Source organism: Bradyrhizobium sp. R2.2-H, assembly GCF_004346455.1.
GTDB classification, from domain to species: Bacteria; Pseudomonadota; Alphaproteobacteria; order Rhizobiales; family Xanthobacteraceae; genus Bradyrhizobium; species Bradyrhizobium diversitatis.
This window is the reverse complement of the sequence record NZ_SMBR01000004.1, coordinates 334,091-389,795: the sequence shown is the minus strand read 5'-3', so window position 1 is coordinate 389,795 and position 55,705 is coordinate 334,091. Positions and strand designations below refer to the sequence as shown.

The 55,705-nt window shown below is 64.7% G+C and carries 52 protein-coding genes (2 of these 52 cut by a window edge); 23 read left to right on the top strand and 29 right to left on the bottom strand.

The genetic code is table 11. The annotated features are described in order from the left end of the window. Together EDE08_RS12830 and EDE08_RS12825 are read right to left on the bottom strand one after the other, a co-directional pair. Positions 1-431, bottom strand: partial view of a fumarylacetoacetate hydrolase family protein gene (locus EDE08_RS12830; RefSeq protein ID WP_131869102.1) — the 5' portion only. Its footprint begins 355 nt before the window's first position; 431 of the gene's 786 nt are visible here — the first part of the coding sequence; its start codon is at positions 429-431; the stop codon falls past the left edge of the window. Positions 432-443: 12 nt separating this feature from the next. Further along, positions 444-1,811, bottom strand: a complete 1,368-nt coding sequence (locus tag EDE08_RS12825; RefSeq protein ID WP_131869103.1) for an LLM class flavin-dependent oxidoreductase — start codon at positions 1,809-1,811, stop codon at positions 444-446. A 403-nt stretch (positions 1,812-2,214) separates the two neighbouring features. On the opposite strand from EDE08_RS12825, the gene EDE08_RS12820 reads away from it, so the two are divergent. Continuing rightward, a complete protein-coding gene (locus EDE08_RS12820) occupies positions 2,215-6,330 on the top strand; it encodes a bifunctional diguanylate cyclase/phosphodiesterase (RefSeq protein ID WP_165935895.1) in 4,116 nt (1,371 codons plus the stop codon). Here EDE08_RS12820 and EDE08_RS12815 read toward each other — a convergent pair. From EDE08_RS12815 to EDE08_RS12795, 5 genes are all read right to left on the bottom strand, one after another. Next, positions 6,304-6,645: a hypothetical protein gene (locus tag EDE08_RS12815; RefSeq protein ID WP_131869105.1), complete on the bottom strand. Its 342-nt coding sequence runs from the start codon at positions 6,643-6,645 to the stop codon at positions 6,304-6,306. The two genes, EDE08_RS12820 and EDE08_RS12815, sit on opposite strands and share 27 nt — an antisense overlap. A 224-nt stretch (positions 6,646-6,869) precedes the next feature. Next, on the bottom strand, positions 6,870-7,862 hold the full coding sequence (gene galE / locus EDE08_RS12810) for a UDP-glucose 4-epimerase GalE (protein WP_061879032.1): 993 nt from the start codon (positions 7,860-7,862) through the stop codon (positions 6,870-6,872). A gap of 19 nt (positions 7,863-7,881) precedes the next feature. Continuing rightward, entirely contained in the window at positions 7,882-8,685 is an 804-nt protein-coding gene (locus EDE08_RS12805) for a WecB/TagA/CpsF family glycosyltransferase (RefSeq protein ID WP_131869106.1), read from the bottom strand. Continuing rightward, on the bottom strand, positions 8,678-11,056 hold the full coding sequence (locus EDE08_RS12800; RefSeq protein ID WP_131869107.1) for a Wzz/FepE/Etk N-terminal domain-containing protein: 2,379 nt from the start codon (positions 11,054-11,056) through the stop codon (positions 8,678-8,680). The genes EDE08_RS12805 and EDE08_RS12800 overlap by 8 nt, the downstream gene beginning before the upstream one ends. Before the next feature lie 291 nt (positions 11,057-11,347). Continuing rightward, entirely contained in the window at positions 11,348-12,148 is an 801-nt protein-coding gene (locus tag EDE08_RS12795) for a class I SAM-dependent methyltransferase (RefSeq protein WP_131869108.1), read from the bottom strand. A 408-nt stretch (positions 12,149-12,556) separates the two neighbouring features. Here EDE08_RS12795 and EDE08_RS12790 point away from each other — a divergent pair, with 408 nt between their 5' ends. After that, positions 12,557-13,585 carry a glycosyltransferase family 2 protein gene (locus tag EDE08_RS12790; protein ID WP_131869109.1) on the top strand — a complete coding sequence of 343 codons (1,029 nt, stop codon included), beginning with the start codon at positions 12,557-12,559 and terminating at the stop codon, positions 13,583-13,585. 15 nt (positions 13,586-13,600) lie between these two features. On the opposite strand, the gene EDE08_RS12785 is transcribed toward EDE08_RS12790, so the two are convergent. Further along, complete coding sequence (locus EDE08_RS12785) at positions 13,601-14,584, bottom strand: glycosyltransferase (protein ID WP_131869110.1); 984 nt, start codon at positions 14,582-14,584, stop codon at positions 13,601-13,603. Positions 14,585-14,887: 303 nt separating this feature from the next. Between EDE08_RS12785 and EDE08_RS12780 the strand changes: the two genes are divergently transcribed. Both EDE08_RS12780 and EDE08_RS38405 read left to right on the top strand, forming a co-directional pair. Continuing rightward, positions 14,888-16,240 carry an O-antigen ligase family protein gene (locus EDE08_RS12780; RefSeq protein ID WP_131869111.1) on the top strand — a complete coding sequence of 451 codons (1,353 nt, stop codon included), beginning with the start codon at positions 14,888-14,890 and terminating at the stop codon, positions 16,238-16,240. Positions 16,241-16,359: 119 nt separating this feature from the next. Next, on the top strand, positions 16,360-17,505 hold the full coding sequence (locus EDE08_RS38405) for a GNAT family N-acetyltransferase (RefSeq protein WP_165935894.1): 1,146 nt from the start codon (positions 16,360-16,362) through the stop codon (positions 17,503-17,505). Between the two features lie 288 nt (positions 17,506-17,793). On the opposite strand, the gene wrbA is transcribed toward EDE08_RS38405, so the two are convergent. Together wrbA and EDE08_RS12765 are read right to left on the bottom strand one after the other, a co-directional pair. Beyond that, positions 17,794-18,393, bottom strand: a complete 600-nt coding sequence (gene wrbA, locus EDE08_RS12770) for an NAD(P)H:quinone oxidoreductase (RefSeq protein WP_131869112.1) — start codon at positions 18,391-18,393, stop codon at positions 17,794-17,796. A 151-nt stretch (positions 18,394-18,544) separates the two neighbouring features. Next, positions 18,545-19,243, bottom strand: a complete 699-nt coding sequence (locus EDE08_RS12765) for a pirin family protein (RefSeq protein WP_061879078.1) — start codon at positions 19,241-19,243, stop codon at positions 18,545-18,547. A 169-nt stretch (positions 19,244-19,412) separates the two neighbouring features. Between EDE08_RS12765 and EDE08_RS12760 the strand changes: the two genes are divergently transcribed. Further along, entirely contained in the window at positions 19,413-20,348 is a 936-nt protein-coding gene (locus EDE08_RS12760) for a LysR family transcriptional regulator (protein ID WP_028180459.1), read from the top strand. Positions 20,349-20,388: 40 nt separating this feature from the next. Here the strand turns inward: EDE08_RS12760 and EDE08_RS12755 are convergent, their stop codons facing one another. Beyond that, entirely contained in the window at positions 20,389-20,646 is a 258-nt protein-coding gene (locus EDE08_RS12755; RefSeq protein ID WP_165935893.1) for a hypothetical protein, read from the bottom strand. Positions 20,647-20,910: 264 nt separating this feature from the next. On the opposite strand from EDE08_RS12755, the gene EDE08_RS12750 reads away from it, so the two are divergent. Further along, complete coding sequence (locus tag EDE08_RS12750) at positions 20,911-21,264, top strand: hypothetical protein (RefSeq protein WP_131869114.1); 354 nt, start codon at positions 20,911-20,913, stop codon at positions 21,262-21,264. Positions 21,265-21,360: 96 nt separating this feature from the next. Here the strand turns inward: EDE08_RS12750 and EDE08_RS12745 are convergent, their stop codons facing one another. From EDE08_RS12745 to EDE08_RS12735, 3 genes are all read right to left on the bottom strand, one after another. Then, complete coding sequence (locus EDE08_RS12745) at positions 21,361-21,828, bottom strand: YbaK/EbsC family protein (RefSeq protein WP_131869115.1); 468 nt, start codon at positions 21,826-21,828, stop codon at positions 21,361-21,363. A gap of 40 nt (positions 21,829-21,868) precedes the next feature. After that, positions 21,869-22,600, bottom strand: a complete 732-nt coding sequence (locus tag EDE08_RS12740) for a haloacid dehalogenase type II (RefSeq protein ID WP_131869116.1) — start codon at positions 22,598-22,600, stop codon at positions 21,869-21,871. A gap of 81 nt (positions 22,601-22,681) precedes the next feature. After that, entirely contained in the window at positions 22,682-23,041 is a 360-nt protein-coding gene (locus EDE08_RS12735) for a winged helix-turn-helix transcriptional regulator (RefSeq protein ID WP_131869419.1), read from the bottom strand. Positions 23,042-23,201: 160 nt separating this feature from the next. Between EDE08_RS12735 and EDE08_RS12730 the strand changes: the two genes are divergently transcribed. Next, positions 23,202-23,936 carry an SDR family NAD(P)-dependent oxidoreductase gene (locus EDE08_RS12730; RefSeq protein ID WP_131869117.1) on the top strand — a complete coding sequence of 245 codons (735 nt, stop codon included), beginning with the start codon at positions 23,202-23,204 and terminating at the stop codon, positions 23,934-23,936. Positions 23,937-24,184: 248 nt separating this feature from the next. Here the strand turns inward: EDE08_RS12730 and EDE08_RS12725 are convergent, their stop codons facing one another. Further along, complete coding sequence (locus EDE08_RS12725) at positions 24,185-25,069, bottom strand: amidohydrolase family protein (protein ID WP_131869118.1); 885 nt, start codon at positions 25,067-25,069, stop codon at positions 24,185-24,187. 305 nt (positions 25,070-25,374) lie between these two features. Between EDE08_RS12725 and ykgO the strand changes: the two genes are divergently transcribed. The 3 genes from ykgO to EDE08_RS12710 all read left to right on the top strand — a co-directional run bounded on the left by ykgO (position 25,375) and on the right by EDE08_RS12710 (position 26,682). Further along, complete coding sequence (gene ykgO, locus EDE08_RS12720; RefSeq protein WP_006611362.1) at positions 25,375-25,500, top strand: type B 50S ribosomal protein L36; 126 nt, start codon at positions 25,375-25,377, stop codon at positions 25,498-25,500. Between the two features lie 106 nt (positions 25,501-25,606). After that, positions 25,607-26,239 (top strand): tetratricopeptide repeat protein, encoded by a 633-nt coding sequence (locus EDE08_RS12715; RefSeq protein ID WP_131869119.1) that lies wholly within the window; start codon positions 25,607-25,609, stop codon positions 26,237-26,239. 182 nt (positions 26,240-26,421) lie between these two features. After that, entirely contained in the window at positions 26,422-26,682 is a 261-nt protein-coding gene (locus tag EDE08_RS12710; RefSeq protein ID WP_131869120.1) for a hypothetical protein, read from the top strand. A gap of 7 nt (positions 26,683-26,689) precedes the next feature. Here the strand turns inward: EDE08_RS12710 and EDE08_RS12705 are convergent, their stop codons facing one another. After that, on the bottom strand, positions 26,690-26,872 hold the full coding sequence (locus tag EDE08_RS12705) for a hypothetical protein (RefSeq protein WP_061879013.1): 183 nt from the start codon (positions 26,870-26,872) through the stop codon (positions 26,690-26,692). A gap of 328 nt (positions 26,873-27,200) precedes the next feature. On the opposite strand from EDE08_RS12705, the gene EDE08_RS12700 reads away from it, so the two are divergent. Then, positions 27,201-28,157 carry an alpha/beta fold hydrolase gene (locus EDE08_RS12700; protein ID WP_165935892.1) on the top strand — a complete coding sequence of 319 codons (957 nt, stop codon included), beginning with the start codon at positions 27,201-27,203 and terminating at the stop codon, positions 28,155-28,157. A 73-nt stretch (positions 28,158-28,230) separates the two neighbouring features. Here the strand turns inward: EDE08_RS12700 and cycA are convergent, their stop codons facing one another. Beyond that, positions 28,231-28,626 carry a cytochrome c-550 CycA gene (cycA, locus tag EDE08_RS12695; protein ID WP_028182288.1) on the bottom strand — a complete coding sequence of 132 codons (396 nt, stop codon included), beginning with the start codon at positions 28,624-28,626 and terminating at the stop codon, positions 28,231-28,233. Positions 28,627-28,887: 261 nt separating this feature from the next. On the opposite strand from cycA, the gene EDE08_RS12690 reads away from it, so the two are divergent. Next, complete coding sequence (locus EDE08_RS12690; RefSeq protein WP_035673981.1) at positions 28,888-30,381, top strand: FAD-linked oxidase C-terminal domain-containing protein; 1,494 nt, start codon at positions 28,888-28,890, stop codon at positions 30,379-30,381. Positions 30,382-30,639: 258 nt separating this feature from the next. Here EDE08_RS12690 and EDE08_RS12680 read toward each other — a convergent pair whose 3' ends face one another. Then, positions 30,640-30,975: a putative quinol monooxygenase gene (locus EDE08_RS12680; protein WP_131869123.1), complete on the bottom strand. Its 336-nt coding sequence runs from the start codon at positions 30,973-30,975 to the stop codon at positions 30,640-30,642. Between the two features lie 155 nt (positions 30,976-31,130). Here EDE08_RS12680 and EDE08_RS12675 point away from each other — a divergent pair, with 155 nt between their 5' ends. The 4 genes from EDE08_RS12675 to EDE08_RS12660 all read left to right on the top strand — a co-directional run bounded on the left by EDE08_RS12675 (position 31,131) and on the right by EDE08_RS12660 (position 35,585). After that, a complete protein-coding gene (locus tag EDE08_RS12675) occupies positions 31,131-32,369 on the top strand; it encodes an FAD-binding protein (protein WP_131869124.1) in 1,239 nt (412 codons plus the stop codon). Continuing rightward, positions 32,366-33,688 (top strand): glycolate oxidase subunit GlcF, encoded by a 1,323-nt coding sequence (glcF, locus tag EDE08_RS12670; protein WP_131869125.1) that lies wholly within the window; start codon positions 32,366-32,368, stop codon positions 33,686-33,688. Before EDE08_RS12675 ends, glcF begins: the two co-directional genes overlap by 4 nt. Positions 33,689-33,774: 86 nt before the next feature. Further along, positions 33,775-34,149 (top strand): histone, encoded by a 375-nt coding sequence (locus tag EDE08_RS12665; RefSeq protein WP_131869126.1) that lies wholly within the window; start codon positions 33,775-33,777, stop codon positions 34,147-34,149. Between the two features lie 401 nt (positions 34,150-34,550). After that, positions 34,551-35,585, top strand: coding sequence for a TorF family putative porin (locus tag EDE08_RS12660; RefSeq protein WP_131869127.1), 1,035 nt, complete (start codon positions 34,551-34,553; stop codon positions 35,583-35,585). Positions 35,586-35,779: 194 nt separating this feature from the next. Here EDE08_RS12660 and EDE08_RS12655 read toward each other — a convergent pair whose 3' ends face one another. Beyond that, on the bottom strand, positions 35,780-37,540 hold the full coding sequence (locus EDE08_RS12655) for an ABC transporter ATP-binding protein/permease (RefSeq protein ID WP_131869128.1): 1,761 nt from the start codon (positions 37,538-37,540) through the stop codon (positions 35,780-35,782). A gap of 311 nt (positions 37,541-37,851) precedes the next feature. On the opposite strand from EDE08_RS12655, the gene EDE08_RS12650 reads away from it, so the two are divergent. Together EDE08_RS12650 and EDE08_RS12645 are read left to right on the top strand one after the other, a co-directional pair. Beyond that, positions 37,852-39,516, top strand: a complete 1,665-nt coding sequence (locus tag EDE08_RS12650) for an L-lactate permease (protein WP_131869129.1) — start codon at positions 37,852-37,854, stop codon at positions 39,514-39,516. A 133-nt stretch (positions 39,517-39,649) separates the two neighbouring features. Continuing rightward, the gene (locus tag EDE08_RS12645; RefSeq protein ID WP_165935891.1) at positions 39,650-40,048 is read left to right on the top strand and encodes an META domain-containing protein; all 399 of its coding nucleotides are present in this window, start codon (positions 39,650-39,652) and stop codon (positions 40,046-40,048) included. A 124-nt stretch (positions 40,049-40,172) separates the two neighbouring features. Here EDE08_RS12645 and EDE08_RS12640 read toward each other — a convergent pair whose 3' ends face one another. The 3 genes from EDE08_RS12640 to EDE08_RS12630 all read right to left on the bottom strand — a co-directional run bounded on the left by EDE08_RS12640 (position 40,173) and on the right by EDE08_RS12630 (position 43,673). Further along, positions 40,173-41,384 carry a hypothetical protein gene (locus EDE08_RS12640; protein WP_131869131.1) on the bottom strand — a complete coding sequence of 404 codons (1,212 nt, stop codon included), beginning with the start codon at positions 41,382-41,384 and terminating at the stop codon, positions 40,173-40,175. A gap of 197 nt (positions 41,385-41,581) precedes the next feature. Next, positions 41,582-43,213 (bottom strand): chaperonin GroEL, encoded by a 1,632-nt coding sequence (gene groL, locus EDE08_RS12635; protein WP_028179556.1) that lies wholly within the window; start codon positions 43,211-43,213, stop codon positions 41,582-41,584. Between the two features lie 163 nt (positions 43,214-43,376). Continuing rightward, positions 43,377-43,673, bottom strand: coding sequence for a co-chaperone GroES (locus EDE08_RS12630; RefSeq protein ID WP_025033779.1), 297 nt, complete (start codon positions 43,671-43,673; stop codon positions 43,377-43,379). A 316-nt stretch (positions 43,674-43,989) separates the two neighbouring features. Between EDE08_RS12630 and EDE08_RS12625 the strand changes: the two genes are divergently transcribed. Beyond that, positions 43,990-44,511 (top strand): hypothetical protein, encoded by a 522-nt coding sequence (locus tag EDE08_RS12625; protein ID WP_061879002.1) that lies wholly within the window; start codon positions 43,990-43,992, stop codon positions 44,509-44,511. Between the two features lie 252 nt (positions 44,512-44,763). Here the strand turns inward: EDE08_RS12625 and EDE08_RS12620 are convergent, their stop codons facing one another. Then, a complete protein-coding gene (locus EDE08_RS12620; RefSeq protein ID WP_165935890.1) occupies positions 44,764-45,543 on the bottom strand; it encodes a protein phosphatase CheZ in 780 nt (259 codons plus the stop codon). A 314-nt stretch (positions 45,544-45,857) separates the two neighbouring features. On the opposite strand from EDE08_RS12620, the gene EDE08_RS12615 reads away from it, so the two are divergent. Further along, on the top strand, positions 45,858-46,658 hold the full coding sequence (locus EDE08_RS12615) for a L,D-transpeptidase (RefSeq protein WP_131869134.1): 801 nt from the start codon (positions 45,858-45,860) through the stop codon (positions 46,656-46,658). A 145-nt stretch (positions 46,659-46,803) separates the two neighbouring features. Next, positions 46,804-47,958 carry an IS481 family transposase gene (locus EDE08_RS12610; RefSeq protein ID WP_245524779.1) on the top strand — a complete coding sequence of 385 codons (1,155 nt, stop codon included), beginning with the start codon at positions 46,804-46,806 and terminating at the stop codon, positions 47,956-47,958. Between the two features lie 249 nt (positions 47,959-48,207). Here the strand turns inward: EDE08_RS12610 and EDE08_RS12605 are convergent, their stop codons facing one another. The 5 genes from EDE08_RS12605 to EDE08_RS12585 form a co-directional block, all read right to left on the bottom strand. Further along, complete coding sequence (locus tag EDE08_RS12605; protein WP_131869136.1) at positions 48,208-49,050, bottom strand: DUF2076 domain-containing protein; 843 nt, start codon at positions 49,048-49,050, stop codon at positions 48,208-48,210. A 126-nt stretch (positions 49,051-49,176) separates the two neighbouring features. Further along, a complete protein-coding gene (locus EDE08_RS12600) occupies positions 49,177-50,022 on the bottom strand; it encodes a ChbG/HpnK family deacetylase (RefSeq protein ID WP_131869137.1) in 846 nt (281 codons plus the stop codon). Continuing rightward, positions 50,019-51,080, bottom strand: a complete 1,062-nt coding sequence (locus EDE08_RS12595) for a glycosyltransferase family 2 protein (RefSeq protein WP_131869138.1) — start codon at positions 51,078-51,080, stop codon at positions 50,019-50,021. Before EDE08_RS12595 ends, EDE08_RS12600 begins: the two co-directional genes overlap by 4 nt. An 86-nt stretch (positions 51,081-51,166) precedes the next feature. Further along, on the bottom strand, positions 51,167-52,144 hold the full coding sequence (hisG, locus tag EDE08_RS12590; protein ID WP_131869139.1) for an ATP phosphoribosyltransferase: 978 nt from the start codon (positions 52,142-52,144) through the stop codon (positions 51,167-51,169). A gap of 3 nt (positions 52,145-52,147) precedes the next feature. Then, on the bottom strand, positions 52,148-53,296 hold the full coding sequence (locus EDE08_RS12585) for an ATP phosphoribosyltransferase regulatory subunit (protein ID WP_131869140.1): 1,149 nt from the start codon (positions 53,294-53,296) through the stop codon (positions 52,148-52,150). 672 nt (positions 53,297-53,968) lie between these two features. Between EDE08_RS12585 and EDE08_RS12575 the strand changes: the two genes are divergently transcribed. Next, on the top strand, positions 53,969-54,535 hold the full coding sequence (locus EDE08_RS12575; protein ID WP_245524787.1) for a hypothetical protein: 567 nt from the start codon (positions 53,969-53,971) through the stop codon (positions 54,533-54,535). 172 nt (positions 54,536-54,707) lie between these two features. Continuing rightward, a complete protein-coding gene (locus tag EDE08_RS12570) occupies positions 54,708-55,556 on the top strand; it encodes a helix-turn-helix domain-containing protein (RefSeq protein ID WP_245524778.1) in 849 nt (282 codons plus the stop codon). Here EDE08_RS12570 and EDE08_RS12565 read toward each other — a convergent pair. Next, positions 55,553-55,705, bottom strand: the end of a protein-coding gene (locus EDE08_RS12565; RefSeq protein ID WP_131869143.1) for a 16S rRNA (uracil(1498)-N(3))-methyltransferase. 603 nt of this gene lie beyond the right edge of the window; 153 of the gene's 756 nt are visible here — the last part of the coding sequence; its start codon lies off the right edge, out of view; its stop codon occupies positions 55,553-55,555. The genes EDE08_RS12570 and EDE08_RS12565 overlap by 4 nt on opposite strands.

The following is a 55,705-nucleotide window of genomic DNA, read 5'->3' as shown; positions in this document are numbered from 1 at the left end:
TTGCCGATGGTGTAGCCGAACACGCAATCCATCGCGTTCTGCTCGGTGAGATGCTTCACCTTCCTGCCGATGACGACGACGAGTTCGCCCTCGTAGTGGATCTTGTCCGTCGCGAAGGAGGGAATCACGACCTCCTCGTCATGGGCGATCAGCGCGTTCTGCGCGCGATAGCCGATCTCGGGCCTGTCGGGGACGGCCGGCACCTCGCCGCGCTTGTCGGCGGCTTCCTTGAGGTGCTTCAGATAGTTCAAGCCGACGCAATAAAAGGTGCGCGGGATCAGCGGCAGTTCGATCTTGACCTCGGACAGCGGCAGCATCCGCGAGGTGCGCTGCCATCCGGCGAAAGGATCGCCATCGACCGCGATCACCCGGTCGCCTTCGACGATCCCCCAGGACGTCTTGCCCGAGGCGGTGAATTTCAGCCAGCGCATGTCTTCTCCTCGTTATTCCGCAGCCTCGCGCGGCTGCACTTTCCAGGCGCCGGCAGCCGGCCGCTCGAGCCCGAGATTTTCCCGTAGCGTCCTGCCGCGATAGTCCGTCTGGAACAGGCCGCGACGCTGCAACTCTGGTACGATATGCTTGACGAAATCGGCGTAGGAGCCGGGCACGTAGGTTGCGGCGATGACGAAGCCATCGCAGCCGCGCTCGACGAACATCTCCTCCAGCTTGTCCGCGATCTCCTTGGGACCGCCGACCATCGCGTCCTGCACTTGCCCGCGGCCGGAGAAGGTGACGAAGTCGCGCGCGCTCGGGTTGCTCTTGCCTGACGCCTTCAACACGCCGTCGCGGATGCCCAGGATGCCCTGCATGCTCTTCAGTTCCTCTGTCGTCAGCGGCTCGTCGAGATCCTTGGATGCGAAATCGTAGTTGAGTGCTTCGGCGAGCAGCGACAGCGCGTCGATCTGGAGCGGCAGCTTGTTGATCAGCGCCATCTTGTCTTCGGCCTCAGCCTTGGTTGCGGCGCAGACCGGCGTGGTCAGATTGCACAGGAACATCTGGTCAGGGTCGCGGCCGGCCGCTGCCGCTTCGTTGCGCACGGCGGCATAGCCGTCCTTGGCGGCGGCGAGATTGCGCGCGGCGGTGAAGATCACCTCGCCCCAGCGCCCTGCGAAGCGCTGGCCACGGCCCGATGCGCCGGCCTGGATGATCACGGGATGGCCCTGTTGCGAACGCGGAACGGTGAACGGCCCGCGCGACCTGAAGGCCGGCCCCTTGTGGTCGAGCCGCTTCACCCTGGTCGGATCGGCGAAGCGACCGCTTTGCTTGTCCATGATCAGCGCGCCGTCTTCCCAGGTGTCCCAATGGCCGAGCACGACCTCCATGAACTCGTCGGCACGGTCGTAACGGGAATCATGCTCAGGATGGGAGTCGCGGCCCATGTTGAGCGCCTCGCCGTCATTGAGCGAGGTGACGACGTTCCAGCCGGCGCGCCCGCCCGACATCAGGTCGAGCGTTGCGAAGCGGCGCGCGACGTCGAAGGGCTCATAATACGTGGTCGAGCAGGTCGCGCCCAGGCCGAGCTTCTCGGTGACCATGCCCATCGTGGTCAGCACGATCAGCGGATCCATCTTCACGCAGCGGATGCCGTATTCGACGGTGTGGGCGTGGTCGTTGCCGTAGCGGTCCGGCATCGCCAGGCGGTCGTCGAAGAAGGCCATGTGGAACTTGCCGGATTCCAGTATCCTGGCGATCTCCTGATAATAGTCCGCCGACATCGAATCGCTGCGCGAGTCAGGATGCCGCCAGGAGCTCGGCAGGTTCGTGCAGTTCTGCGCCTGGAGGAATCCGACCAATACCATCTGCCGATTCATGCTGCTGTTCTCCTGATGCCGTCAGGCCAGATCGAGCACGGCGTCGAGCCTGTACTCACGCAGGGCGACGCTGATGCGCGTGAGGCGATCGGCCCTGACGATCGGCATGGCGTTCCCTCGGCTTGGTGCCCGTAACAGGCTGCTTGTTGGGTGTCATCGTCTCAAAGCGCAGGAGCGATATCAATCTCCCGTAAACCATCGCAGGGCTGCAAATTCGTAGAGAGAACGCGCCTTTGACCGATGATTCGGCCCGCGCGGCGGCGTTTCCCGCAGTTTTGCGTTGCTCGTTCGCTGCTCGTTCACTTTGATCGACGGTTTGCGGTGCGCAATAACGACCACTTAGGCGATCGCCGCTGATAAAGTCACCGGGAGAAATAGGCAGAAATGCCCGGGAGCTGAGATCGTGCCGACGACACTCGCGCGCACCTTTGCGGCGTTGAGCGCCATCAATGAAGCGATCCTTTACGCGAGATCGCCGGACGAGCTGTACCAGAAGGTCTGCGACGCCGGATTTTCGAGCGGGGATTTTCTGGCCGTTGCCGTGTTCCTGGTGGAGCCGGACGGCCGGCGGCTGCGCTATGCGGCCGGCTGTGGCGATGACATTCCGCGGCTCCGTTCGATTGTGATCACGACGGAAGCCGGCACGCCTGAAGGATCCGGTGTCGGCGGCGAGGCGTTCCGCGATCAGAAGCTGTGCATCAGCAACGACTATCTGAACGATCCGCGCTCGTTGGCGTGGCGCGAGGGCGCCGCCAAGGCTCGCATCGGTGCGGCCGCGGCGCTGCCGCTGCTCTGCAACGGCAAGAGCGTCGGCGTATTGTACGTGACGCGCAGCGAAGCCAATTCGCTGAGCGAGCAGATGGTGTCGCTGTTCGAACGCATGTCGGCGAACATTTCCTATGCGCTGGATAATTTCGCGCGCGAGACCGCACGGCAGGCAAGTGAGCGGGCGACACGGCGGCTCAACCGCATGTTCGGTGCCATCAGCGCCACCAACGAAGCCATCCTGCGCGCCAAGACCGAGCAGGAGCTGTACCAGCTCGTGTGCGATGCCTCGGTCCACAGCGGCAAGTCGTTGGCGACCATCGTCCTGCTTCGCGAGCCGGATTCGCACTGGATGATTCCGGTCGCCGCAACCGGACAGAACCTCGAACTGGTCACCCAGGCGCGCTATTCGATCGATCCGGAGAATCCCTATGGCAAGGGCATCTCCGGCGAGGTGTTCCGGACGCAGAAAGCCATCGTCGAGGACGATCTCGCGAGCCGCACCAGGGGCTCGCCATGGGAGCAGGCCAACGTCGACACCGGCGTTGCCGCCTGCGTCGTCGCGCCGCTGATCAAGCGCGGCGAAAGCGTCGGCGTGCTGCTGTTCTTCATCAGCCGCTCCTGGGCCAAGGACGAGGAGATCGTCGCGCTGCTGCTGCGCATGGCGGAGAACGTCTCGTTCGCGATCGAGAATTTCGGCCGCGAGACCGAGAAAGCCAGGATCGCCGCGGAAGAAGAGTGCCTGGCGCGAATGTATGCGGCGCTCAGCGCCACCAACGAGGCAATCCTGCGTGCACGGTCGCGGTCCGAGCTGTTCGACCTCGTTTGCGAGGCGACCGCGAAGGGAGCCAAGTTCACCTCGGCCACCATCGCGCTGGTCGATCGTCGGGCGGAGTTGCTCCGCGTCGTCGCCTGCTACGGACCGAATGCGGATCAGGTTCGCAACTTCACGTTCTCCACCTCCGACCGGGTGCCCGAGGGGCGCGGGCTGACGGGCACGGCGTTCCGCACCTGCCAGCCCGCTGTCAGCAACGACGTGCTCGCTGATGATCGCATCGCGCCTTGGCAGGCCAGCGCCCGCCGCAACGGCATCGCATCCTCCGCGGCGTTGCCGCTGCTCAACGGCGACCGGGTGGAGGGCGTCTTTCTGTTCAACTCTCCGGAGCGTGGCACCTTCACGCCGGAGCTCGTCGAGCTGCTGTGCAGGCTTCAGGCCAATGTCGCCTTCGCCCTCGAAAGTTTCGACCGCGCCGACGAGAAGGCGCGAGCGGACAAGCAGCGCAATCGTCTGAGCGGCATGTTCGAGGCGCTGAGCGCAACCAACGAAGCCATCATGCGCGCCAAGACACGCGAGGAGCTGTTCGAGGCGGCCTGCCAGGCAGCTGTGCTCGGCGATCTCTTTGCCTCGGCGACGATCGGCATCATCGATGAGGAGCGCGAGCTCGTTCAAGTCGTTGCGGTCAAGGGGCGTCTGAAGGAGCGCATGGCCGGACGGACCTGTAACATTTCCGCCGGCCATCCCGAGGGCGAGGGCATCATCGGCACGTCGCTCCGAACCTGCCGGCCCAGTGTCATGAACGACTATCTGAACGAGCCGCGGTCGGCATACTGGCGCACAAAGGCCATCGAGGATGGAACGCGTGCTGCGGCGAGCTTCCCGCTTCTGAGGGCGGGCGACAAGGCGGTCGGCATTCTGCTCTTCCTCGCGCTGGAAGAGGATACGTTCACCCCCGACCTGGTCGAGCTGCTCGAGCGGCTGGCGGAGAACGTCTCCTTTGCACTCGACAATTTCGATCGCGCCGAGGAGAAAGTCCGCACCGAGGCGCAGAAGGAGCGTCTGACGCGCATGTTCGCGGCCCTGAGTGCGACCAACGAGGCGATCATGCGCGCGAAGTCGCGCGCCGAGCTGTTCGACCTCGTCTGCCTTGCGGCATCGAACGGCGCCAAGTTCACCTCGACCACGATTGCGTTGGCCAGGGCCGGCACAGACCAGCTCGAGATTGTCGCCACCGCCGGTCCGTCCGCCGACACCACGCGCAACGTCCGTCTCTCCATCGATCCCGAGCGGCCGGAAGGGCGCGGGATGAGCGGCACGGCGTTCCGGACGCGCCAGCCCTGCATCAGCAACGACTATCTCAACGACGACCGGGTCCGTGTCTTCCATGCCATCGTCCGTGGGGACGGAGCGCGATCGGGCGCCGCGTTTCCGCTCATCGCGCACGACCAGGCCGTCGGCGTCATGATCTACATGTCGACCGAACCGGCCACCTTCACGCCCGAATTCGTCGAGCTGTTGCAGCGCCTCGCCGACAACGTCTCCTTCGCGATGGAGAATTTCGATCGCGCCGACGAGAAGAAGCGGGCAGACGAGCGGATCGAGTATCTGGCCTCGCATGACAGCCTGACAGACCTGCCGAACCGCGAGACATTCAACGAGCTGCTGCACGCGGCGATCGACGCCGCGCAACGTCGCGATCACCGCTTTGCGGTGCTGTTCATCGATCTCGACCGCTTCAAGGTCATCAACGATTCGCTGGGTCACGAGGCCGGCGACCTGCTCCTGCTCGAAGTCGCGAACCGGTTGCGCGGTGCGCTGCGGGCCAGCGACGTGGTGGCGCGGCTCGGCGGCGACGAGTTCGTGGTGATCCTCGATCGGTGCGGCGAGATCGACGATGTCCAGCGCATTGCGACGGGGTTGCTCGCGACGCTTGCCGAGCCGATGGAGGTGGCCGGCCACGAGTGCCACACGACGGCCTCCATCGGCATCGCGATGTATCCGGCCAACGGCTCCGACGCGCAGACGCTGACCAAGAACGCCGACATGGCGATGTACCTCGCCAAGGAAGACGGCAAGAACGGCTATCGCTTCTTCTCCAACGAAGTGAAGACGCAGTCGATCGAACGGCTGTCGCTCGAGAGCGCACTACGCCGCGCGCTGGAGCGCGAGCAGTTCTCGCTGAACTACCAGCCCAAGGTGGACATGGGGACCGGCCAGATCACGGGGGTCGAAGCGCTGCTGCGCTGGGCTCATCCCGATCTCGGCAATGTCTCGCCGGCGCAATTCATTCCGCTTGCGGAGGAAACCGGGCTGATCGTGCCGATCGGCCGCTGGGTGCTGAATGAGGCCTGCGCGCAAGCCATGGCCTGGCAGCGGCACGGCCTGTTGCCGCTGTCGATGGCGGTCAACCTGTCGCCACGCCAGTTTGTCGACGAGCATCTGTTGCAGGACGTCGACGAAGCGCTGGCCGCCAGCGGCATGTCGCCTGTGCTGCTCCAGCTGGAGGTCACCGAGAGCATGATGATGCACAATGTCGGTCGTGCGCTCAAAGTCCTCGACTCCATCCAGAGCCGCGGCATCCGCCTCGCCATCGACGATTTCGGCACCGGCTATTCGTCGATGTCGCTGATGAAGCACTTTCCGATCGACACCATCAAGATCGACCGCTCCTTCGTGCGCGACCTGCCGCAGGATTCGGAGGACCAGGCGATTGCACAGGCGATCATCAGCATGGGCAAGGCACTCGGCATGACCGTCGTCGCCGAAGGCGTCGAGAATGCCGAGCAGGAGGCGTTCCTGCGGACCCATGGCTGCGACGAGATGCAGGGCTTCCTCATCTCCAAGCCGCTGCCGGCGCGGCAGATCGCGGAGTTGCTGCGGCCGATGGTGCTGCCCGTCGCGCCGCCGCTCCAGCCGGAGCGGGATCCGGTCGCCGAGGAGGCCGCGGCGTTACGGTTGAAAGGCGCTGTCGTCTGACGGCAGCGGGTGCAGCTCACGGGACTCGTCGGCCTCGCGTTCCGCCTTGCGCGGAAAATCGTCCGGCCATGGCAGTGAGGTCTGATCCTCGAACAGGGCGAGAAGCAGGCACGCTCCGTCGGCAAAGGTCGATCCGTCGCCGAGTCCGAGCGTGCGCGACCATGCACCTGGCATCGGCTCGTGCGCGTGGCGCACCGCGATCGCGGGGCCCCACCACCAGGCCGGCGCCGGCGACCGTTCGTCCTCGGGCACGGCGAGCCAGCGGGCGAATTCGTTCACCACGCGCTCGAATTGCAGGCTTGCGGCCTGATGCATTCGCTCCGTGCTCCTTGTCGCGCCTGAAAGCAGGCCGATGCGCGCACGCGGTCGTGGTCCTGAAGCTTTGAAGAACGGCGCGTCGCGCAGCCACGTATGCCGCTCCATCGGCGGCCATACCATAAGCACCCGGCGGCCGGAAAAGCGGCCGGCGCGGGTTTTCATAGTCTCTTCATTCCCTTTAGCGGCTTAAGGTGCCCGTCGGCAAGCTGCAATACGGTCGCCTAGCGCGATCTGAACGGATGCGCCTTCTGGTGCCAGGCCCAGGCCGTGCGGATCACCGTGGGTAGATCGGAGTGGCGCGGCACGAAGTTCAGCACGTTTCTCGCGGCGGAAGGATCCGCGACCAGATAGGTGGGGTCGCCGGCGCGGCGCGGCTTGACGCTGTGCGGCACCTCGCGCCCGGCCTCCTGCCTGATCGCGTCGAGGATCTCGCGTACGGAGAAGCCGGAACCGGTGCCGAGATTGAAGCTGCCGCCGGCATGCCCTTGTTCCAGAAGCTTCAGTGCCGCGACGTGCGCGGCAGCAAGGTCCGTGACGTGGATGTAGTCGCGGATCGCGGTGCCGTCGGGTGTGTCGTAGTCGTCGCCGAACACCGCGAAGTCGACATGTCCCTGAAGCGCCATCATGGCGCGTGGAATGAGATGGGTTTCGTTGTCGCGCAGCTCGCCGATCCCGCCGGCCGGATCGGCGCCGCTGGCATTGAAATAGCGCAGGCAGAAGGCACCAAAGCCGTAGGCGGTGCGGTAGTCGGCGAGCATGCGCTCGATCATCAGCTTCGATGCGCCGTATGGATTGATCGGCGCGCAGGGGAAGTCTTCCGGGAGCGCCTTGGAATCGGCGTTGCCGTAGACGGCGCCGGTCGAGGAGAACACGATGCGATGGCAGCCCGCGTTGCGCATGGCCTGCAACAGCGACAACGTGCCCTGGACGTTGTTGATGTAGTATTTCTGCGGGTCGGTCATGGACTCCCCGACGAGGCTCGCCGCCGCAAAATGCATCACCGCCGTGACCTTGTGGTCGGCGAAAGCGCGCGCCAGCACCGCGCCATCGAGCAGATCGCCCGTCACCAGCGGGCCGGAGACGAAGCTGCGATGACCTGTCGAGAGATTGTCATAAACGACGGGCTGATAGCCGGCGGCGGTTAATGCGCGGCACGCATGCGAGCCAATATAGCCCGCACCCCCGGTGACGAGGACGGTCGGTCTGTCGGTCATGTCGTCTTCTGCTCTTCTTCTAGCGGATAGGGCGGTTGCGGCTGAGGAGAAGATAGAGCGCGCGGGGGTTGGTGGTCAAATAGCGCCACAGCAGACGGCGTGGCTCGAGCAAGGTGCGCCAGGCCCATTCGAGCCCGATCTTCTGCATCCATTGCGGCGCGCGGGAACGGCTCCCGGACAAGAAGTTGAACAGGCCCCCGGATGTCTTGATGACGCCAACATTGGTCAGATGCGCCGAAAACTCCTTCACGAATGCCTGCTCGTTGGGCACGCCGAGCGCGACCCACAGATAGTCCGGCGCCAGGGCGTTGATCTCCTCCACCTTGGCACGCAGCGCCTCGCCTCGCAGATAGCCGTGGCTGCGTCCGACGATTTTGAGCTTGGGATACATCTTCTGAACGTTGTCGACCGCGGCGGCGTTCTCGGCCTCGCTTGCGCCGAACATGTAGAACGTGCGGCCGACGGCCTCAGCCTTGCGCGCAACGATATGAAACAGGTCCGTCGTCGCAACGCGCTCCGGCAGTGGGAACCAGGATTGCAGCTTCGAGGCCGCGACCAGAGGCTGACCGTCGGCGTTGATCAGGTCGGCGGCGCGGAACAGCCGCTCGGTCTGCGGCTCGGTCGAGCAGCGTGCCAGCACCTCGCCATTGGCCGAGGTCAGGAACAGCGGACGGCCGATGCGACTGTCAGGATCGGTCGCCTCGATCATGAAATCGGCGGTGGCTTCCAGGTCGAGCGCGGCCATGCGAAGCCCGCCCACGGTGATTCTCGGCACCTCGGCAGTCGCTGCCCGTCCGTCGAGGTTGACGCGGCGCTCAAGCATATTGTCTGCCTCGATGGCGCGTTTGGATTGCAGGGGTGAGCTCGTCGAGCACGACGCCGACGAGCTTGCGCTCGGCGGGGCCGAGCGCGGCCAGGATCTCTTCCAGGCTGTCGTTGACGTCGAGGCTGGTCGGCAGCACGGCCACCAGCGAGTCGGTGTCGTCGAGCAGCTTGCGGCCGCCGGCCGAGAGCGGCATCGCTGGGCCGTCGAGGATCACGAGATCATAGCCGCCGGCGGAACGGGCCTGCGCAATCGCCTTGCGGATCGCGGCGGCAGCCTTGTCGGCATCGCCCTCCGCGGCGGGCAGTACCGAGATGCCGTTGACCGTCTTGATCTCGCGTGCGTCCTTGTTGCCGATCGAGAGCCATCCGAGCCTGCTCGGTTCGCTCTTGCTGGGACGGCTGACCTTGTTCGAAAGCGAGCGTGCCTGATGGTCGGCATCGATCATCAGCACGCGGGCGCCGTCGCGGGCAGCGGCCAGCGCGAAATTCAGCGTGGTCACGTTACGTCCGGTGGTCTCGCCGGCACCGACGAGCGCGATGACCGGCATCGCCTTGCCGCCGGCGCGCCGGACGACCGCCGCGCGCATGTCACGCCAGGCGTTGAGCAGTGTCGTCAGGGGAAAGCCGGGGCGGAGCGTTGGCCAACCCAGCCGCGTGAGGTCGACGCCGCCGCCCGTAGCGAGGATGGCGCCGAGCGTGTGGATGACGTCGGCCTCCTGGAATCGTGCGATCAGCGGCTTCTCGATCACGGGCTTTTCGACCATCGAAGGCTGGAGCGGGGGCGCGGCAAGTTCCGGCGGAATCTGTTCAACTTCCGGAACCCGCGAGGCGGGCGGAGGCGGCGACGCCTCCGGCGGGGGTGCGCGCTGCGGAGCTCTCATTGCATCTGCATCCGGCGCCGGCGCGCGCTGTGGACGGGCAGGCGCCGGCGCCGGTGCGATCGCGCCGGTGAATAGCAACTCGACCGCGACGAACCAGCTCGAGGCCGCGATCGCGCCGAAGATGAAGCCGATCATGGCGAACAAGCTCATCGCGGGCGGGAACGAGCGCCGCTGCGGCACCGTCGCCTCGCCGATGACGCGGGCCGCCGACGTGTTCAGGCTCTCCTGCTCCTCGGTCTCGCGGGAGCGCTTGAGAAAGGACTGATAGACGTCGCGGCTGGCATCGGCTTCGCGCTCGAGCTCGCGCAGGCGCACGGCGGCCTGGCTGAGCTGGACACTCTGCCGCTTCTGGGCCTCCAGTGCCCGGTTGAGCGAGGCTTCGAAATCGCGGGCGCGCGTCAAATCGTTCTTGGCGGACTGGGCGAAGCGGTCGATCTCTTCGTTGATGGTACGCTTGAGGTCCTCGACCTGCTTCTCGGTCTGGCGTAGCGCCGGATGGCGCGGCCCGAGCTCGCCGGCCTGCTCCGCATATTTCTTGCGGGCATCGGCATATTGCGCGCGCAGATTCGCGATCGTCGGCGATTGCAGCGCCTCGGGGATCGCACCTGCATCCGTGGCCGTGCGCCGGCTCGCCGCGATCTGGTCGAGCCGTGCCTGCGCATCCATCGTCGCCGCACGGGCCGCGGAAAGCCGCTGGTTGCTGGCGGAGAGTTGCTGGTCGCTGATCAGCGCATCCTGGGTGCCGACGAAATTGTTCTGGGCCTTGTAGGTGGCAAGCGCAGTCTCGGCGTTGCGCAGCCGGTCGCGCAGCTCCTTCAGGCGGCTGGAGAGATCGTTGGTCGCGCGTCGTGCGGCCGACGCCTGCGAGTTGCGGGATTCGGCGAGGTAGGCATTGGTCAGCGTGTTGGCCAGCATCGCCGCTTTCGCGGGATCCGTCGACCAGACCTCGATGTCGACGATGAAGCTCTTCTCGGTCTTGCGGACGGTGATGTGCTTGTTCAATGCGTCGAGCGCAGCAAGCTGCACTTCATTCTTCTCCGCGGCGGATGGCGCGCGGGGGTGCAGGCCGATCAGGCCGAGCAGCGACGACATCAGGCTCCTGCCGTCGCCGCCTCCGAATTCCGGATCCTTGTCGAGACCTGCCTGCTGAATCACCTGGAGCAGTACGCTGTTGGAGGTGATCAGGCGCGCCTGGCTCTCCACCACCATGGACATGCCGGAGATGTCCTGGGCGCGGGGCGTGAGTTCGCGGTCGACGAGTTGGAGCTCGCGCGGGTCGACATAGAGCTGAGCGGTGGCGGTGTAGCGAGGCGTCACGCTCTTGCCGGCGACGACCGCGAGCGTCGCGCCGAGCAGGGCGGCCGCGGCGATCGCGACCTTTCGCCGCCAGAGCAAATTGACGAGCTCGAGCACGTTGAAGCCGGCCTGAGGCTTCCGTTGCGGGACCTCCGGTCCGGCTCGATCGATCGGCTGGCTATAGTCAAGCATGATCCCCAGCTTTCATTCCAACTGCCGCGGGCTGAGGGGTTACTCTTCGCTTTACGCCACGCACCCGGCATATGGGTGCCCAATCAACGCAACAGGGAAAATTAACCATACTCGCTGAGGGACTATTCACGGAAATGGCAAACAAAGCGTTTAAGCGCCTGCCACCCCTACGCGCGTCCTCGTGACGCTCGCGATACCGGGATCTTCCAGGGATTAACGATTCGTTACCGCGCGCAACGTGGCCGCGCGCTGCCGCTCGTCCAGCGATGGGCCGGGCACGGGTCATGGCCGTCAGCGCTTCCGCAGGATGACATGATAGTCGCCGCGACGGACGTCGGTGCCGCGCGGCAGCACGGCGTTGAGCACCGCGGCGCCGGCGTCGACCAGGGCCGCGAACAACGGCTTGCGCCGGCGCATCTCGGGGTAGCGCGGGCTCTCCACCTCGCGTCGATAGATCATCTCGAGGCCGTTGGCGGTCGCGAAAGCTTCGAGCCGGGGCAGCGTCACCAGCGGATGGAAGAACGTCGGGAACGGCGGCTCGCCGGGCAGTCCGGCGTCCTTGATGCCGCGGATGTGCCGGTAGAACCAGACGTGAAACCAGTGCGGCGAATACTTGGTGACGACTCCGGAGAGTGAGCGCGGATTGGGCGCGCCGATCAGGATCATCCCGCCGCGCTTGAGCGCGTCACGGAAATTCAGCAGCGCGGCGTCGACGTTCGGCAGGTGCTCGATGACGTTGTAGCAGATCACGAGATCGAAGGTCTCGCGCCCGAAGCTGTAGGTCTGGACGTCGCCGAGGATCGCCTCGTCGGCGTAGGTGTTGTTGCGGACCTGGTCCTCATCGATATCGACGACGGTGACCTTGCTCCGGCTCAGCAATTCCGGTGGCAGGACGCTGCACGAGCCGCCGCCGGCCTCATAGATGGCGAGCCGGTCCTGCGGCAGCTCGCGGCACAGCACGTCGTGGACGGCGAGCAGGCTGTCGCGGGCCTCGCCGGGGACGAGATCATGGAGCGCCTGGGTGGGTGTTGTGGCCGCGGAGACATTGATTGCCGTGGCTGTCGCGAAGTCGATCGTGGCTGGCTTGTTCATGATTTTCTGGCCGCGCTTGTTCTATTCAAATTTACAGGAAAAGACTCGCTCGCCCGAAGAGCAAATCCGATGCCGCGCCGTCTCACTGATCGCAGTGCTTACGGCCGGGTTAATGCGTATGGGCGTTAACTACGGCATTGTTCATGTCGAGACGTGGACGGCGCACTGGACCACGAATTGCACTAGCACGCGTGCGAGGTTTTGCGGCAGAAACACGCGAAGGCGGTTAAGTGCATGGTGTCGTGTCAGGATGACTGGAGATCGCCGGGATGGCGTGGCGGATGCGCCGCGCGCCGATCGGTCATTTTGGCACGCATCTGTCCCGCAGCGACGTGCCATCGCGGCACGAGGCCGATCCGCGCGATCGAAGCAGGGCTTTCTCAACATATCTCGGCCATCTAGGACGTCATGACATTGATCCCGACAGACCTGTCCGCCACGCGCATCTCGGATGTCGTGCGCGATCCCAACCGGGAGATCGTGGCGAGCTCCCGCGTCATCGATCTGTCGGTCGGCATTGTCGTCTGCATTCCCTGCTTCCGGCGCCCGCAGCATCTGCGGCTGACCCTGGACTCGCTGGCGAGCCAGCGTACACCCCGCTCCTTTGCCGTCGTCATGGTCGAGAACGATGCTGCGCGGCGCGAGAGCGCGCCGGTCGCCGCTGAGTATCTCGCCGATGGCCGGCTCCAGGGCGTCTGCCTCGTCGAGAAGCGGCAGGGGAACTGCCAGGCGATCAACGCCGCATTCGAGACGGCGCAGGGGCTGTTTCCCGCCGCGACCCGTTTCCTGATGATCGACGACGACGAGATCGCCTCGCCCGACTGGCTCGAACTGATGGTCCGCACTGCGGAGGCGACCGGTGCCGACGTGGTCGGCGGGCCGGTGCTGCCGGTCTTCGACGACGACAGCAAGCCCTGGCTTTCGCGTCATCCCGCCTTCTGTCCCGCCTACGACTACAGCGGAGCGGTGCCGCTGATCTATGGGTGCGGCAATTGTCTGATCACGCGTGCCGCCTTCGAACGGTTCGATCGTCCCGCGTTCGACCTGCGCTTCAATTTTCTCGGCGGCGGCGATTGCGATTTCTTCGTGCGGTGCCGGGATGCCGGCATGCTGTTCCACTGGACGGCGGAGGCCGTCATCACCGAGACCGTGCCGCACAAGCGCACCAGCCTCGGCTGGATCGCAAAGCGCGGCCTGCGCATCGGTGCGATCAACTATCGTGTGCAGTACAAGGCCGCCCAGACTTCGGCGGCGCGTGCGCGGGTGTTCGCGCAGATGCTCGGGCGGGTGCCGCTGTCGCTGGTTCGCGCCGCAGCCTCGCTGAGGTCGTCGAAGGCAGTCGTCGCGATGCATCCCGTGATGGTTGCGCTTGGCGCGGCCCTGGCGGCCTTCGGGCTCGAGCCGAGGCCCTACGAGGCCTCGAAGATCGTGTCCTGATGCCGCGGCGGCGGACTAGATGCCGAAACGGGCGAGCGCGACCCTGATCGCGGCGCGTGGCAGCGATCCGAGCGACAGGCGGCCGATCATCGCGAGATAGGCGAAGGCTTCGCGATATCTGCCGAAGCGAACCGCTTGCATCGCCGAATAGGTGACGAGGTGAATCTCGGCGGCCTGGCGCAATCCGCTCGCCGCGCCCTCGGGGAGTCGCGCCAGGATCAGCCCGTCGTCGAAGACCCGCGCGACCGCAGGCAGGAAATCCTGCGGGGTCCGCACCGCCGCGTTCATCGTGTTCGACGTATGCAGGCGATAGTCGAGCAGAAGCTTCGGCGCGAATGCGAACTCGCCGATCGCTGCAAGCCGGCACCAGCAATGCCAGTCCTCGCAATATCTGAGCGAGACGTCGAAGCCGCCGACGGCGCGGAAGGCGTCCGCACGTGTGAGCACGATGCCACCGTTGACGATGAAGTTCCCGGCCGTGAGCTGCACCAGCACGTCGCCGGACGGCTTGCGGCGTCCCTTCAACAGGTCGCGCCGGCCGATCTGCCGTCCTTCGCCATCGATCGTATTGTAGTCGCCGTAGACGAGAATCGCGCGCGGAGCACCGCGCGCCGCCGACAGCAGCGCCGCGACCGCACCGGGCCGCAGGCGGTCGTCGGCATCCAGGAAGAGAAGCCACTCGCCGCTCGCATGCCGGGCACCGAGATTGCGTGCCGCCGACACGCCGGCAGCGTCGTTGTGCAACAGGCGCAGCCGCGGATCGCGCATGGCGCGGACGATTGCCACGGTATCGTCGGTCGAGCCGTCGTCCACGACGATCACCTCGCCGACATCGCCTTGCGTCAGTGCGCTCGCGAGGGTTTCGCCGACATAGGCCGCTGCGTTCTTGGCGGGAATGACGACGGACACCGCGACCGAATTCGCCGGCAGCAGGCGGCGCAGGCCCGCCGGCGCGCGCGGCGCAACCGGAAGTTCGAGAACGTCGTCGGCGGTGATCAAGCGGCGGCTCGTCTTTTAATGGACTGTTAACCAGGGCGCATCTGCAGCGCTTGCCAACGCCAGCATGGGCAATCTCGGCTGTTGCGGATGATATCCCCATTACGGTCGAAGCGTTGCCGCGAAGGTCTGCGCGACGCCGGTTTCGTGTATTAGCGTTAAGCCGGTGCCAAATCCGGACGAGTGCGGCGCGGCTCGCCGGCACCAGTGTCCGCCAGCGTCGCGGTGCTGGTTGACGGATGGTTAACGGGGATGAGCTAGAACCCGGAGCTTCTCCGGCCCCACCACCTGCCCATGGATTGCAGCTTGGATCGCAGCGCCGCCGACATCACCGACGTCGAGACCTGGTCGTTCGGCCACGTCCTGCGCGATGGGCTCGCGAGGCTGAATGCCGCGCACGCGGCGCGCTGCCTCGTCGCCGTCGCGGCGCTGCTGCTGGTGCTGGTCACGCTCGATCCGTTCCCGGACCTGCGCAATCCCGACCTCGTCACCGTCGTCGGCGGACGCATGGCATTGACCTACATCTCCTTCGGTCTCCTGGCTGCGGTCGCGGTCCTGCTCGTCGCCGCCACCGACGCTCCGTCGCTGAGGACCCTGGTGACGCCGTTGCACCTCTGCCTCGTCGGCTGGCTGCTGATCAACATCGCCTTCTCCGAGAACCGCGGCGTTTCGCTCCAGCGGTTCGTGCTCGCGGCCAGCGTGACCACGCTCGCCGTCTTGCTGCCGCTGTTGCCGCCGACGCAGCGCAGCTTCAATTTTTGCCTCGGTATCGCCGCGCTCGTGCTGCTCGCGCTCTGCTATCTCGGCGTCTTCCTCGCGCCGCAATACTCGATCCACACGGCCCTCGACATCACCGAGCCGCAACTTGCCGGCGACTGGCGCGGCAGCTTTGCCCACAAGAACATCGCTTCGCCGGTGATGACGATCCTGGTCTATGTCGGCATCTACCTGTCCGCGGTAGGCTCGTTCGTGATGGGGCCGGCGGTCGCAGCGCTGGCCGGCATCTTCCTGATCTTCACCGGCGGCAAGACGTCCTCGGTGCTGTGCCTTGCGATCTACGCGCTCGCCTCGCTGGTCTATGTCACCCCAAGCCTGTGGCTGAAGCGGATCATCTGTTTCGCGCCGCTGATCCTGATGAACCTGTTGACGGTCGGCAGCGTCCTCAGCCCGGCGCTCGGGGCGATGACCCGGCTGCTTCCGCTCGATCCCACCTTCACCGGCCGTTCGGCGATCTGGGAGTTCGCACTCGCGGCCGTCGCGGAGAAGCCGATCATCGGCCACGGCTATGCGGCGTTCTGGGACGACGTGACGGCGCGGCAGACCGCGCAAGGCGCCGAATGGGCGACGACTGCAGCGCACAGCCACAACAGCTATCTCGACCTCGCGGTCACCATCGGTCTGCCGGGGCTGATGCTCGTGATCCTCGCCTTCGTGGTCGCACCGCTCGGCAATTTCCAGACGGCCCAGGCCCACAGCCGCAGCGGTGCACTGGCCAAGCTGTTCCTGACCGTGTGGTTGTTCGGCCTGTACTACGGAGCCACCGAGACCTTCCTGCTCGAACGGCAGAATCCGATCTGGTTCATGTTCGCTCTTGCCGTGGCCGGCCTGCACTTCCTGGCAAGGTTCCAATGCGTCGAGCAGATCGAGCCGAAACGCTGACAGCTTGTCGCAGCCAAACCGCCGGTGACACCGGCTTAACGATAAGCGGCGAGGTTGCTTGTGGTCTGCAGCAAAACATAATCTACCGGGAAACATTCAGTAGTCGTATGTCCAGCGGAATGACGTTTCTCAGCGTCGAGCAACTAGACGGCCAGGTGTCCAGCACGTCGGGAATCGCAATCGATTTCGCGCGTGACTGGCGGCACGTGGCCTCGCGCCTGAGTACCGGGCACCGCACCGCGTTCCAGCATGTTGACTGGCTCGACGCCTGGTACGGGGCGTTTGGCGACGTCTCCCCGCTGATCGCCGTGATCTTCGATGTCGCCACTGGCAAGGACATCGCGATCGTGCCGATGATCAGCCATATCAGGCGTGGCATCCGCATCGTCGAATTCGCAGACCTCGGGGTCTCCGACAACAATGCCCCGATCCTGGCGCTCGATGCTGCGTTGGATGCAGAGGCGACGGATGCGATCAACGAGGCGCTGATCGACGCTTTGCGCGCGTTGCCCGATCGTTTCGATCTGCTCCGCCTGAGGAAGATGCCGGCGCAGGTCGGAGGCAGGCCCAATCCGCTGGTGTCGCTCGGGCGGCTCGGATCCTCCTCGCTCAATGGCAATCTCGTGCTGATGGGCGACGACTATCGCGACTACCAGGCCGCGATCAAGCGCCTGCAGATGCCGCGCTGCTGGCGCGTCTTCAGCCGCCATGCCGGCGCGCGCTTCGAGATCGCTGCGGACGTCGGGCGCGCGCATGAAAGGCTGGATGTGATGGATGCGCAGCAACAGGCGCGCATGCAAAAGCTCGGCTCGCCCTTCGTCCTCAACGACGAGACCCATGCGCGGTTCTATCGCGAGGTCGTTCGCCAGGGCGTCGCGGAAGGCTACGCCATAGTCTCGGCGCTGGTATGCGACGAAGGCGTCGTCGCCACCGCGCTCGGCGTCAAGCATGGCGCGACCTATGTCCTGCTGCGCATCAGTCACGCCGGCGATTCATGGTCGAGCTGCTCGCCGGGTCTGCTCGTCACTGAGCGCACCATGGCCGCGCTGCACGCGCAAGGCATTCGCCGCTTCGATCTCAGCATCGGTAATCAGGATTACAAGCGGCGCTTCGGCGCCGAGAAGGTGCCGCTGACCGATGTCAGCGTGGCGCTGTCCTGGCGCGGTTTGCCCTATGCATGGCGCGACCACGCCGCGCAGGGCCTGCGCCGCTATCCGAAACTCGCCTCCCTCGCGGCGCGAGCGATGGGCAAGGGAATTCGATAAAGAGTGCTGCAGGGTGCAGCGTTCGCGTCGTTCGAACAGCCTTACGATCCCGCGCAACTGGCGCAGCGAAGCCGGCCGCGCGAGGCGCGGAATAGGCTGCGACAATACCAGCGGCGCGCAAGCACCTGCGCGGGCTTGCGGATCATCTGCGCGATCAACAAGAGTTCGAAGGCCATTCGTATCGTTCTTTGTCGAGTATTCCGGTCATAGATGGGGCGGCATCCTCGAATGAGAATGCCGCCCGAGTCGCATCTGCCATGCAGTCGGTCGTAAGTTGAACTGCGAGGCTCAGCCGTGCAGCTTCTTGGCGGTCTCCGCGATCTGGCGGCCCTGATAGCGAGCGCCGGCGAACTCGTTGGCACTGGGCTGGCGGCTGCCGTCGCCGCCGGTGATGGTGGTGGCACCGTAGGGCGCCCCGCCGGTGACCTCGTCGAGCTTCATCTGGCCGGCGAAGCCGTAGTTCATGCCGACCACCACCATGCCGAAATGCAGCAAATTGGTGATGATCGAGAATAGCGTGGTCTCCTGGCCGCCGTGCTGGGTCGCGGTGGAGGTGAAGGCGCCGCCGACCTTGCCGTGCAGCGCGCCCTTGGCCCAGAGGCCGCCGGCCTGGTCGAGGAAGTTCGCCATCTGCGAGGCCATCCGGCCGAAGCGGGTGCCGGTGCCGACGATGATCGCGTCGTAGTTGGCGAGATCCTCGATTCTAGCGACCGGCGCGGCCTGGTCGAGCTTGTAGTACGAGGCCTTCGCGACTTCGGTCGGCACCAGCTCCGGCACGCGCTTGATGTCGACGGTGGCGCCGGCTTCGCGCGCGCCTTCGGCGACGGCATTGGCCATGGCTTCGATATGGCCATAGGCGGAGTAGTAGAGGACGAGAACTTTGGTCATGGTGGTCTCCGTTGTGTGATGAGGTGAGTTGTTCTGTTCGGTGTCGTTGCCGGGCTTGACCCGGCAACCCATCGCTCTTCGAAAGCTTCATGCGAAGGCGATGGATGCCCGGCTCAAGGCCGGGCATGACGAGTTGGTGCGTGGATGCGCTCTACGCCGCGTCGACGAGCACGAGCTCGGAGTCTTCGAGCGCCGTGATCTTCAGCTTGGCCTCGTCGCGGATTGCGGCGCCGTCGCGGGCATTGACGCGGACGCCGTTGATCTCGACGGAACCCGCCGCGGGCACGAGGTAGAGATGCCGCGACTGCTGCGGTTCGTACTCGGCGCTCTCGCCGGCCTTCAGCGTGGTGGCGAGCACCCGCGCATCGGCGCGGATCGGCAGTGCGTCCGCATCGTCCCCGAAGCCGCTCGCAATGGTGACGAGCTTGCCGGAGCGGTCCGCCTTCGGGAATGGTTTCGAGCCCCAGGTCGGCTGGCCGCCTCGCGCGGTCGGCTCGATCCAGATCTGGAAGATCCGCGTCCTGGTCGGCTCGAGGTTGTATTCGGAGTGACGGATGCCGCTGCCGGCGCTCATCACCTGCACGTCGCCCGCTTCCGTCCGGCCCTCGTTGCCGAGGCTGTCCTGATGGGTGATTGCGCCTTCGCGCACATAAGTGATGATTTCCATGTTGGCGTGGGGATGGGCGGGAAAGCCCGTGTTCGGTGCGATCTCGTCGTCATTCCACACCCGCAGGGCGCCGTGGCCCATGTTGTTCGGGTCATAGTGGCTTGCGAAGGAGAAATGATGCTTGGCCTTGAGCCAGCCATGGTCGGCGCCACCGAGCTTTGCGAAAGGTCTGAGTTCGATCATCTGTGCAATTCCTTGACGTGAACGGGCCGCGGTTCCGATCGGCGCCGAACCCGCCGTCGGCATTGGTCCTGAATTTCTGATGACCCTTGGATAAGCCCGTCCATGTGGTGTAGAAATAGAAACTGTTGAAACTCATTGTTTCCTTAACCGTCCTCTCAAGGCCGCCCGCATGGCAAAACTCCCCGATTTCGAAGCGCTCGCGATTTTCGCGAAAGTCGTGGAATTACGGTCGTTTGCGGGGGCTGCGAGCGAGCTGGCGATGTCCAAGGCGACGGTCTCCAAGGCAGTGACCCGGCTGGAGGAGCGGCTCGGCGCGCGGTTGTTCAACCGCACCTCGCGCCGGCTCGCGCTGACTGATGCCGGGCACAAGCTGGCGGAGCGCGCGACGCGCCTGCTCGTCGATGGCGAGGCGGCGGAGAACGAGGCGCTGGCGCAATCGGTCGCGCCGCGCGGGCTGGTGCGGCTCGCCGTCCCCATGACGTTCGGCATCAAGGCCGTGGCGCCGCTGCTGCCCGAGTTCTTCGAGGCCTATCCGGAAGTCTCGGTCGATCTGCACTTGAGCGATGCGACCATCGATCTGATCGGCGAGGGTTTCGACATGGCGGTGCGGATCGCGCGGCTGCCGGACTCTTCGCTGATCGCGCGGCGGCTCTTCACCATGCCGCGCTACACGGTCGCCGCGCCGTCATACCTGAAACGCCACGGCCGGCCGACGCATCCGATGCATCTCGCCCAGCACAAGTGCTTCAGCTACGCCTATCTCTCGACGCCGAACGTCTGGCACTACACCAATTCCGCCGGCGAGCAGGCCAGCGTGCGCCCTGGAGGACAGCTTCGCGTCAACAACGGCGAAGCCGTGATGCCGGCACTGATCGCCGGCCTCGGCATCGCCGAGCTGCCCGAGTTCATCGTCGGCGAAGCCATTTCCTCCGGCGAGGTCGAAGTCATCCTGAAGGACTGGACGCAGGCCGAAGGTGCCGTGCACCTGGTGACGCCGCCCGGCGGCCCGCGTCCCGCGCGCGTCGAGGCGCTCGGCGATTTCCTGGCGGCCAAGCTGCCGGGCACCTGCAAGCGGCGGACGCGCGGAAAGGCGAAGGCGTCGTAGAACGAGCACCTTCAACGACCTCGGCAATGACGGTGCTGAACTACGATATCTCCACGCCGTCGATCGCGACGATGCGCAAGCTCGGCTTCAGCGCTTCTTCCAGCTGCGACTTCAATTCGTGAACGCGAGGGTCGTTCGAACGCTTCGCGCACACCGCATATTGATGGACGGATTGCGCCAGCGCCCGCCGCGCTTCCGGTGTTCGCGTCAGCTCGGGCTTTGAAAGCCGCAAGACGATCGCGGCGAGATTCACCAGCATCTCGTCCAGCGCGAGGTCGATGGTCCCAGGATTACGCATCACACTCCCTCCCGGGAGGGCAACAACGGGCGTTGGGACGCGTTCCGGGCTCGAGGAAACATGGCTAACGTTTCGTGAATATCTTGTATCAGGACGCGTTCGCCTTCTCCGCAGTTGCGGGCGACAGCGCGCGTCTGATCACGGCCGCGCAAATCGGCAAGGTGGAATAGGTTCCCGCAGACCTTTCACATCTTTTTGTTGGTCCAGAACCGGCTCTCGCCTCATTGATTGAAGAGATTTGTCGGATTCGAGAAGGACCGAGACATGCGAGCAGAGCGGATTGTGCTGGCTGTGGCGCTTGCGGTTGGCGGCATCGTTGCGCAGGGCGCAGCCTTCGCTGAGGAATACCGCGGCACGATGGAACAGCAGATGGCGTGTACGCCCGATGTATGGCGTCTGTGCAGCGACCAGATTCCCGATGTGAATCGGATCACGGCTTGCTTGCAGCAGAACACGCCGCAGCTCTCGAGCGGCTGCCGCGCGGTGTTCCAGTCCAACAACCAGATGCCGCAACAACAACAGGCGGTGCCGCGCAATCGCGCCGCTCCGCCACCGCGTTACAACGCGGCGCCGCCACCTCCGCCCGCACAGCCGCAGCCCTACGATGAGGATGACTAGAGCATGATCCGGAAAAGTGTGAAGCGGTTTTCCGAGAAGATCATGCTCAAACAAAGACCGAAAGCGCGATGACGATCGTCCTCATCTCATCGCGAACTAGGGACGGTGCTCACACACATCGACCCACTCGGCGGCGACCAACTTGGCCAGCCGATCAGGCGTGATCCGCACCGCGCTGTGGGTCGAGCCTGCGGCCGGAACCACGACGTCGAACGCCTTCAGCGAGACATCGCAATAGATCGGCAGCGGCGATTTCAGGCCGAAGGGGCAGACGCCGCCAACCTCATGCCCGGTGATGTCGGCGACTTCCTCCAGACCCAGCATCTTCGGCTTGCCGCCGAACTGCGCCTTCACCTTCTTGTTGTCCATGCGTGAGGTGCCGGCGGCGACGATCAGGATCACGCGCTCGCCGATCCGCAACGACAGCGTCTTGGCGATCCGTCCCGGCTCGACGCCATAGGCTTCGGCCGCCAGCGCCACGGTCGCGGAGCTGATTGGGGATTCGATGACGGAGATGTCGGGGGCTTTCTCGGCGAAGAAGGCGCGAACGGATTCCAGGCTCATTCCGGGCAGCTCATTCCAATCTCACAGGCGGGCGGCGACCTTAAGCGATTTTCGGTAGCTCGGAGAGCGAGCGGACGCGGTGGTCCGGCGCAAAGCCAAGCTCGTCCATCTGGGTACGTATCGCCCTAAACATGGTGAGCGGTGCCACGAGTTCGTTCTCGACGCAAGCCAGCGCCATGGCTTCGGGCGTGACGCGTTCGATCCAGGCAACGTTCAATCCGAAGGATTTCGCACCGGCGGCGTCCCAGGGATTGGAAGAGACGAACAGAACCTCATCAGGCGCGGTGCCGAGCACCTCGCCGATCAGCTCATAAGCCTGCGGGCTCGGCTTGAAGATCTTCTTCGCGTCGACGCTGATGGTGGCATCGAGCAGGGCATCGAGGCCTGAATTGCGCACGAGTGCATTCAGCATGTCCGGGCTGCCGTTGGAGAGTATGGCGAGCTTGCGCGGCTTCAGCGCCGTGAGCGCTGCCGTCGCGTCCGGATAGAGATCGAGCTGCAGGTATTTCTCGATCACACGCTCGAATGCGTCGTTCTCGTAAGCGAGGCCCAGCATTCGGAGCGTATAGGCGAGCGAGTCGCGGGTGACGGCGGCAAAATCCTGGTAGCGCCGCATCAGCGAGCGCAGCCAGGTGTATTCGAGCTGCTTGATGCGCCAGACCTGCGTGATGATCTCGCCATAGCCCGGAAACGCATCCTCGGTGATGTCGGCGACCGATTGGATGTCGTAGAGCGTCCCGTAGGCGTCGAAGACGACGGCTTTGATGCTCAATTGATCGTTCTCCGGGATCGTTGCGCGCGCAGGGGACTATACCCGGCGCTGCGACACCGATCCAAGGTCCAGCCGATCAGTTTACCGTGCCTTGGTGTTCCAGCCCTCCCGCTCGGCGAAGACCCGGCTGACCTCCGCCATATGCTCCGTACCCCAGGAGCAGAGCGGCACGAGGGCCTGGGCCAGGCCGCGGCCCAACGGCGTGAGGCTATAGTCCACACGCGGGGGCACCTCCTTGTAGTCGGTCCGCTTCACCAGGCCGTCGGCCTCCAGCTCCTTGAGCTGCTGGATCAGCACCTTGTCGCTGACGTCGCGCACGGCTCGCCGGAGTTCGCCGTAGCGGGTCGGGCCGTCCTGCGCGAGGAAGTACAGGATCAGCGGTTTCCATTTGCCCGAGATGACCCGCAAGGTCGCATCCAGGCCGCAAGTGAAGCCGGGCAGATTCGGCGTGCAACGCTGGGCGTCTGCTTGAGCCTGCGCCGGTGGGGAGAGGAGGTCTGAACGATCTGATGACATTTTTTGGGTACTTACCAAAAGGTGCATACTTGTCGATAGGTGGGTAGGCCGCCAGCTCAGTGCAACCCTAGTGAAGGAGCACATCATGAGCAGACTACAAGGCAAGACGGCGGTGGTGACAGGCGGCGGAACCGGCATTGGGCTGGGAGCCGCCAAACGGTTCGTCGAGGAGGGCGCGTTCGTCTACATCTTCGGGCGGCGGCAGGAGCCGCTCGACGCCGCCCTCGCGCAATTGGGGCCCTCGGCGCGCGCAGTCAGGGGTTCGGTGACGGATTTGTCCGACCTCGACCGGCTATACGCGACAGTCAAAGCCGAACGCGGCGGACTCGACATCCTGTTCGCCAATGCCGGGACCGGACTGTTTGCGCCGCTCGGCGAGATCACGCCCGAGCACTACGATCACATCTTCGACGTCAATGTGAAGGGGCTGGTGTTCACGGTGCAGAAGGCCCTGCCGCTGATGCGAAAGGGATCATCGATCATCCTGACCGGTTCGAGCACGGGCGTGATGGGCACGCCGCAATTCAGCATCTACAGCGCGACCAAGGCGGCGATCCGCAACCTTGCGCGCAGCTGGGCGCTCGACCTGCGCGGCACGGGCATCCGCGTCAATGTACTGTCGCCGGGGCCGACCAAGACGGAGCTGGCGCTCGAGATCGTGGGCGAGGAGGCATTTGACGCGCTCGGCAGCTCGACTCCCATCGGGCGCGTAGGCGACCCGAGCGAGACCGGGGCCGTGGCCGCGTTCCTGGCGTCCTCGGACAGCAGCTTCATGACCGGCGGCGAGGTCTTCGTCGATGGAGGCCTAGCGCAGATCTGAAGCCTCGGGCGTGAGGACTTCGGTCCGCGGGAGCGAAGTCCTCAATGCGCCGCGGCGATGATGACACTCCTGGAGCGCAATGTAATTGGGTTCGGCCGGTCGTTCGGGTTCACCTCTCCCCGGCGGGGAGAGGTCGGATTGCGCAGCGATCCGGGTGAAGGGCCGCGGCGATCGGTGAGACCTGATGCCCTCACCCGGATCGCTTCGATGCGATCGGACCGGGAGAGGTGATCCCAAACTCACACCGCCTAGATCCCCAGCAGCTTGCGCGCGTTGGCCTTCAAGACCTTCGGCCGGATCTCGTCGCGGATGTCGATCTTGGCGAAGTCGGACAGCCAGCGGTCCGGCGTGATCACCGGCCAGTCCGAGCCGAACAGCATCTTGTCCTGCAGGATCGAGTTGATGTAGCGCACCAGGATCGGCGGGAAATATTTCGGCGACCAGCCCGATAGATCGATGTAAACGTTCGGCTTGTGGGTCGCGACCGACAGCGCCTCTTCCTGCCAGGGGAAGGAGGGGTGCGCGAGGATGATCTTGAGGTCGGGGAAATCGGCCGCGACGTCGTCCATGTACATCGGGTTGGAATATTTCAGCCGCATCCCCATGCCGCCGGGCATGCCCGAGCCGACGCCGGTCTGGCCGGTGTGGAACAGCGCGATCGCGCCGCCATTGTTGATCTCTTCATAGAGCGGATAGGCCATGCGGTCGTTGGCGTAAAAGCCCTGCATGGTCGGGTGGAATTTGAAGCCGCGGACGCCGTATTCCTCGATCAGCTTGCGCGCCTCGCGGGCCCCGAGCTTGCCCTTGTGCGGGTCGATCGAGACGAAGGGGATGAGGACGTCGAGATGCTCGGAGGCGACCTCCAGCATCTCGTAATTGTTGTAGCGGCGGAAGCCGGTCTCGCGTTCGGCATCGACAGGGAAGATCACCGCGGCGATGTTCTTGGAGCGGTAGTAGGCCGCGGTCTCCGGCACGGTCGGCGGGTGCTTGTTCGGCGACTTGAAGTACTCGGCCATCTGCGCCTGGAAATCGTCATAGCCATCGTCGGGATGGCAGCCGCAGGGCTCCTCGGCATGGGTGTGGATGTCGATGGCGACGACCTTGTCGATATCAGGCAGCTTCAGCTTGGGCATGGGTGTCCTCCCGACGTGTTGCCAAATTGATTATATCATATAACGAATTTGGCAAGGCATTGCGGCAGGTTATCGGTCGGGTAGATCGGGCCGATCCGGCCGCTTTGACTGTGCATGGGGTTGTTTTCGCGAATTTGCCGGCCCGGACCGGGGCCGTGAACATTGACATCACCTCCCGCCATGCCTTAAGAACCGCTCCGTCCCGGGCGGTCGGTCCGCCAGCGGGAAAAATCTCATTTTGCCACATTCGCGCGTGCCGAAACGGTAGTGCCGAACACGGCCTTTCGAACGTTCAGGATTCTGCCATGAAGGTCCGTAACTCGCTGAAATCGCTGCGCGGTCGCCATCGCGCCAACCGCCTGGTCCGCCGCAAGGGCCGGGTTTATGTGATCAACAAGGTGCAGCGCCGCTTCAAGGCGCGGCAGGGCTGATCTCGCCCGGCCGGACGCCTTCGCGCGCCCCGCAAGACCACGGCTCACACGAGTTTGACGCCGCCTTTGCTTTGCAAGGGCGGCTTTGCGCGTTTAGACTTTCACCATGGCAGTGAGATTCCCTCATCCGCGTACCCTGTGTCTGGCCCTTGTGCTTGCAGCCGTCGGCTTGGCTCCGGCCCTGGCGCAGCAGATCGAGCCGCCCGGCAAGCAGAAGAAGCTGCCCGAAGCGCCGGCCAAGCTGCCCAAGGTCGAACGCGGCAAGAATCTCGATTTCCTGTTCGGCGCGCTGAAGGCCGCTCCCGATGAGGCCAGCGCCAAGCATGTCGAGGCCAGGATCTGGGCGATCTGGCTCCAGACGCCGAGCGACACCGCGGCGCTTCTGATGTCACGCGCCAAGACCGCGGTCGATGCGAAGAAGATCGATGTCGCGATCAAGCTCTTGGATTCGGTCATCAAGCTCAGGCCCGATTACATCGAGGCCTGGAATCGGCGTGCGACGCTCTATTACATGCAGAACGACTATGGCCGCGCTCTCGCCGATGTCCAGCAAGTGCTGATCCGGGAGCCCCGCCATTTCGGCGCGCTCGCCGGCCTCGGCATGATCATGCAGGAGATCGGCGACGAGAAGCGTGCGCTGGATGCCTACCGCAAGGCGCTCGCCGTCAATCCGCACCTCGAAAAGATTCCCGATCAGGTCAAGGCGCTGACCGAGAAGGTCGAAGGTCGCGACATCTAGGGCACGATCCGTAGAGGGAGTGCAGCGGCTTTCCGAAGAGATCGCGCTCAAGAAGTAGGGACAAGTTGATCAACTGCCGAGTGGTTGCGGCGTGTCCGGATTAACCACGATCCGAAGCGGGCCGTCGCGAGGGCTATTGCCGGACCTGCTGCAGGCCTACCTGCAGGGCAGGGAGCACAGCCATGAAGCGTTTGGGAGTAGCAGCCATATTGCTGCTCGCGTCGGGAGCGGTGAGCTTCGCCGACGGATTGTTCTGGGTGGTCGGCAACCGCGCCACCGGAAAATGCAATATCGTGACCAGCAATCCCGTGATCATCGGCGATATCTGGTTCGGCGACGGTCCCTACAAATCCAGGGCCGATGCCAAGCTTGCCCGTTCGACGATCCGCGTCTGTCCCCCGGTCGCGCCCGAGGAGGAGAAAGAGGAAGACGGTACGGACTAGCCAGCGCTCAATGCAGGACGCTGCTGCCGCGTTCGACGAGGCCGCGGGCGGCGGCTGCGGCGTAAGCCTTTGCGAGCTCGGTCTCGAGATGCTCGTTGATCAGGAGCAGAGCCCGCACGGCACCGCGCAAGTCACCATTGCAGCTCGCGACAATTTCGTCGATTGCAGTGTCGTTCGATCTGAAGCTCATTGAAAATTCTCCGGTCAAACCAGGACAAATCCTGCCGGTCTTTCCCGCATCGCCCGAGGCTGCGAGGAGGATCGGCACCTACCCGCGCCTAGATGGCGGAACCGACCATGGCGATTATATGGAAGCGGCGATGACGGCTGCATGAAGCTGGTCCGGGGCTTGCGTGCTCTCCTAAATATCGTTGATTTTACTGTATTTTCTCGTTCCGCAATTATGCACATATCCACAGCCCCGGGATTTTCAGTGGAAGCGCGGAAAGCCGGCGGCGAAACTGCCGTGCGATCAGACCCGTAGCTGCCCTGTGCCCAGGACCACCCGGATTTTCTCCATGATCGTGATGTCAGTCGTGACGGCGCTGGTCCTGCTGGCACTGGTCACGCAGGCGGGAATCGTCGCCGTGCAACGCGCCTTTCCGCCTCAGGGCCGGATGGTCGAGGTCGACGGCGCGAGGCTTCACGTCGTCGATATCGGTCCCCGCGATTCGGGCCTTCCGATCGTGATGCTGCACGGCGCGAGCTCCAACCTCGAAGCGATGCGACGGCCGCTCGGCGACATCCTCGCCGGGGACCGCCGCGTGATTCTGATCGATCGACCCGGCCATGGTTGGAGCACGCGCGGGCGGCGACAGGATTCGACGCCGCAAATCCAGGCGCGGATGATCGATGAGGCGCTTCACAAGCTCGGGATCGATCGCGCGGTCTTCGTGGTGCATTCCTGGAGCGGCGCCCTCGGCGCGCGGATCGCGATCGATTATCCGCAGCGCGTTGCCGGTCTCGTCATGCTCGCGCCCGTCACTCATCCCTGGCGCGGCGGTGTCGGCCGCTACAACGAGATCATCGCAACGCCCGTGATCGGCCCGCTGCTCGCCTACACGATCACGCTGCCGCTGGGCTATGTCCTCGCTGAATCCGGCGCACGCAACGTCTTCCTGCCGCAAACCATGCCGGATGGCTTCGTCAAGGACTCCGCGACGCCGCTATTGCTGCGTCCGCGCGAGTTCATCGCCAATGCCTATGATCTGGTGACTCTGAAAGAGTCGGTCGCCGCGCAAGTCGCGCGCTATGGCGAGATAAAGGCGCCGGTCACCATCGTCGCCGGTGAGCCCGACAAGACGGTGAAAACCAGCATCCACGCGCGCCCGTTCGCCGCAGCGGTGCCCAATGCAAAGCTGATCGTGCTGCCCGACCTCGGCCACATGGTGCAGAACGCCGTGCCGGATCTCGTGAAGGCGGAGATCGAGACGATGTTCGGCAGGATCGTCCCGGCGCAGGCGGCCGCCGATTAAGGCGCTCTCGAGCGAAGTGGATACAGTTCGCGTGAAGAAAACGCGTCAGCTCTGGCGGCCGCCTCTTGCGCGCCTACTGCTTGATCTTCCCGTCCTTGTCGTATTGGGCGAGGAAGGCCCAGAGATTGTTGATCTCGGTCTCGTTCTTGATGCCGGCGAACGCCATCTTGGTGCCGGGAATCTTGGCCTTGGGGTCCTTGATATATTCCTTGAACGTGGCCTCATCCCAGGTGATGCCGGAATTCTTGTTCGCGTCCGAGTAATTGTAGTCCGGCGCGGTTCCCGACTTGCGGCCGTTGAGGCCGTTGAGCTCGGGGCCGACCTTGTTCTTGGCGCCTTCGCCGATCGCGTGGCAGGCCAGGCATTTGTTGAACGACGTCTTGCCGGCCGCGACATCCTGCGCCATCGCGGCAGGTGCGGTGGCAATCACGGTGAGGATCGTCAGTGCGCCAAAAGTCAGTTTTGTCATCGGGTGCTCTTCGTCTCTTCCCTGGTGGGTCTGGTCAGTCTCTTGCCTGATCGACAATCGCCGGCCCGCCGCTTTTGGCAGGCCTGTTCGGCTTGGACAAGCCATCAAACCATGACAGGTTTCACGATTTCCTACTTGTCCCAGAGCGAACTCGCGGAACATCATCGATCCGACTTTCGGATGGCCTACCCAAACAGGCGCGGACGTGATTGATTTGCCGCGACAAATTTGATCGTGGGCTTTGAGCCGGAAGGATATGTCATGACCATCATGATGCCTGCGAGCGACCAGGCGGTGCTCGCGCGCCGCGCGGAGATCATTGCTGCGTTGCGCGCAATCGTGCCCGGTGAGGGCGTGATCGACAGCGCAGCCGAGATGCGGGCGTATGAATCCGACGGGCTGACCGCCTACCGCCAGCCGCCGATGGTCGTGGTTCTGCCCGATACGACCGAACAGGTCTCGCTCGTCCTGAAATATTGTGCTGCGCAAGGCATCAAGGTGGTGCCGCGCGGCTCCGGCACGTCGCTGTCCGGCGGCGCGCTGCCGCTCGAAGACGGCGTGCTGCTGGGGCTCGGCAAGTTCAAGCGCATTCGCGAGATCGATTTCGACAACCGCGTCGTCGTCACCGAGCCCGGCGTCACCAACCTTGCGATCAGCCAGGCGGTCGCGCATGCCGGCTTCTATTATGCGCCCGATCCGTCCTCGCAGATCGCCTGCTCGATCGGCGGCAATGTCGCCGAGAATTCCGGCGGCGTTCATTGCCTGAAATACGGCATGACCACCAACAACGTGCTCGGTTGCGAGATCGTGCTGATGAGCGGCGAGATATTGCGCATCGGCGGCAAGTCTGCGGAGAACGCGGGCTACGATCTGATGGGCGTCATCACCGGCTCGGAAGGCCTGCTCGGTGTCATCACCGAGATCACGGTGCGCATCCTGCAGAAGCCGGAGACGGCACGCGCGCTGATGGTCGGCTTTGCAGAGGTCGAGGCGGCCGGCGAATGCGTGGCGCGCATCATCGGAGCCGGCATCATTCCGGGCGGCATGGAGATGATGGACAAGCCGGCGATCCACGCCGCCGAGGCCTTCGTCCATGCCGGCTATCCGCTCGACGTCGAGGCGCTCCTCATCATCGAGCTCGACGGTCCCAAGATCGAGGTCGACGAGCTGATCACGCGCGTCGAGACCATCGCCAATGCCTGCGGCTCGACCACGTGCCAGATCTCGACCTCGGAGGCCGAGCGCAATTTGTTCTGGGCCGGCCGCAAGGCCGCGTTTCCGGCGGTGGGGCGCATCTCGCCGGACTATCTCTGCATGGACGGCACCATCCCGCGCGGCGCGTTGCCGAAGGCGCTTGCCCGCATCCGCGAGCTCTCGGAAAAATACCAGCTCGGCTGCGCCAACGTGTTCCACGCCGGCGACGGCAACCTGCATCCGCTGATCCTCTACGATGCCAACAAGCCCGGCGAGATCGAGCGCGCCGAAGCCTTCGGCGCCGACATCCTGCGCGCCTGCGTCGAGTTCGGCGGCGTGCTCACCGGCGAGCACGGCGTCGGCATCGAGAAGCGCGACCTCATGCCCGAGATGTTCTCCGAGATCGACCTCAACCAGCAGCAGCGGCTGAAATGCGCCTTCGATGCGCAGGGCCTGCTCAATCCCGGAAAGGTGTTTCCGACCCTGCACCGCTGCGCCGAGCTCGGCCGCATGCATGTCCATGCGGGCAAGCTGGCGTTTCCGGACATTCCGCGGTTCTAGATTCGAAGCTATCTCCCGGAGAGGAAAAGCGTCGGTCGGCGTAACGCTCTTGCAGCGGGAGTGATGTGCATTGCTGTGCCCTCGCCCCTTGTGGGAGAGGGCAGCTCCGCTGGTCAACGCGAACTCGCGCGGGTGAGGGGTATCTCTCCGCGAGTTCAATCGTCACTTGAATTCGCGGGGAGATACCCCTCATCCGGCGCTTCGCGCCACCTTCTCCCACAAGGGGAGAAGGAAGAGCGAGCTTAGACAGCGCAGCCTTCACATCAGCGCATACTGCGCCCGCTCGCGTCTCGCCAGGAGCGGCAGCGCCTGTCCCGCGATGTAGGTCTTGAAATGCGCGCTCTCCTGGTGGGCCTTGAAGGCGGCTTCGTCGCGGAACAGCTCATAGAAGAGGAACTGCGCCGGATTGTCCTTGGCGCGGCTGATCAGGAACAGCTTTACGCCTGGCTCGCCCTGCGCCTGCGGGAGGAAGCCGCGCAGGATCTCGGCAACCCGGTCGGCCTCTTCGGCCTTGGCTTCCCATTGCGCCACGACGAGAAGTCCGCCGCTGACGGCCTGATGGACGGCTTGTTGGTTCATTGCCTGTTCGTTCATGATGGAGCTCCTTTGCGACGAGGTCTCCCATCGGTAGCAAAGCTCCGGGCGGCAATGGTTCGATGACGATCGTAGTGCGAATGTCGCAGGGTGGCACCGCGCTTCGTCACCCGTCGAATTGATTTCCTGCGCGAATTTCGCTACCGCCTTTGCCCGTGGATACGCTCAAGGTCAGAGACGCCAAAGACGTTGAAGAGGTGGTGCGCGCGGCGATCGCCAACGAGCAGCCGCTCGAGATCATCGGTCATGGCAGCAAGCGCAGCATCGGTCATGCCATGACGACCAATGCGGTGCTCGACGTCTCCGCGCTGAATGCCGTCACCTCCTACGAGCCCAACGAGCTCATCATCACGCTCCAGGCCGGCGCGCCGCTGGCCGACGTGCTGGCGCTGATCGATGCCAAGAACCAGCAATTCGCCTTCGAGCCGATGAACACCGCGCCGCTGCTGGGCACCCCCGCACTCGGGACGATCGGCGGGATGATCGCGGCCGGGCTCGCCGGTCCGCGGCGTATCCGGGCGGGCGGGGCGCGCGATCATCTGTTGGGAGCGCACGCCGTCTCGGGCTTCGGCGACAGCTTCAAGACCGGCGGAAAGGTGGTGAAGAACGTCACCGGCTACGACCTCTGCAAGCTGCTCGCCGGGTCCTGGGGCACGCTGTCGGTGATGACGGAGGTCACGCTCAAGGTGATGCCGAAGCCGGAGGCCGAGCGGACGCTGCTGCTGCGCGGGTTGGATGATGCCGCCGCCAACAAGGCCATGACCGCGGCGCTGGGCTCGCCCTTCGATGTCTCCGGTGCCGCGCATCTGCCGAAATCGGCATCCCGGACCGGGACCGAGGGGATTGGCGACATCGCGGGCCAGGGGGAGGCGCTGACCGTGCTGCGGCTCGAGGGCATCACCGCCTCCGCCGCGCACCGCGCCGGCTCGCTGCGCGAATTGCTGGCGCCGTTCGGAACCGCGACGCTGGTCGAGGATGGGGCATCTGCGGCGCTGTGGGCCGCGATCCGCGATGTGCTGCCGTTTGCGGCCGGCGGCGCGCTCGGCGCCTGGCCGGTGTGGCGGATCGTCTGTCCGCCGGCCTCGGGCGCGGCACTCGGCACGCAATTGGCACGCGAGACGGGGGGCGATCTGATCTACGACTGGGGCGGCGGGCTGATCTGGGCGGCAGTGCCACCGACGCCGGACGCGCATGCCCCGGTCGTGCGCGAGCGCACGAACGCGGTCGGTGGGCACGCCACGCTGATCCGGGCGGCCGAGGATGTCAGGCGCAAGATCGACGTGTTTCAGCCGCAGGCGCCGGGAATCGCCGCCCTCAGCGAGCGGGTGCGTGCCAGCTTCGATCCGAAGACCATTCTCAACCGGGGACGGCTGACGCGGGGCGCTGCGTCATGAAGACCGAATTCTCGCTCGCGCAACTCGCCGACCCCGACATCGCGGAAGCCGACAAGATTCTGCGGGCCTGCGTCCATTGCGGCTTCTGCACCGCGACCTGTCCGACCTATGTGCTGCTCGGCGACGAGCTCGATAGCCCGCGCGGCCGCATCTATTTGATGAAGGAGATGCTGGAAAAGGACCAGGCGCCGACGGCCGAGGTGGTCAAGCATATCGACCGCTGCCTGTCGTGCCTTGCCTGCATGACGACCTGCCCCTCGGGTGTGAACTACATGCACCTCGTCGACCAGGCCCGGGTCAGGATCGAGCAGCGCTATCAGCGGCCGCTGCCGGAGCGGCTGCTGCGTCAGGTGCTGGCCTTCGTCCTGCCGGACCCGCAGCGCTTCCGCATCAGCATGTGGCTGGCGCGGCTGGCGCGTCCGCTGAGCGTCCTGCTGCCGACGCCCCGGCCTTCGGCGACGCCCGGATTGGTCCAGCGCATCAAGGCGATGCTGGCGCTGGCGCCGAACCAATTGCCACCGGCCGGGCCTGCGCCGGGCAGCGTGTTCGCACCGCTCGGCAAGAAGCGCGGACGTGTGGCGCTCCTCCAGGGCTGCGCCCAGCAGGTGCTGGCGCCGCGCATCAACCAGGCCGCCATCAGCCTGCTGACCCGCCACGGCATCGAGGTGGTCCTGGTCCGGGACGAGCAGTGCTGTGGCGCGCTGACCCATCACCTTGGCAACGACCGGGATGCGCTGGCGCGAGCTCGCGCCAACGTCGCGGCGTGGCGCAAGGAAGCGGCCGGCGAGGGGCTCGACGCCATCCTGGTGACGACCTCCGGCTGCGGCACGGTCGTGAAGGACTATGGCTATCTCCTGCGCGAGGACTCCGCGTTCGCGGCCGATGCGGCGAAGGTGTCGGCGCTCGCCAAGGACATCACCGAATACGTCGCCGGCCTCGAACTCGCGACGACTGCGAGACAGGACGACATCGTCGTCGCCTATCACTCCGCGTGTTCATTGCAGCACGGGCAGAAAATCACGGGCCTTCCGAAAGAATTGCTTTCCAAGAATGGATTCGTGGTGAAAGATGTGCCCGAGAGTCATTTGTGTTGCGGTTCGGCGGGGACCTACAACATTCTCCAGCCCGAGCTTGCGGGCCGGTTGCGCGACCGCAAGGTCGCCAACATCGCAAGCGTCAAGCCGGACATGATTGCCGCGGGCAATATCGGCTGCATGGTGCAGATTGCCAGTGGCACGTCAGTTCCGGTCGTACACACGATTGAGCTTCTCGATTGGGCTACGGGCGGGTCGCGGCCGACATCGAATGCACAAGCTTGAGCTTTCAAGGGCTCGAGCTTTCGTCCGAAGGTGACGGCAGAACGACGCCCGATCGACCATTGTTCGGCGGCAACAGGAGGACCACGATGGCGAAAGCGAAGAAGAAGAAAAGCAAGAAGGCCAAGAAAGCGAAGAAGGCCGTAGCAGCGAGAAAGACCGCAAAGAAGGCAGCCAAGAAGTCCGCAAAAAAGTCTGCCAAGAAGACTGCGAAGAAAACTGCGAAGAAGTCTGCCAAGAAGGCAGCCCCGAAGAAAGCCGCCAAGAAGGCTGCAGCGAAGTCGGCCAAGAAGGCCGCACCCAAGAAGGCCGCAAAGAAAGCGGCACCGAAGAAGGCGAAGGCAGCTCCTGCTCCGAAGCCGTCGGCACCGGTGGAAGCTCCGGCTCCCGAGCCTGCCTCCGAGACAAGCTGGGCGATGCCTTCGTCTTCTGCGGAACCCGCGCCGGCCGAGGGGCAGGGGTAAGCCCGGCCGCTCCTGGCTCTTGAAGCGATCTGCAATCAGGAAGGCCGCGGCGCCGGGCGCTGCGGCCTTTTTGCATCTTCGCGGGCTGATTCTGCCTCAGCCTTCGGCCGTGCCTGTCTGATTCGTGGCCTGGGGGTTTCCCAGCCGAAGACCCCCGGACTTACACGGGCCCCCTGTGCACTTTGGAATGCAAAAAATGTGATCGGGAAGCCACACAGGCGAACAACCTTTCGTGAAATGGTCAAAACGCCTAAAAAGTCGGCAGATGCCCGCGCTTTTTGCTTCACGGTTCCTATCCGCCAATCCAGATTGTCGCAGTGATGTAATTTGCAATCAGGTCGCGCGCCCCGGGGGGCTTCCGGGATCCGACTGGGGTCTAAGAACTGGTGATGGGGATCGAAATGAAAAAAGTGGCTTTGTTGGCAACGGCGCTGGCAATGGTGGCGACGGGTTCGGCTTTCGCGGCAGACTTGCGGGTGAAGGCGCTGAAGGCCCCGCCGCCGCCGGCCTTCGATCCCTGGGATGTCGCCTTCGGCGCCGGCATCACGAACGATTACATCTTCCGTGGTATCACCCAGTCGAACCACAACCCGTCGGTCACGGCCTATTTCGAGCCGCGCTACAACGTCAACAAAGACCTCCAGCTCTATATCGGTGCGGCCGCCGCGAGCATCTCGTTCCCGAACCGCGCCGCGGCCGAAGTCGACATCTACGGCGGTATCCGCCCGACGTTCGGCATGTTCGCCTTCGACTTCGGTGTCTGGGGCTATCTCTATCCGGGCGGAAGCTGCTTCGGCTCGCAGGGCACCCTCGCGCAGGGCAATTGCGGTACCAGCCTGGATAACTCCCAGGGCGCGATCGGCCTTCCGATCAACGGCAACTTCGCCAAGAAGGACGCAAGCTTCTTCGAAGCCTATGCCAAGCTGAACGTCGCCATCAACGATCAGTGGACGGTCGGCTTCAACGAGTACTATTCGCCGAACTTCCTGAACATCGGCGCCTGGGGCAACTATGCGTCGGTCACGGCCAAGTGGACCGCGCCGAGCACGACCTTCGGCGCCAGTGGCGTCGGCATGTACGTGTCGGGTGAGTTCGGCCGCCAGTGGTTCGGCACCTCCGACATCTTCTATGGCATCGCAGGCGATCCGCGGTACGCGAACGGCATCAAGGAGCCGAGCTACAACACCTGGAACGTCGGCCTCGGCTTCACCTACAAGGTGTTCACGCTCGATCTGCGCTACTACGACACCGATCTGTCGAAGGGTGACTGCAACGCCTTCACCAGTGACTTCTCCGCCACCAACTCGAGCCCCAGCTTCGTCACCCCGATCAACGGTGGCGCGAACGCAGCCACGGCTTTCGGCTCCAACTGGTGTAGCGCTGCTGGCGTCGCCAAGCTCTCTGTCGACCTGACGGCGATGACCAACCTGAAGTAAGTTTCCTTCCGAGACGACTTGGCGAGGGCGGCAGGACAACCTGCCGCCCTTTTGCTTTGGGGGCCACTTGCGTTGGCGGCCGCTCGAGATGCCGTCATGGCCGGGCCTGTCCCGGCCATCCACGTAGCCGCACAAAGAACGTGGATGCCCGGGAACAAGCCGGGGCATGACGATGTGGCAGCCTGCGCGGCGCCTCAGCCCGCCGCACTAGGCTCCTTCTCGGCCGGCGCGCCGCCGCCGAGAACGTGGATCGTACCGTCCTTCACCAGCGCCACCTTGCGCGTGTGGAAAGCGTCGAGCGTCGAGCGGTGGCCGATCGAGACGATGGTGGCGTGTGGCAGCTTCTCCGCCAGCAGGCGGTAGAGCCGGGCCTCGGAGGGTTCGTCCAGCGACGCCGTGGCCTCGTCCAGGAACAGATAGTCCGGGACATGCAACAGCGCGCGCGCAAGCCCCAGGCGCTGCTGCTCGCCGAGCGACAGCATCCGGTTCCAGTGGCCGTCCTCCCCCAGCCGCTCGGCAAGGTCGGGCAGCCCGACGGCGATCAGTGCATCGCGGACTTGCGCGGCGCCGAACGCGCCGGGCGCGGCCGGATAGACGACGGCATCGTGCAACATGCCGACCGGAAAATACGGCCGCTGCGGCAGCATCATCAGCTTTGCCTTCTCGGGGATGACAACCGTGCCGGTACCGAACGGCCAGATGCCGGCGATGGCCCGGAATAGCGTGGACTTGCCGGAGCCGGACGGGCCGGTCACCAACACGCGCTCCGACGTCTCGATGGTGAAGGCCTTGGCGGCAACCAGCGGCGTGCCGTTGGGCAGGTTCACGCAGAGCTGCTCGAGGTCGATATGGCGGCCGCCGCCGGCGACCTCCAGCGCGATGGCAGGCTCATGTGCCGGCAGGTTCCCGGCTGAACCGACGGACATCTCGAAGCCATCGAGGCGCGCAACGATCGAGCGCCACTCCGCCAGAGACCGGTAGGCCGTGACGAAGAACGACAGCGCGCCCTGCACGCTGGAGAAGGCGGATGCGGTCTGCATCATGTCGCCGAGCTGGATCTTCTTGGCGAAGAAGGCCGGCGCCACCAGCACGTATGGAAAGATCACTGCGGCCTGCTGATAGCTGGCCGTGAACGCGGTGAGGCGTTTGGTCCGGCTCATGATGGCGTACCAGTTGGCGATTACGAAGCCGAAGCGATCGAGCAGGCGTGCCCGTTCGGCGCCTTCACCCCTGAGCAGCGCGATCTGCTCGGAATTCTCGCGGACGCGGACGAGATTGAAGCGGAAGTCGGCCTCGTAGCGCTGCTGCTCGAAATTGAGGTTGACCAGTGGCGCACCGATCCAGTGCGTCAGTGCGGTGCCGAAGACCGCGTAGATCAGCGCGCCCCAGCACAGATAGCCGGGGATCATGAGATCGGTGCCGAACAGGTGTAGCGGCGCGGCGTTGGATAGGCCCCAAAGGATGATGACGAATGAGAACAGCGTCACGATCGACGAGAGCAGGCCGAGCCCGATGGTCAGGGTCTGCTCGACGAAATTCTTGACGTCCTCGGTGATGCGCTGGTCCGGGTTATCGGCCGCATCGCCCTTGAGCTGCATGCGGTAATGCGTGGCGCTCCGCAGCCATTCGCCGAGATAATGCCGGGTGAGCCATTGCCGCCAGCGAATCTGGAGCCACTGGTTCAAGTAGAGCTTGTAGACAGCCAGCGCGATATAGGTGGACGCGAGCGCGACGAAGATCCAGATCTCCCTGACGAAGGTGTCCCAGTCGCTGGTCTGGAGCGCGCTGTAGAACCGGTTCTGCCACTGGTTGACGAGCACGTCGATCGCGACCAGTGCCAGCTCCATCGCGACCACGGCGGCGAGCAGGCCCCGGCCGGCCCATTTGTCTTCCGATCGGAAATAAGGGATGGCGATTCGCCAGACGATCGCGAGCGTGGCGCTGATGTTCTTCACAGAGCAGGGTCTCCTCGGGAGATGTGCATGACGGCCCAGAGCCAAATACTTGAGGCAATGGCGAAAACGGGCGCGCTTAGACTAAAGTTGCAAGATCTGCAATTTGCGTTGGATTGTCGCAGCCCACAACCCTAGCATGGGGTTCGACGGCGCGGGGCAGGGTGGTTCGGGATTTCGCGAGCTTGTGAGCGGACGGGAACCGCCTGCATTCGCGAGGAATTGGCGTCCAGCCGGGGGTTATCACTTTCAGCGTCAAGCAGGACGGCTCTCCACGCGGGCCGCCTGCCGCAACATGCGTGGGGAGAAAGTCAATGTGGAATCAGATCTATGATCCGCTCAACAGCCCGGTACTGTCGACCATCGCGGCTGCGGTGCCCGTCGTTACGCTGCTGATCCTCATCGCGAGCGGCCGCGTCCAGGCGCATATCGCGGCCGTCATCGCCGTGATCGTGACCAACCTGATCACGATCTTCGTTTTCACCATGCCCGCGAACATGTCGATCCGCGCCTCGGTGCTGGGCATCGTCACCGGATTCTTCCCCATCGGCTGGATCGTCCTCAACGTCATCTTCCTCTACCAGGTGACGGTGAGCACCGGCCGCTTCGAATTGCTCAAGCGCGCCGTCGGCGGCGTCACCGAGGACCGGCGGCTGCAATTGCTGCTGATCGCGTTCTCGTTCGGCGCGTTCTTCGAGGGCGCCTCCGGCTTCGGCACGCCGGTCGCGATCACCGGCGCCGTGCTCATCGGGCTCGGCTTCTCGCCGCTCGCAGCCTCCGGCCTGTCGTTGATCGCCAACACCGCGCCGGTCGCCTATGGCGCGCTGGGCACGCCGATCCAGGGGCTTGCATCGGTCACGGGACTCGATCCGTACATCCTGGGTGCGATGGTTGGCCGGCAATTGCCGTTCTTCTCGCTGATCGTGCCGTTCTGGGTGGTGTGGGCCTTTGCGGGGTGGAAGGGCATGAAGGATGTCTGGCCGGCGGTCCTCGTCACCGGCATATCGTTTGCCGTCCCGCAATTCGTGATTTCGAACTACATCAATCCCTGGATCGTCGACATCGGCGCCTCACTGATCTCGATGGGGGCGCTGATCCTGTTCCTGAAGGTGTGGCAACCGAAGCAGCTTTGGCTGTCGCCGGCGCTGCGGGGCCACGATGAATCGGCCTCGACCATGGCTGCGGCAAGGCCGCTCGACAAGACGCCGCTGACGCAGGCCGAGCTCTTCAATGCGCTCCTGCCATGGATCATCGTCTGCATCGTGATGCTGATCTGGGGCAACGGCGCCTTCAAGGGCTGGGCGAACTCGATCTTCGTCTGGAACTATCCCGTGCCCGAACTGCACCAGATGATCAACAAGATGCCGCCGGTCGCGCCAGGGCCGACGAAAGAGAGCGCGGTGTTCAGCTTCACCTATCTGTCCTTCACCGGCACCGGCATGTTGATCGCGGCGATCATCTCCGGCATCCTGATGGGCGTCGGTCCCGGCGGGCTCATCGCCCAATATGGCCGCACCATCCGGCTCTGCGCGATCTCGCTGATCACGATCTCGGCGATGCTGGCGATCGGCACGCTCACCCGCCTGTCCGGCGTCGACGCAACGCTGGGTCTCGCCTTTGCCGCGACCGGTGTGCTCTATCCCTTCTTCGGCACGCTGCTCGGCTGGCTCGGCGTGGCGCTGACGGGATCGGATACGTCGTCCAATATCCTGTTCGGCAACCTCCAGAAGATCACCTCCGAGCAGCTCGGCCTGTCGCCGATCCTGATGAGCGCGGCGAACTCCTCCGGCGGCGTGATGGGCAAGATGATCGACGCCCAGTCGATCGTGGTCGCCTCCACCGCGACCAACTGGTACGGGCATGAGGGCACCATCCTGCGCTTCGTGTTCTGGCACTCGATCGTGCTGGCGTGCCTCGTCGGTGTGCTCGTGACGTTGCAGGCTTATGTCTGGCCGTTCACGGCGATGGTCCTGAAATAGCCGCCTGCGCCTCGTTCGAGGCAAATCCCCGCAAGGTTCGCCCCCGCGGGGATTTTTTGCATCCGGGCGAACCTTCTCAATGGCAGCGCCATCTTATAGAAGGTGCCGCAAATCAGGTCGGTCGAGAGGTCTCATGGTTTCGCTCATGCGATTGGTGTGTGCGGCAGTTGCAATGCTCGCGATGTCCACGCTCGCGCGTGCCGAGGACGGTTTCCCGTTCGGCACCGAGATGACGCTCGAAGCGTTGCCGCAAGCAGGCTCGAAGCGGATTCCGAACATCGAGATCGGCGACCATGGCGAAGTCGTGCTGGAGCTCTGGTGCAAGGGCGGCAAGGGCCAGTTCTCGGTTGCCGGCAACACCGTGATCTTCGTTCCCGGCCAGATCCAGGACCGTTCCTGTCCGCCGGCGAAGGCGCAGGCCGACGACGAACTCGTGGCCGCGCTCGGCAGCGTCGAAACCTGGAAGCGCCAGGGCGACGTGCTGACGCTGATCGGCCCCAAGCCGCTGCGCTTTCGGACGACGGGGAATTGAACGTCAGGGCATTCCGGGGCGCGCATAGCGCGAACTATGGTGCGCAGTTGCGCACCTGAGAATCTCGAGATTGTAGCGCGAGATTCCGGGTTCGACGCTGACGCGTCGCCCCGGAATGACTACGTCACTTCCACTCCGATTTGTCGGCGTCCCAGCGTTGGCCCTTCAGCTCCTTGGCAAGCGCCTCGATCGAGCCGTTGTCGTCAGGCAGATCGCCTTCTTCGTCCGGGCTCGCATCGTCGGACAGATTGAGCTTGGCACCGCTGCTCTCGTCGGCGGTCGTGGTCGCGGGGCTGCCGATCCAGAGCATGAGCTTGTCGGTCGTGCCGGGCTTGTCCGGCGAGACGAGCCCTGCGACCTCGATCGTGTCGGTGAGATCGAGCGCCGCATAATCCTGGTTCGGCCGCTTGAACACCAGCTTGAGCTTGCCGGTGGCCGGGTCGAAGTTCTGCGAGACCGGCTTTGCGGCGAGCGTCCTGCTCAGCACGCTCGCCACCGCAGTCGCGAGCTTGCCCTTGTTGATCTTGTCGCCCTCGCGCCAGTCCGCCGCGGGAAAGCGGATGGTGCGGTCCATCTCGGTCATGCCCGCGGTCCAGCCTGCGGCCGTGATGCCAGGCATCGCCTTGAATTTCGACAGCAGCGCGCCGGCGCGCTCGGGATCGACCGACATGTTGATGGTCTGCTCGCCTGCGCGCAGTGCGTCGCAGCCGACGGTGAGGCTGGTCAGCGTCACCTCGACCTCCTGGCCCTTCAGGCTCTTCAGGAAGTCGGTCGCCGCGTCGAGCTTGACCTTGACTGCGATCGCCTCCGGCGAGACGTCGGTGAAATCCTTCGGCTGCGGCGTGATGCCGTCGTCGGAGGTCTGGTTGTCCAGAAATTCCCTTTCGCTGAGATCGGAATTGTCGGGCGAGGTGACCTCGGTCACCGCCTGGCCGATCGCGATCTGGCCGCGGAATTCGAACGTGTCGCCGGACTGTTTGCGCGTCAGCTTGACGCTGACCGGCGACTTCTCACTGATGCTCTGCGTCGTTCCTGTCAGCGCCTGGCCGGCGACCTGGAGATTGACGACGAAGCGGTCCTTGCGGTCGGAGTTCTTCGCGATCGGGTAGCAGACGTCGAGCACCGCCGCGGTGACCGTCTTGCCCTGGCGCGTCTCCTTCAGGATCACGTCGGCATTGCCGTCCATCAGCCCGTCGATCGAGGTGAAATAGCGCGTCTCGATGCCGCCCGGCGCCGTCGCCTTCGGCGACAGCTTCATCTGGGCGGAGGCGAACTCGGGCGAGACGGCGAGCAGAGCCGCCAGAAGGGCAATCGAACAAACCGGAAGCGCGCGCATCGACGAAGACCTCGGGCAACGGGCATGATCCGGAAAAGTGTGAAGCGGTTTTCCGGGAGGATCATGCCCAAACAGTTAGAATCGGCGCCACCGTAGTGGTTTTTGGCTGCCGGTTGAATTGGAAAGCGGAGAGGCAGGGTCGGCAAAAAAGAAGGCCGCCCGGAGGCGGCCTTCGCAATATTGCAATGGAACGGAGCCTAGAAGCCGCCCATGCCGCCGCCGGCCGGCATGGCCGGCGCGGCTTCCTTCTTCGGCAGCTCGGCGACCATGGCTTCGGTGGTCACCAGCAGGCCGGCCACGGAGGAGGCGTCCTGCAGCGCGGTGCGTACCACCTTGGCGGGATCGATGATGCCCTTCTCGACCATGTCGACATAGTCCTCGGTCTGGGCGTCGAAGCCGAAGGTCTCGGACTTGTTCTCCAGGATCTTGCCGACGACGATCGAGCCTTCCACGCCCGCGTTCTCGGAGATCTGGCGGATCGGGGCTTCCAATGCCTTCAGCACGATGTTGATGCCGGCCTGGACGTCGTCATTGGCGTTGGTGAGACGGCCCACCGCCTTCTTGGCGCGGAGCAGCGCGACGCCGCCGCCGGGGACGATGCCTTCCTGCACCGCAGCGCGGGTGGCATTGAGCGCATCCTCGACGCGGTCCTTCTTCTCCTTGACCTCGATCTCGGTGGCGCCGCCGACGCGGATCACCGCGACGCCGCCGGCGAGCTTGGCGAGGCGCTCCTGGAGCTTCTCACGGTCGTAGTCCGAGGTGGTCTCCTCGATCTGGGCCTTGATCTGGCCGACGCGCGCCTCGATGTCGGGCTTCTTGCCGGCGCCCTTGACGATCGTGGTGTTTTCCTTGTCGATCACCACCTTGCCGGCGCGTCCCAGCATCTTCACCGTGACGTTCTCGAGCTTGATGCCGAGCTCCTCGGAGATGAGCTGGCCGCCGGTGAGGATCGCGATGTCCTCCAGCATGGCCTTGCGGCGGTCACCGAAGCCCGGCGCCTTGACGGCCGCGACCTTGAGGCCGCCACGCAGACGGTTGACGACCAGGGTCGCCAGCGCCTCGCCCTCGACGTCCTCGGCGATGATGACGAGCGGCTTGCCCGACTGCACCACGGCCTCCAGCACCGGCAGCATGGCCTGCAGGCCCGAAAGCTTCTTCTCGTGCAGGAGGATGTAGGCATCCTCGAGCTCGGCGGTCATCTTCTCGGCGTTGGTGACGAAGTAGGGGCTGAGATAGCCGCGGTCGAACTTCATGCCTTCGACGATGTCGACCTCGGTGTCGAGCGACTTGTTCTCCTCGACGGTGATGACGCCCTCGTTGCCGACCTTCTGCATCGCCTGGGCGATCATCTTGCCGATGGCGGCGTCACCGTTGGCCGAGATGGTGCCGACCTGGGCGACCTCGGAGGAGGCGGCGACCGGCTTGGCGCGCTTCTCGATGTCCTTGACCACGGCCGCGACTGCGGTGTCGATGCCGCGCTTGAGGTCCATCGGGTTCATGCCGGCCGCAACGGCCTTGGCGCCCTCGCGCACGATGGCCTGGGCCAGTACGGTCGCGGTGGTGGTGCCGTCGCCGGCGGTGTCGTTGGTCTTGGAGGCGACCTCGCGCAGCATCTGGGCGCCCATGTTCTCGAACTTGTCCTCGAGTTCGATCTCCTTGGCGACGGTGACGCCGTCCTTGGTGATGCGGGGCGCGCCGAACGACTTCTCGATGACGACGTTGCGGCCCTTCGGGCCGAGCGTCACCTTGACGGCGTTGGCGAGAATGTCGACGCCGCGCAGCATGCGGTCGCGCGCGTCTCCGGAAAACTTGACGTCTTTGGCAGCCATGTCTGCAATCCCTCGTGTTTCGTGATGTGTCTTGTTCGTGCTGTTTCCTGCCGCGCTCCCTCCGTCTTACCGGGCTTGTCCGGCCTGCACGGCCGTAGCCGCCTCGGCGGGGCAAGCCCGGGCATGACGATGGAGCATTCAGCGGCCGTTCAGGCAGATGGCCTTAGGCCAGCACGCCCATGATGTCCGACTCCTTCATGATCAGGAGCTCTTCGTTGTCGATCTTGACCTCGGTGCCCGACCACTTGCCGAACAGCACGCGGTCGCCGACCTTGAGGTCGATCGGGATCAGCTTGCCGGTCTCGTCGCGGCCGCCGGGCCCGACGGCGACGACCTCGCCCTGCGACGGCTTCTCCTTGGCGGTGTCGGGAATGATGATGCCGCCCTTGGTCTTTTCCTCGGCGTCGATACGTTTGACCACGACACGGTCATGCAGCGGACGAAATTTGGATTTAGCCATGACGTTTCCCTTTGGAGGCTCGCTTCGGAAGGAGTGGAAGTCGGTGGGGCGGCGCGTCCGTCCACCCTCTCCCTGAGAGACCGAACGGCGCGCTTAGCAATCGGGCTTTCCGAGTGCTAATAGTGCGCCCGGAAATATGGCTTGGCCGCGATCCTGTCAAGCAAAGGTGGTTAAGCGATTGTTGAGGCGGATATAGGATGGTGGCATTGGAAACTCGTTCGGGGCGCCGGCGTACAGTAGGACGTCATTGCTCCGGCAGCGGTTTTGCGCTTGGCTGCGGGAGGGGTGCGGCCGTCGTCTTGTTCGGGGGAATGCCATGATCAGTTCAGCTCACGCGCGCACGGTTGCCAATCTGGCGGCAGCCTCCTGTCTGGCGCTGTTGCTGGGCGCCTGCGGCGGCGGCATGAGCCTGCCGTCCTTCTCGTCGTCCTCTCCGCCGCCCGAGGCCGAACCCGGCACGGCTCCGGAAATGCCCGCCACCATCCGCGCCGACGAGATCGTCGGCCGCTGGGGTCTCGCCTCGTTCCAGAACCCGGCCGACCGCGCCCGTACCGAGGCTGCCGCCCGGGCGCAGTGCAAGAACCCCTATGTGATCACCGCGGGCTCCTCCGGCGGCGTGATCATGCATCTGGCCGACCAGGCGACACCGCAGGAACTGCGGCTGAAGGGCTCGCCGAGCGGCAAGAACTACATCGGACCGGCGGGGCCAACCCCCGGCGAGCAGGATCGCGAGATCATCTCCTTCGACGGCCGCGTCCTGATCACCCGCTTCATCGACAAGGACGCCGCCACCCGCTACGGCAACATGGTCTACGTCCGCTGCGCGCCGCGGGCGTGATGTCTCTTAACCCTCTCCCCTTGTGGGCCCTTGTGGGAGAGGGTGGCTCGCCGCAAAGCGGCGAGACGGGTGAGGGGTATCTCTCCGCGAGTGAAAATCTCGCAGTCCAGTTTGCTGAAGCAACCCCTCATCCGGCGCTTCGCGCCACCTTCTCCCACAAGGGGAGAAGGGAAGGGTGCCCCGCGGTTGGTCTTACAAAACAAAAAACGCCGGCTCGCGCCGGCGTTTTCATTTTCCGTAATCCGCGTCCGCTCAGTCGAACAGCGCGTCGATGTCGTCCTGCGAGGCATGGCCGACGTCGCCGGCGAGCTTCGGGCCGTTGAGGAGCTTATCGTCGTCGCTGCGGTTGTCGACATGCGCCGGGACATGGGCCTTGATGGCGTCGACGCCGCCCCAGATGTCCATCATCGCATTGATGTGCTGCTCGATGAACTTCATCGTGGTCATGACCTTGCTGATGCGCTGGCCGGTCAGGTCCTGGAAGTTGCAGGCTTCGAAGATCGAGATGACGCGTTCCTGGATGTCGTCGGCCAGCCGCTTCTGCTGATCGGCCGAGTCCACCTTGGACATTGCGCTGGCGGCCTGGTCGATCGATTCTGCGGCTTCGAGGATCTGCTGGGTCGCCTGCTCGGTGCCGCCGACCACCGCGCCGAGCTCGCCATTGACCTTGGCCATCTCGCCGCCGTCGAAGCTCTTGCCGTGCAGCGTCGCGATCTCGCGCTTGGTGCGATCGATGGCATCGTGGATGAGGTCGAGCTCGACCTTCAGCTTCTCGCACTGCTCGATCTGTGCCCGGTAGGTATCGAGCATGGTGCGCGCTTCGGCCAGCTCGTGGGCCGTCGAGGCGTCGATCGCCGCCATGGCTGCACTGCCGGACAGTGGGGCGGCACCCTTCGCCATCTGTGCGCGGATCGCGCGCAGCTCGGCCATGATCTCGCTATGCATCGGGGGGGCCTCTTCAACTACATCTGGAATGGGCATCTCGCCACCGACGATATCCTCGACACGAAAACGTTTGCGGTGAACAGCCATCAGGAAACTCCCCCACCTCATTCACGCGTCTTTGTAGGCACAAGCGATTTAACACGAAGTTCACAGCGGGAACTGCCAGGCGGCCCGCGAGCGACGCTTCGCGAAGAAGCGATTAACCATGGACGCGCGACGTTCATGGAAAATAAACGCTGATCGCCAAATTGCGCCGCCATTCGCGACGTGGTGAATCCAAACGCCCGATGCGTTTACCAAACGAAACGGCTTTTGCTCTTTATTGACCACGTCGCGGCGCCGATCAGCCAGGCAGCTTCCGCGACGCATGTGATCTAGACGAAACAGTACAGAGTACGTCGATGTTCAAGAAAATGTCTGTCGCGCTGCTCGGCAGCGCTTGCACCTTCATGGCCGGCACCAACGGCGCCGGCGCCTTCGACAACAGCGTGCCGAACGATCCGCCCGCGGTGCTCTACGCGCCGCAGGTGCCGCCGGCGCCGGTGCGCGTCGCTTCCAATTCGAACATGGGTGGCGGCTTCATCGAGTTCCTGTTCGGCGACGGTCCCGGTCGCGGTCCGGCCTACGCGCCGCAGCAGCCGGTGTATCAGCAGCAGCCGGCCTATTACGATCAGCGTCGCCTGCCGCCGATGGGCGAGCCGCAGATGCAAGGCGCAGCTCTCCAGCAGGAGGCGATCGATCCGCGGCAGCGTCCGTTCGATCCTAGATTCGAGAAACAGCTCGTTGACTATAACGGCAACGAAAGTCCCGGCACGATCGTGGTCGATACGCCGAACAAGTTTCTCTATCTCGTCGAGGGCAACGGCAGGGCGATGCGCTACGGCATCGGCGTCGGCCGTCCCGGCTTCACCTGGTCCGGCGTGAAGTCGATCACCGCCAAGCGCGAATGGCCGGACTGGACGCCGCCGAAGGAAATGCTCGCGCGCCGTCCCGATCTGCCCCGGCACATGGAAGGCGGTCCGGAAAATCCTCTTGGCGCCCGCGCGATGTATCTGGGATCGACGCTCTATCGCATTCACGGCTCCAACGAGCCATGGACCATCGGCACCAACGTCTCCTCCGGTTGCATCCGCATGCGCAACGAAGACGTCATCGACCTCTACGGCCGCGTCAATGTCGGCACCAAGGTCGTGGTGATGTGATGCTCGCTTTGCCCTCTCCCCTCGTGGGAGAGGGTGGCTTCGTGTCCAGACCGGATAGATAGGTAACACAGTAGACCGGATGGATGGGTGACAGTTCTCTGTCGACTGGGAGGAACAGTCGATGCCTTGGCGAGAGAGCTGCGCAATGGACGAACGAGTTAGCTTCATTTCGGATCAACGAACCGGCTTGTGGACGATGACGGAGCTTTGCGAGCGCTACGAGATCAGCCGCAAGACCGGTTACAAGTGGCTTGATCGCTACCGGTTGGAGGGACCAAGCGGGCTTGAGGAGCGTTCCCACGCCCCGCGGGCGCATGGGCGAGCGACGCCTCAGCACATCGTGGATGCGATCATTGGGCTTCGGCTGGAGCGGCCGAGCTGGGGACCGCGCAAGATCGTCAGCAAGCTTGCAGCTCGCCAAGGAGACGTGGACTGGCCGTCGGCCTCGACGGCGGGCGAGATTCTCAAACGGGCGGGACTGGTCAGCGAGCGGAAGGTCCGGCGACGAGCGCCGCCACGGATGGGGCAACTGACGGTGCCTCAACATGCCAACCATGTATGGGCCCTCGATCACAAGGGCTGGATCCGGCTGGGCGATGGATCTCGCGTTGAGCCCTTCACCGTAACCGACGGCTTCAGCCGCTATTTGATCAGCTTGGCGGCAACGGGCAGCACGCAATATGCCGAGTGCCGGGCGCCGCTGGAACGGGCGTTTCGCGAGTACGGCTTGCCGCAGGTCATCCGTTCCGACAACGGCTCGCCGTTCGCCTCGACCGGAATGACCGGTCTGACCGCGCTCGCAGTATGGTGGATCAAGCTTGGCATCCGTCATGAGCGGATTGATCCCGGCCATCCGCAGCAGAACGGCCGGCACGAGCGCTTTCACCTCACGCTTCTGGAGGCCATGCAGCCACCTCCACCAACCCGGATCGCACAGGCCCGGCGCTTTGCGGCATTCGTGCGAGACTACAACGAAGAGCGGCCGCACGAGTCGCTTGGCCAGCGACCGCCTGCCAGCGTCTATCAACCTTCACCTCGGGCGATGCCCAGGCGGCTTCCGCAGCCGGATTACCCGGCCGAAGCGGCGGTGCGCCAGGTTCGCTCCAACGGCGAGATCAAATGGAGAGGCGAGTTCGTCCACATTTGCAGCGCTCTCGTTGGTGAAGCCGTTGCCATCGAGGAGACCGAGGACGGATTCTGGCAAGTGCGCTTCTTCGACGTCCCGATCGGCATCATCGACCAGAAAACACGCAAGCTGCGGCGCAGCGCTAGCGCTGCGCCGCAGCCAACCAAATCATGAACCACTGTTACCCATCCATCCGGTCTGTTTTGTTACCAATCCATCCGCTGGACATTCGCTGAAAGCGAAGCCAGGTGAGGGGTCTCTGTCCGCACGAACAGCGTTGCAATTTGGAGAGATACCCCTCATCCGGCGCTCGCGCCACCTTCTCCCACAAGGGGAGAAGGAAGAGGTTCTGAGCAAGAGTTGGAAAATGAGAACGGCCGCCTCTTGGGCGGCGGTTCTTGCTTGCGCGGCTACCAGACGGCCTTACACGTAATCGCTGCCGCCGTCGTCGCCGCCGAAATCGCTGTCGTCGGCCATGTCCATGTTGTCGTCGCGATTGTCGTCGTAGTTCTGATCGTTGTTGTCGCGATCGTTCGAGGCCTGGTCCAAGAAGCCCTGGCGCGAGTCCTGGTTCGAGCCGATGTCGTTGAGGCCGGCATCGCGCGACAGCGACCCGCCCGATTGGTCGCCACCGCCCCAAGGACTTCCACCAGCGCTGCGGTCGCCTGCGGCGCTGGTGTCGCCGAAAGCCTGCTGATGCGAGCCACCCATCATGCCGCGGATGCTGGAGAGCAGCAGCGAGCCGCCGACGACGCCGGCCGCGGCCGCGGCCGCCGTGCCGAGGAACGAGCCGCCGCCACCGCCCGCAGGCGGGGCACCATAACCTTGTCCCGGCCCTTGTCCGGGCCCTTGCACCGGCCCTTGGCCGTAACCCTGTCCATAGGGTGGCTGGCCGTAGCCCGGCTGCGCCTGCTGCATCGCCTGGCCGGTGTTCCAGACCGGTCGCTGCTCACGCGGCGGCACGTTCGGAACCGAGCCGCGCGAGGGGCTCCCGCCGAACAGCGAGTCGCGCATGGTGTCGAGGAAGCCGCCGGACTGGGCGGGCTCGGGCGCCTGGGCGGCCTCCAGCTCCTGGATGCGGTTATGAGCGCGCTTCAGCGCTTCGTCCTGCAACAGCGTGGTCTGCACCAGTGCGTAGACGGCGCCGGGCGCCTTGCGCAGACCGTCGGAGATCGCGGCGACCGCATCGGGATCGCGCGGTGCATTTTCCAGCTTTGAAAGCCGGTCGAAAAGGTCGTCGACGAGCTGGCGTTCCTGCGGCGTCATGATCTGTCTCCTTCGCGCAAAATCAAGCGCGCAGGAGATGTAGGGTTCCATTGTGGCCCCAACAGTGCCGGCCGGATTAAATTTCCGTATGCGACAAGCTGCCTCCTGGCCCGCGTCTCGCCGGGTTCATCCCAGTGTCACGTTGCTGTCCGACAGCAGGCGCGCAAAGGCGTCGCTGGCGAGATAAGCATGCTCGCGCTCGCGGACATCGGTCATCGGGTCGAGGCCGGCGAGGACGTCATCGACGAAGCCGGGATGGCACATCACGAGGCCGCCGTCGGGAAGGCCTTCCAGGAACTGCCGCATCAGCGCGCCGAAATCGGCGGCGCGCGTGAAATCATAGGCGCCGGCGAAGCCCGGGTTGAAGCCGAGGCCGGCGCTGCCGGCGCGGCGGCGGAATCGCGCGCTGAGACTGTCGAGCACCATGGCTTTTGGTGAGGCCAGCCGTTGCCTGAGCGGCAGATCGCGGCCGCCCTGACGCACCCAGGCGCCCGGCGCAGTCTCAACGACCGCATCGACGAAGCCGTCGCGGACCTGCGGGTAGAGCTGCACATGCTGGTGGCCGTCGACGAAATCGGGGGCGCGTCCGAACGCTTCCATGAAGGCTGCCAGCTGCGCCTTGACTTCGTTGCGGAAGAATTCCCGGTCGAGCCGCCGCAAAACGCCCGCGCGCAGCAGCTTCGGAAACGGCATGAACATGTCGCCGTCGAGCGGTCGGAAATGCATGGTGAGCGGCCGGAACGGCGCCGACAGCGTCACGTGCAACCCGATCGTGCAGCGCGGGTTCGTCTTCGCTGCGGACTGAAGCGCCTCGATCTCGCTGCGCGCGATTGCCGGACCCACCATCATCACCGAGGTGGCGTTGAGGCGGCCGCGTTCGATCAGGTCGCGAATGGCGCGGTTGACGGCCGGGCTGATGCCGTAATCGTCGGCGCAGAGCCAGATTCGCCGCGGGCGCGCGGCCGCGCTCATTCGGCCGCCGTCCTGTTCGGGGCGTCCTGGCTTGAAGGGTCCTCGGCCTTGCCGGCCTCGGAGTGCTTCTCGCTGTGCTCGGCGACGAAGTAGATCGGGCGCGCCTTCAGCTCGGACAGGATTTTGCCGATATATTCGCCGACGATACCGATCATGATGAGCTGCACGCCGCCGATCGTCATCAGGCCGATCACGAGCGAGGGATAGCCGGGCACCTGCTTGCCGGTCGTGAACACCTCCCAGAGGATCGACAGGCCGAACAGGAAGGCACCTCCGGCGAGAATGACGCCGAGCAGGCTGGCGAAGCGCAGCGGTGCCACCGAAAACGAGGTCAGGCCCTCGATCGAGAGGCCGAGCAGGCTTGCGGCGTTGAAGGTGGTGACGCCATGGACGCGCGCCGCAGGCTCGTAGTCGACGCGAATCTGGCGAAAGCCGATCCAGCTGGCGAGGCCTTTGAAGAAACGGTTGCGTTCCGGCAACTGCCTGAGTGCGGCGACCGCGCGCGGCGAGAGCAGGCGGAAGTCGCCGGCGTCCTCGGGAATCTTCTGGCGTGCGCCCCAATTGATCAGCGCGTAGAAGCCGTGCACCGCGACCCGGCGCAAGAAGGGCTCGTTGTCGCGATGCGCCTTGGCGGTGTAGACGACGTCATAGCCGTCATCGATCCAGTGCTGCACCAGCTGTTCGATCAGCGCCGGCGGATGCTGGCCGTCCCCGTCCATGAACAGGACGGCGCCGAGCCGGGCATGGTCGAGGCCCGCCATCAGCGCGGCCTCCTTGCCGAAATTGCGCGACAGCGACACCACCTGGACGTCGATCGCATCGGCCGGCAGCGACCGCGCGATCGACAGCGTCGCATCCTTGCTGCCGTCGTCGACGTAGACGACCTCGCAAGTCAGCCGGTAGCGCTGCCGCAGCGTCTTTGCGAGATCGCAGATGCGCTGATGCAGGGCAGCGAGGCCCGCCGCCTCGTTGTAGACGGGGACGACTATCGACAGCCCCTTCGCAGCGGCGCTCGCTGCGGTGGTCGTCATGCCTGATACGTCAGAGCCCAGCGTCATCGATCAAGGTTCCAGAGGCGTTTAGATGTTCTCAACAGCATATGGTAGCTGCCGCTTGCTGTCGCCATGCTGAACGAACCCCGGGCTCACTGCCCGAGGAACGCCGCGAGCTTGGCGAACAGCGGGTTCTCCCGATCGAACACGTAGTCCAGCGAGACCACCGAGACGGTCTCGGCGCCATGCTCGCGCAGGAAGCTCGCCAGCGCATAGAGCTGACCCGGCGGGCAGTGCAGCGTCAGCATGCCTGAAGAAGTCGGACCGCCGAACGGCGCCTCGACGCCGTATCGGCTGTGGGCCTCGCCGAGCAGGGCGGCGTCGCATTGCCGGAAGCGGGTGCGGACTTCGCGGTACTTGTTGGCCCGCGCCCGCGCTGCGATGTGATCGAGGATGACACGCGCCGTCTCTCGCGCCTGCGGCGACCAGTCAGCCCCTTTGGATGCCACCAGATTGGCCTGGCTGCGCAGGATTGTACCGTCGTCGAGCACCCGCAAGCCGTTGGCGGCGAGCGTTGCGCCCGTGGTGGTGATGTCGACGATCAGCTCGGCGCTGCCGGCTGCCGGCGCGCCTTCGGTCGCGCCTGCGCTTTCGACGATGCGGTAATCGGTGATGCCGTGAGCCTGGAAGAAGCCGCGGGTGAGGTTGACGAACTTGGTCGCGACCCGCATCCGCATGTGATGCTGCTCGCGGAAGCCGGTGGTGACATCGTCGAGGTCCGCCATGGTGCGGACGTCGATCCAGGCCTGCGGCACCGCGACCACGACGTCGGCATAGCCGAAGCCGAGCCCTTCGATCAGCGACACGCGCTTGTCGGCATCGGCGATGTTCTCGCGCACCAGGTCCTCGCCGGTGACGCCGAGATGCGCAAAGCCGCGGGCGAGTTGCGAGGCGATCTCGCTCGCCGAGAGATAGGCGACCTCGACATTGTCGAGACCTGCGATCGTGCCGCGGTAGTCGCGGGCGCCGCCGGCCTTCGACAGCTTGAGGCCGGCGCGGGCGAAGAAGGCCTCGGTATTCTCCTGAAGGCGGCCCTTGGAGGGAACGGCCAGAACGAATGGCGCGCTCATGACTTAAGCTCCCACCTTGCGGCCGATCTTCGTCAGCGCATCCACCCAGACCGAGAAGCCGACCGCGGGAATAGGTTCAGCCGAGCCCAGCTGGGTCATCAGCCCATCATAGCGGCCGCCGGCGACCAGCGGCTCGGCGCCGTTGCCCCGGTGATGCAGCTCGAATTCGAAGCCGGTGTAATAGTCGAGGCCGCGCCCGAACGCCGTCGAGAAGCGGGTCTGCTTCACCTCGATGCCGCGCGCCGCCATGAAGCCGACGCGGCTCTCGAACTGATCGATCGCCGGGGCGAGATCGAGCTTCGCGTCGGTCGTGAGTGCGCGCAGCTCGGCGATGGCGTCGTCGGGATTGCCTGATATCGACAGGAAGCGCTTGAGCACGGCGATCGCCTCGCGCGGCAGCGCGCCGCCCTTCAGCGTCGATTGCTCGAGGAAGCGATCGGCGATCTCGGCCGTGGTGCGTCCGCCGACATTGGTGGTGCCGGCGATCGACATCAGATCGGTGACGAAGGCGAGTGCCGCCTTGCGGTCGGAGCCGGCGAGGGCGGCCAGCACGCCCTCGTATTCGCTTCGCGTCGCGGTGCTGGCGGCTGCCAGCCGCTCCAGATCCTGCTCCAGGCTGATCTTGCGGTTGAAATCCTTGACCAGGCGGCGGCGCCAGACCGGATAGAGGTTGAGTGCGTCCAGCAGGGCATTGAACAGCGCGACGTCGCCGGTGCGGATCTCGACATCGCGGACGCCGAAGGCGGCGGTCGCCTCCAGCGCCAGGGCCAACATCTCGGCATCGGCCGCGGCGCGGTCCTGGCGGCCGAACGATTCGATGCCGGCTTGCAGGAATTCGCTGGCCTGGCCGCTACGGTAGCGAAACACCGGGCCGAGATAGCTGAACCCGGCCGGCTGGCCGGCGCGGCTCGAGGCGAGATAGTCGCGCGCGACGGGAATCGTCAGGTCCGGGCGCAGGCAGAGCTCCTCGCCGGAAAGGTCCGTGGTGAGGTACAGGCTCTTGCGGATGTCCTCGCCGGAGAGATCCAGGAACGGCTCGGCCGGCTGCAGGATGGCGGGCTCGGCCCTGATGTAACCGGCCTGCGCGAACGACAAGAGCAGCGTATCCGCCCAGGCGGAGCCGGCAGCATTTGAGGTGGCAGTCGCGGTCATCTCAGGGTCCATCGGCCCGGTGGAACCGGGCAGGGCAAGGAAGGAATGGGAGTTGGCGCAGCCCTTAGCATGGCCCGACAGCGGTTTCGACCTCCAAAGGATCAATCGCTTAACGAGTTTGGCGCGACGCCGGCCCCGTCGGCAGGGTGTAGAGACGTGGCGTCGTTGTAGCCTGATTTGGTATTTTTATACCTAGTCCCGCTGTGTCCCGTTTCACCTGGGGCGCGCCGGACGAGCGCGTTCGGCTTCATTCGGTTGGGCCGGGGTCTGGGGCTGATTCCACGAACGATGCCTCGGTCGCGGCAACGGTCGACCCCGCCGTCACGACCCCCGCGTCTTCTGCGAGTTGCTCCGCCAGGTCGAGGACCCTCCCCCTTCCGCGGGGGTCCGTGAGGCGGAGAAACGCCTTGATGAGCCGCAGCGACTCGCCTGCTCGCGCCTCGGGGACAACGTCGTCATTCATTGCCATGTCGTCCATCGCGATCGCCACCCTGGCGGCGCCGGCATCGTCGAACCTGTTGGATGCGCGGTCGCGCAATGAAGTCCTGGCGGCCAGGGTCCGGCAGGCACGTCGAAGGTCTCGTCGACAACGATCTCCAGATGCCGCAGCAGGCCAGCGTCACAATGAGAAACTAGGGACGGCTGGCAAGTCGTCGCATACTCATTTTGGGTATGGCCGATGGTCCGTTCGCCGTAACCATCGTTTACAAGATGAATGTTGGTTTTCGATTCATGCGCAATGCTTCAGATATTATCCGGACGGTCTCGCGGCACACGCTAGCCTATATGCTGTTCTCGATGAGCGAGTTGTTCCGGCACTACGACGAATTCGATCCGCTGGACCTTCTGATCATTCATGCGGTCCTGAACGCCAATGTCATCCACGTGATGAACGATCCGGCGTTGGACGAGAAATTCTCCAGCATTCATGCCGTCGAGCCGGATGTGATCAAGCAGGGGGTCTCTCGTGCCGCACTTTCCCGCTTCCTCAGCCTGCCCCTGGAGACGGTTCGCCGCCGCGTGACAGGACTGAAGAGGCGGAAGATTCTTGCCGAGACGAAGGCCGGACTCATCGTGACCGAGCAGAACGCATTCAGGTTTGGAAACAACCACGAACTGCAGAAGACGAACATGCTGTTGCTCGCGAAGCTGCTTCGCGATCTCAGGCGTGCCGGCATCAGCGGGCCGGATGATCTGCGCGCCCCCAGGGGCGCGACGTCCGCAAAGAAGGCAAGGTAAGCGACACGATATGGATCAAGGCCATCTCGATACGGCGCGCGACGGAGCGCGAGAGCTGGCGACGGACCGCTTGATGTCTTTCCAGGAGCTCAAGCCATCGTCGGCCCTCGAGCTCAGGGCATATGACATCGACCATTTCGGCGAGACCGAGAGATATGCCGGCGCTTCCAGCATGCCGTTGTCGGTCGGGGCGACGGCAATCATGCGGGCTCGGCTGAGCCTGCCGACCCTGACCCTCTCTCTGGTGAAGACCTTGCCGAGGATCGTTCGCGGCTATCAATTGACGGATGCCGCCGCCGTCGTGGTGCCGATGGATCAGGTGACCTCGGCCCGCATCAACGGGCAATCAATGGGCCGTTCCATCGTCGTCCTGACGGGCAGCTCCGATTGCCTGGTCTATGAGCCGGAGGGCCGGCTGATGGCTGTCGTGTATCTCAGTCCACCGCAGCGCGAACCCTGGGCGCAACTGGGTGACGGCTATCGCCTGGTGAACCCGCCGTCGGACATTCTTGCCTCGCTGCGCCGCCTGATCTCCGTCACACTGGAAATCGCGGCACATGATCCGGACTTCCTGAACGAGCCGATGTCGCTGACCGCCGTCGAGCAGTCCCTGCTCAGCACGATGGACTCTGCGCTGCGCACCAGCGCGAGCGGCGGACCTGCATCGTCCGCCACGGATGGCTATCGGCGGATCGTCGCGGACATGGAAAGATTGATCCGGCATGACCCGACGGTCTGGCCCAGGACGCCCGAACTGGCCGCGCAGGTGGGCGTGTCCGTCCGGACTCTCCAGAGCGCGACACAGGCCATTTGCGGCATGAGCCCGCATCGCTACAGCCGGGTCCTGCGGCTCTGGTCGGTGCGCAAGCAGCTGCGCATCGGTCCTGGGCGGCGCAGTGTGAAGGCCTGCGCAATTGCGCACGGCTTCTGGCATCTGAGCGAGTTCGCCGCGAGTTACAGGGCGGCCTTCGGGGAGCTGCCGTCCGAGACCCTGCACCGCGCAATGCGGGAAACGATCTAGCCGCGCCCACCGCCCCAGTCGCCCAGCACCGCCTGAACCAGCGCCAGGGCCGCCACCGCGGCGGTGTCGGCTCGCATGATCCGGGGGCCGAGGGCCAGCCGCAGGATCTTGGGCTGCCGCAGCAGCAATGCTCGTTCCTCCTCGGCGAA

What these genes read in the sequence shown, in the direction of transcription:
- EDE08_RS12600 (WP_131869137.1), bottom strand. Translation starts at nt 50,022, where the DNA reads ATGAGCGCGGCCGCGCGCCCGCGGCGAATCTGGCTCTGCGCCGACGAT.
- cycA (WP_028182288.1), bottom strand. Translation starts at nt 28,626, where the DNA reads ATGACAAAACTGACTTTTGGCGCACTGACGATCCTCACCGTGATTGCC.
- EDE08_RS12640 (WP_131869131.1), bottom strand. Translation starts at nt 41,384, where the DNA reads ATGCGCGCGCTTCCGGTTTGTTCGATTGCCCTTCTGGCGGCTCTGCTC.
- EDE08_RS12725 (WP_131869118.1), bottom strand. Translation starts at nt 25,069, where the DNA reads ATGCCCAAGCTGAAGCTGCCTGATATCGACAAGGTCGTCGCCATCGAC.
- EDE08_RS12795 (WP_131869108.1), bottom strand. Translation starts at nt 12,148, where the DNA reads ATGAACAAGCCAGCCACGATCGACTTCGCGACAGCCACGGCAATCAAT.
- EDE08_RS12660 (WP_131869127.1), top strand. Translation starts at nt 34,551, where the DNA reads ATGAAAAAAGTGGCTTTGTTGGCAACGGCGCTGGCAATGGTGGCGACG.
- EDE08_RS38405 (WP_165935894.1), top strand. Translation starts at nt 16,360, where the DNA reads ATGACGTTTCTCAGCGTCGAGCAACTAGACGGCCAGGTGTCCAGCACG.
- EDE08_RS12645 (WP_165935891.1), top strand. Translation starts at nt 39,650, where the DNA reads ATGGTTTCGCTCATGCGATTGGTGTGTGCGGCAGTTGCAATGCTCGCG.
- EDE08_RS12815 (WP_131869105.1), bottom strand. Translation starts at nt 6,645, where the DNA reads ATGCATCAGGCCGCAAGCCTGCAATTCGAGCGCGTGGTGAACGAATTC.
- EDE08_RS12680 (WP_131869123.1), bottom strand. Translation starts at nt 30,975, where the DNA reads ATGAACGAACAGGCAATGAACCAACAAGCCGTCCATCAGGCCGTCAGC.
- EDE08_RS12690 (WP_035673981.1), top strand. Translation starts at nt 28,888, where the DNA reads ATGACCATCATGATGCCTGCGAGCGACCAGGCGGTGCTCGCGCGCCGC.
- EDE08_RS12575 (WP_245524787.1), top strand. Translation starts at nt 53,969, where the DNA reads ATGGCCGATGGTCCGTTCGCCGTAACCATCGTTTACAAGATGAATGTT.
- EDE08_RS12765 (WP_061879078.1), bottom strand. Translation starts at nt 19,243, where the DNA reads ATGATCGAACTCAGACCTTTCGCAAAGCTCGGTGGCGCCGACCATGGC.
- EDE08_RS12730 (WP_131869117.1), top strand. Translation starts at nt 23,202, where the DNA reads ATGAGCAGACTACAAGGCAAGACGGCGGTGGTGACAGGCGGCGGAACC.
- EDE08_RS12790 (WP_131869109.1), top strand. Translation starts at nt 12,557, where the DNA reads ATGACATTGATCCCGACAGACCTGTCCGCCACGCGCATCTCGGATGTC.
- EDE08_RS12615 (WP_131869134.1), top strand. Translation starts at nt 45,858, where the DNA reads ATGTTCAAGAAAATGTCTGTCGCGCTGCTCGGCAGCGCTTGCACCTTC.
- EDE08_RS12750 (WP_131869114.1), top strand. Translation starts at nt 20,911, where the DNA reads ATGCGAGCAGAGCGGATTGTGCTGGCTGTGGCGCTTGCGGTTGGCGGC.
- groL (WP_028179556.1), bottom strand. Translation starts at nt 43,213, where the DNA reads ATGGCTGCCAAAGACGTCAAGTTTTCCGGAGACGCGCGCGACCGCATG.
- EDE08_RS12630 (WP_025033779.1), bottom strand. Translation starts at nt 43,673, where the DNA reads ATGGCTAAATCCAAATTTCGTCCGCTGCATGACCGTGTCGTGGTCAAA.
- EDE08_RS12625 (WP_061879002.1), top strand. Translation starts at nt 43,990, where the DNA reads ATGATCAGTTCAGCTCACGCGCGCACGGTTGCCAATCTGGCGGCAGCC.
- EDE08_RS12825 (WP_131869103.1), bottom strand. Translation starts at nt 1,811, where the DNA reads ATGAATCGGCAGATGGTATTGGTCGGATTCCTCCAGGCGCAGAACTGC.
- hisG (WP_131869139.1), bottom strand. Translation starts at nt 52,144, where the DNA reads ATGAGCGCGCCATTCGTTCTGGCCGTTCCCTCCAAGGGCCGCCTTCAG.
- EDE08_RS12650 (WP_131869129.1), top strand. Translation starts at nt 37,852, where the DNA reads ATGTGGAATCAGATCTATGATCCGCTCAACAGCCCGGTACTGTCGACC.
- EDE08_RS12605 (WP_131869136.1), bottom strand. Translation starts at nt 49,050, where the DNA reads ATGACGCCGCAGGAACGCCAGCTCGTCGACGACCTTTTCGACCGGCTT.
- EDE08_RS12755 (WP_165935893.1), bottom strand. Translation starts at nt 20,646, where the DNA reads ATGCGTAATCCTGGGACCATCGACCTCGCGCTGGACGAGATGCTGGTG.
- EDE08_RS12570 (WP_245524778.1), top strand. Translation starts at nt 54,708, where the DNA reads ATGCCGTTGTCGGTCGGGGCGACGGCAATCATGCGGGCTCGGCTGAGC.
- EDE08_RS12805 (WP_131869106.1), bottom strand. Translation starts at nt 8,685, where the DNA reads ATGCTTGAGCGCCGCGTCAACCTCGACGGACGGGCAGCGACTGCCGAG.
- EDE08_RS12665 (WP_131869126.1), top strand. Translation starts at nt 33,775, where the DNA reads ATGGCGAAAGCGAAGAAGAAGAAAAGCAAGAAGGCCAAGAAAGCGAAG.
- EDE08_RS12760 (WP_028180459.1), top strand. Translation starts at nt 19,413, where the DNA reads ATGGCAAAACTCCCCGATTTCGAAGCGCTCGCGATTTTCGCGAAAGTC.
- ykgO (WP_006611362.1), top strand. Translation starts at nt 25,375, where the DNA reads ATGAAGGTCCGTAACTCGCTGAAATCGCTGCGCGGTCGCCATCGCGCC.
- EDE08_RS12705 (WP_061879013.1), bottom strand. Translation starts at nt 26,872, where the DNA reads ATGAGCTTCAGATCGAACGACACTGCAATCGACGAAATTGTCGCGAGC.
- EDE08_RS12745 (WP_131869115.1), bottom strand. Translation starts at nt 21,828, where the DNA reads ATGAGCCTGGAATCCGTTCGCGCCTTCTTCGCCGAGAAAGCCCCCGAC.
- EDE08_RS12610 (WP_245524779.1), top strand. Translation starts at nt 46,804, where the DNA reads ATGGACGAACGAGTTAGCTTCATTTCGGATCAACGAACCGGCTTGTGG.
- EDE08_RS12800 (WP_131869107.1), bottom strand. Translation starts at nt 11,056, where the DNA reads ATGCTTGACTATAGCCAGCCGATCGATCGAGCCGGACCGGAGGTCCCG.
- EDE08_RS12620 (WP_165935890.1), bottom strand. Translation starts at nt 45,543, where the DNA reads ATGGCTGTTCACCGCAAACGTTTTCGTGTCGAGGATATCGTCGGTGGC.
- EDE08_RS12585 (WP_131869140.1), bottom strand. Translation starts at nt 53,296, where the DNA reads ATGACCGCGACTGCCACCTCAAATGCTGCCGGCTCCGCCTGGGCGGAT.
- EDE08_RS12715 (WP_131869119.1), top strand. Translation starts at nt 25,607, where the DNA reads ATGGCAGTGAGATTCCCTCATCCGCGTACCCTGTGTCTGGCCCTTGTG.
- glcF (WP_131869125.1), top strand. Translation starts at nt 32,366, where the DNA reads ATGAAGACCGAATTCTCGCTCGCGCAACTCGCCGACCCCGACATCGCG.
- EDE08_RS12700 (WP_165935892.1), top strand. Translation starts at nt 27,201, where the DNA reads ATGATCGTGATGTCAGTCGTGACGGCGCTGGTCCTGCTGGCACTGGTC.
- galE (WP_061879032.1), bottom strand. Translation starts at nt 7,862, where the DNA reads ATGACCGACAGACCGACCGTCCTCGTCACCGGGGGTGCGGGCTATATT.
- EDE08_RS12710 (WP_131869120.1), top strand. Translation starts at nt 26,422, where the DNA reads ATGAAGCGTTTGGGAGTAGCAGCCATATTGCTGCTCGCGTCGGGAGCG.
- wrbA (WP_131869112.1), bottom strand. Translation starts at nt 18,393, where the DNA reads ATGACCAAAGTTCTCGTCCTCTACTACTCCGCCTATGGCCATATCGAA.
- EDE08_RS12595 (WP_131869138.1), bottom strand. Translation starts at nt 51,080, where the DNA reads ATGACGCTGGGCTCTGACGTATCAGGCATGACGACCACCGCAGCGAGC.